This is a genomic window from Arthrobacter sp. Y3221159, assembly GCF_059089885.1.
In genome coordinates this window covers 221140-277008 of the sequence record NZ_JBNHFC010000002.1, presented here as the reverse complement: position 1 = coordinate 277008, position 55869 = coordinate 221140, and the positions used below count along the sequence as shown (strand labels likewise).

Here is a 55869-nt window from a genome sequence, read left to right as displayed (position 1 = left end):
AACGCGAAGCGCCGTACTTCCGCAAGCCCGGCCGCCCCATGGGCCTGGTCCTGGCGCCCACGCGTGAACTGGCAACCCAGATCAATGCCACCATCGAGCCGCTGGCCAAGGCCGCCGGCCTGAACACCACCGTGATCTACGGCGGCATCTCCCAGGCCCGCCAGGAGAAGGCGCTGCGCGCCGGCGTCGATATCGTCATCGCCTGCCCCGGCCGCCTGGAGGACCTCATCCGCCAGCGCATCCTCACGCTCGAAGCAGTGGAGATCACCGTCCTGGACGAGGCCGACCACATGGCCGACCTCGGCTTCCTGCCCGTGGTCAAGAAGCTGATGGACATGACCCCCAGCCAGGGCCAGCGCCTGCTCTTCTCCGCCACCCTGGACAACGGCGTGGACAAGATCGTCCAGCGCTACCTGTCCAACCCGCTGACCCACTCGGTGGATGATCCGCAGGCCGCGGTGACCACCATGGAGCACCACGTGCTGGTGGTCAACGACCAGACCGTCAAGAAGCAGCTGATCGTGGAGCTCGCGTCCGGCGCCGGCCGCCGCGTCCTCTTCATGCGGACCAAGCACCACGCCCGCAAGCTTGCCAAGACCCTGACCGACGCCGGCATCCCCGCCGTGGACCTGCACGGCAACCTGTCGCAGAACGCCCGGGACCGCAACCTGGCCGAGTTCTCCTCCGGCGAGGTGCGCGTGCTGGTGGCCACCGACGTCGCTGCCCGCGGCGTGCACGTTGACGACGTCGAACTGGTGATCCACGTTGATCCGCCCACCGAGCACAAGGCCTACCTGCACCGCTCCGGCCGTACCGCCCGCGCCGGCTCCGACGGCACCGTGGTCACGCTGACCCTCCCGGAACAGCAGACCGACGTCAAGAAGCTGATGAAGGCCGCAGGCGTGGACGTGAACTTCGAACGCGTCACGGCCAGCTCGCCCCTCGTCGCCGAGCTGGTGGGCGAAATGGCTGACAAGGTTGATCCCCGCACCCGCGCCGCACTGCTGGCAGCCAAGGCCCAGAAACAGGGCGGCGGCACCTCCACCGGAGCCAACGCCGAGCGCAAGCGCGCCCGCCGCCAGGCTGCCCCCACCGCGGGCGGCCGCGGCGGACGTGGCGGCCGCGGCAAAGTCTCGGCCGAGCCCGCCCGCACCGACGTTCCCCGCGCCGAGCGCCGCGCCGCGACCTTCGAAGGCCGCACCGAGGCACGCGCCGCTGCCGACTTCGTCCGTGAGCAGAACGAGGACCGCGCCATTGCCGCTGCGGCTGCACGCCGCAACGCCCGTGGCCGCGGCACCACCGGCAGCACCCACCGCAACGACGTTCCCGCCGCTGGCGGCCGCGCAGCAGCAGGCAGGGGTTCCGACGGACGCAGCTCGGAAGGCCGCACAGATTCACGCATCACCCGCAGCGACGCTCCCCGCGGCGGAACGGGACGTCCCGCTTCCGGCGGGCAGCGCTCCGGCCGCCCGGCCACCGGCCAGCGTGCCTCTGCAGGTACCGGCCGCTCGGGCGGACAGCGCTCCGGCGCGGGTGCGTCCAACACGGGCGGCAGCAAGGCCGTTTGGTCCTCCAACACCGGCGGAACGTCCGGCGGCTCCTACGCCGGCAACGGCGGCTCGGGCCGCCCCGCCCGCAGCGGTCCCCGCCGTGCTTCGGCTCCGGCGTCGAACGAACGCCGCGGACGGTAGTTACCAGCCCCGGGCGCGCCACTCCTCCAGGTGTGGCCGCTCGGCGCCGAGCGTCGTCGGCTTGCCATGGCCGGGATGCACGACGGCGGCATCCGGGTAGGCGCCGAACAGCCGCTCCGTCACGTCGGACAGCAGCTGGTTGAACCGCTCGGGATCCTTCTGGGTGTTGCCCACGCCGCCGGGAAAGAGCGAGTCGCCGGAGAAGATGTGGACCGGGCCCTCCGGGTCCTGGTACACAAAGGCGATCGAGCCCGGCGTGTGTCCGCGTAAATGGACAGCCGTGAGCTCGAACCCGTCCACGCCAACCGTGTCTCCGTGCCCTAGGCGCCGGCCCACCGGAACAGGCAGCGCCTCGGCGTCGTCCGCTCCTGCGGCGGTGGGCGCGCCGGTCTCCTCAACCAGTTCCCGGAGCGCCCCCACGTGGTCCCAGTGCTGGTGGGTGGTGGCGATCAGCGCGAGGCTTACTGCAGCGGAGGTGTCCGCTGCCCCGTCTGCCAGCAGCTGCCGGATGGCGGGCGCATCGTCGGCCGCGTCGATCAGCACCTGTTCACCGCTCGTCTTGGCGGTCAGCAGGTACACGTTGTTGTCCATTTCGCTGACGGCGATGCGGCGGATGGTCAGGGCCGGCAGGTCGTGAAGAAGTGAGTCCATGGGCTTCAGTCTATGGACCCGCGGGACGGGCTATTCCCGGCCCTGCGACACCCAGGTGGGATCCGCTGAGCGGGAGCCGACGACGGCGTCCGAGGCCTGGTCCAGCGCGTCCAGTTGGGCGGGGCTAAGATCCAGGGCGAGGGCGCCCAGGTTCTCATCGATCCGGTCACGCTTGCGGGTGCCCGGGATGGGGACAACGGGAAGGCCCAGCCGCCTGCCCTGCGCCAGCAGCCAGGCCAGGGCCACTTGGGCGGGCGTTGCACCCAACTCATCGGCCACCGCCCGGACGGCGGCCACCACTGCCTGGTTCGCGGCCGCGGCGTCCGGGGCAAACCTGGGGATGTTGCGGCGGAAGTCGTTGTCCGCCAGGCTGGCGGCGTCCACCGTGCCGGTGAGGAATCCCCGGCCCAGCGGTGAGTACGGCACGAACCCTACCCCCAGCGCGGCGGCGGCAGGAACAACGTTGCGTTCCACGTCGCGGCTCCAGATAGACCACTCACTCTGGACCGCCGCAATGGGGTGGACAGCGGAGGCCTCCTCCAGCTCCTGCGCCGTCACTTCAGACAGGCCCAGGTGCCGGATCTTGCCCTGCTCTACAAGCTCCGCCATGGCTTCCACGGTTTCCACAATCGGAACGTGGAGGTTACGGCGGTGCATGTAGTAAAGGTCGATCACGTCGGTGCCCAGCCGCTGCAGGCTCCGGTCCACGGCCTGGCGGATGTAGGCAGCATCGTTCCGGATATCCGTGTAACCGCCGGCAGGACTCCCCACCAGCCCGAACTTGGTGGCCAGTTGGACCTCGCCGCGCCGCTCCCGCAGCAGCCGGCCAATAAGTTCCTCATTGCTGCCCGCGCCGTAGACGTCGGCGGTGTCCATGAAGCTGACACCGGCGTCCACGGCATGGTGCAGGGTATGCAGCGCATCCGCCGGGTCCACGTCACCGTAGACGGGGGTCAGGGCCATGCCGCCGAAGCCAAGGGGACTGACGGACAATCCGTCGCCGAGCTGTACTGCTGGTGCCATCTGGGGCCTCCTTGGTGGTGTGCGCATGGTTCAGTTCCAGGGGATGATGCGGTCCGCGGCGGGCCTGGTGGCCTGGATCAGCCGGGCGTTGTTTTCGTCCGGTCCCGCGGCCCACGCCTCCGCGGCGGCCTGGTCCATCCCGAACGAGACATGCCGTGCCACCAGTCGGCGCAGCCGCAGTTCCTGCGGCGTGTCTACGAACCAGACCTCGTCCAGCTGTGCCCGGACCTCTTTCCACGGCTCCTGTTCGGCGAGCAGGTAGTTCCCCTCCGTGATGACCAGGGGCACTTCCGCGGGCACGGCGATGGAGGCGGCCACCGGTTCGTCCAGGGTGCGCCGGAACTCCGGGGCGTACACCACAGGCTCGTCCCGGCGCGCCAGGCGCCGGAGCAGCGCAAGGTACCCGCCGGCGTCGAACGTGTCGATGGCGCCCTTCCGCTGCTGCAGGGGCGTCCCGTCGATGATGGCGTTGCCCAGGTGGAAGCCGTCCATGGGGACCACCACCGCCGTCCCCTCTTCGAGCTGTTGCTGGATCCAGGCGGCGAAGGTGGATTTGCCCGATCCAGGCGCGCCGGTGATGCCCAAGATAGTGCGCGTTCCGGGGACCAGGCGGCGCCGCAGGGCATCCAGGGCCTGGCTGACTTCGGGGGAGTCCATGGCAAAAGCCTAGACCGCCCCTGCTTGCATCAGCGGCGGGCCGGCCCGGCAGGTTCCGCGGCCGGCTCGGCGGCTGGCTCCTGCTTCCGGGCGGGGAGCAGCTTCAACCCGGCTGCACACGCCACGATTCCCGCGATGAACAGCAGCTTCAGCAGGCTGAATGGCTCTACGCCAGTAGCCATCGCCCAGCCCACCGTCAGCGCGGCACCAATACCCACCCAGATGGCATAGGCGGTGCCCAACGGAATGCTGCGGATGGCGAGGCCCAGGCCGAGCATGCTCAGCACGGCGGTGACGATGAAGACCAGCGTCGGCAGGGGTTTGCTGAACCCGTCTGAGAGGCCCAAGGCCGTTGCCCAGACAGCTTCGAGGACGGCGGACGCCAGGAGCACCAGCCAGGGAATGGAACGCTTCAACATCACGCCACCACCTTCAGGCCAACCACGCACGCGGCGATGCCGGCGAGCAGGAGCAGCCGCGCCGCCGTCGGGCGTTCCACCTTGGTGATGATCGCGTAGGCGGAGGTGAGCACCACGCCCACTCCCACCCAGACGGCGTAGGCGGTGCCGGTGGGGATGGTCTGCATAGCTATGGCCAGGCCGCCGGTGCTGGCCGCGACGGAGACCACGAACAGGAGTGCAGGAGCAATCCGGCGGCGGCCGGTGGCCTGGAAGGTGCGGTGCAGGGCGGCCGCCCAGACGGCCTCCAGGGCGCCGGAGAGAAGAAGGATTAACCACGACATGACAGATCCTTTGGCCAGTCTTGTCGCGTGCCGGGTACTGAACCGTCGTCCGGAGGCTCGGGTGCGGAGCCTTGGTTTCCAGCCTAGCAACGCACGACGGCGGCTGGCCACGTCTGGTGGCCAACCTCACCAGCCGCGTGCTGGCCCTAGAGGGCGCCGCCGGCAGCCTCGGGAGCGGCGGAGTCGCGGCCGCCGTCGCCAATGGTCTCGCGGGCAATGAAGTTCTCGATGTCGAAGAGGTTGTCCGCCCGCTCCGCGATGTTCAGCAGCGTGGTCATGGACGCCACCTCCTCCACCTGCTCCTTGAGGAACCACAGCATGAACTGCTCGCCCAGGGCGTCGTTCTCGCTGCGGGCAGCCCGGAACAGGTCTTCGATGTTGCGGGTGACTTCCTTCTCCTGGTGCAGGGCCAGGGCCAGCGGCTCGGTGACTTTGGAGAAGTCGTTGCGGACGGCCGGGACGCCCGGGATGGTGAAGGGGATGTCGCGGTCCAGCATGTACTGCACCATCATCATGGCGTGGTTCCGTTCCTCCACGGACTGGCGGTAGAAGTATTTGGCCAGCTGGGGAAGGTCCTGGTTGGCGAACCAGGTGGCCACGGCAATGTACTGCTGCGATGCAGTGAACTCGTTGGCGATCTGGGTGGACAGGAGCGCGTTGAATGTTGTTCTGGTCATAGCCTGAGTCTAGGGACGGCGGCCAACGGTAACCAGTGTGGAAAGGCTGGTCTTCCCAAGGCGAGGCTGGCCTATCCGGCGGCTCTGCAGCGGCTCGGATCAGTCCTCGACGGGGTCGATGGACACCACGGCCAGGAAGCCCCGGCCCAGGACCTCCGGGGTGCTGCTGTCCGACCCCACCACGGCGTCGTACCGGTCCAGGGCTGCCGGTTCATGGGTTGCATCGGCCACGGTGGCCTGGCCCTGGAGCAGCACGCCCACCTGCCCGTCCCACAGGGGCTTGGACCGCTTCTTCGAGAGCTCGATGATGGACGTGTAGGCCTTGTACGCCCCGGACCGCGTGATGACATTGAGGTTCCGGATGTCACCGGTGGGCAGGGCACCCGACGTGGCGGCCCCGCCGTCAAACCGGAAGGGCCGGTACTTTTCCACCGGATGCTCGGCGCCTCCAACGGTCAGCAGCAGCAGGTCCCCCTCGATCACGGTCAGGAGCCGCTCCATCCCCGGGAAGGGGGAGAAGTCGCCGGCCCTGGTGACGTCGGCGATGCTCACCCGCCAGTCCCAGCCTCCGCCCTGGCCGTCATCACCGGCGGCCGAGGGCCGGCTGGCCAGCTGGCGGGTCACGCCGCCGCCGTTACGCCACGGTTCGGCTTTGAGGTCTGCGAAGCGGATGATCTGCATCAGCCCAGCCTAGTTCCCCGGCTGGGCTGCCCGCCGTCGCGCGTCCCGGCCTTCCCTGCTACTCTCCTGCGGGGGGTCATCACGAAAACAGCCTGAAGGAGCCCGGGAATGTTCGTCAAAGTGTGTGGTCTCAGTACCCCTGAATCGGTCCGCGAGGCGGTTGATTCCGGAGCGGACGCCGTAGGTTTCGTCCTTACCGCCAGTCCGCGGGTTGTCTCGCCGGGCCAGGTGTCCTCCCTTCTGGCCGATGTACCGGACCGGGTCACCCCCATCGGCGTGTTCCGCCACGAGCCGGTTGCCGACGCCGTCGCCATTGCCCGGGCCGCGGGGCTGCAATGGGTCCAGCTGCACGGCGCCCGCACGCGGGAGGACATCGCCACGGTGCACGACGCCGGCATGAAGGTCATCAGGGCCGTCACCATGGATGCCACGCGGCAGGAGATTGAAGACTGGGGCGAGGACCTGCTCCTGATCGACGCCGCCGTGCCCGGCTCCGGTGAAACCTGGGACTACGCCGCGATGACCGAGGTGCCTGAGCTGCAGGAACGCAGGTGGCTGCTCGCCGGCGGGCTGAACCCGGCCAACGTGGCGCAGGCTTCCGCCGCCGCCCACGCGTGGGGCGTGGACGTGTCCTCCGGTGTGGAGGCATCCCGCGGGGTGAAGGACCTGGCCAAGATCCGCGCCTTCGTACACGCCGCGAAGTCGGACACCACGGTCTGAAGCCCGGGGCCGGCCGGGAAGCGGCGCTTCCGGGACCGGTGATTTCAGGGTCCGGTCAGGGGCGTCCCCCACCATGGTGAGGTGCCGGCCGGGGGACAATGGGTAAATGAAGACGCTGCTCAACATCATCTGGCTGGTTTTCGGCGGCCTCTGGCTCGCCCTGGGATATTTTGTGGCCGGCGTGATCTGCTGCCTGCTGATCATCACCATCCCGTGGGGCATCGCCTCCTTCCGGATCGCCGCCTACACGCTGTGGCCGTTCGGCCGCACTGTGGTGGACAAGCCGGGCGGAACGGGCATCTTCCCGATGCTGGGCAATGTGATCTGGCTGCTGGTTGCGGGCATCTGGATCGCCATCGGCCATGTGGTCACGGCCTTTGCGATGGCGGTCACCATCATCGGCATCCCGCTGGCCATCGCCAACCTGAAGCTCATCCCTGTGTCCCTGATGCCGCTGGGCAAGCAGATCGTGCCCACCAACGCGCCGTTCGTGCCGGCCTACCGGTAAACGCTGCTCCGGAACACACCGTCCACCAGGATGGCGACGGCGTCGCTGTCGTCCAGTTCGGCGGCGATGTCCACGTCCCTGCCGTAGCCCGCGCCGGCCAGTTCACGACCGCTGGAACAGCCGTGCAGCATGTCACGGAGGTCCGGCTCCGCGGCCTCAAAGACGGCCATTGCCAGTTCTGCTTCGGGCGCGTAGCCGTGCCTGCCCTCCCGGCCCTCCGCCGCCTCGTAACCGCCCTTACCGGAGGCCGCCAGTCCCGCGATGAAGGCGCCCGCCCCGATCTGGTCCTCGACGGCGGGGCGGAGGGAGCCGTCCGGCCAGCGTTCGCCGGCGGCCACCACGGCAATCACCGCGTCCTCCGGAAGGTTCGCCGCCACCCAGTCGGCGGTCGCCGCCGCATTCCGCAGGCACACCGCGGCCACCAGCGGAACCTCGCCGGCCAGCGCATGGCACAGCGCGGATCCATTGGGGGAGGGCAGGACCACGCGCCCCAGGGGGTCCGCCGCCCGGAGGGTGGCGGGGGACAGGCTGAGCCCGCCGCCGTCGCGGGGTCCCGCCAACCGGGCCTGATGGCGGGCCGCGAAATCCTCGGCGCTGGTGTCCTTCCAGGGGTACGGAAACACCTCACCGCCCCGATCCAGGGCGACGCTGACGCAAGTGCCGAAGGACAGGACGTCCACCACCACGGCAAGGTCCGCCCCGGGCACCACGGTCCTGGCGCCGTCCAGGCCCCACTCCAGCCGTACCGTGTAGGGAAGCTGCCGGTGCGCTGCGTTTGCGGAATGCACGTGCAGGGTCTTCGAGGACGGGGCGTTCATGCCAGTTCACCTTTCAGGTTCCGCTGCGCGGCATCCAGCCACAGCTCCTTCGCCCGGCCGGTGTGGAAGAGCGGGTCCAGTTCCAGCAGGCGACGTACGACGGCGGCCCGCCCCGCCGCGAAGTCGGCGTCGCCCACGTGGGCGTAGTCCTTCCGGACGGCTGCCAAGTAGCGGGCGTATTCGTCCGGGTCCCGGCCGAGGACTGACAGGTCGGCGTCACAGAGGAGGGCGCCGTCGTCGTCCCCTGCTTCGGGGCGGTGATCGCCAGTGAGCCGGACCAGGCGCGCCACCTGTGCCACCTCGTCGGGCGGCAGGCCCGCGTCGCGAAGGCGGTCCTCCGCGAGCCGGGCGGATTCCTCCTCATCCTGCAGGGGAATCCCCTGGTACACGGCGTCGTGGAACCAGGCGGCCAGGAGGACGGTGCGGGGCGGGTCGGCCGGTTCGGTGAGCAGGTCCAGGGATTCGAGCACCGAGAGCAGGTGGGTGCAGCCGTGGTAGTGGCGGTGCGGTTCGCTCCAGCGGTCCAGCAGGTCAAGGAACAGCGCGTCATGGCCGGGCATGACGGCATCCCAGCGGAGCTGCAGCGGCATCTTGAGCGACTTGTTCCGCTGCCGGGCGGGGATCCGCAGGCCACTGGAGATCAGCTTGCGGACCAGCATCCGGCCCTCGACGGGCAGGGCGCCGGCCGCCACCAGTTCATCGAACCGGCGTTCGGGAACGTCGTAATGGTCGCCATCGAATGCCCGCTCAGGGATTCCTGCCGCCCCGGCGAAGGCGTGGAGTTCAGCCAGCGAGGTGTCCGAGACCAGGTGGGAGAAGTGCGTGCCGTGTGCAGGCCATAGCGGCGGGTCGATATAGATGGCCATGGAGGAAGTCTAGTAGTGCCGGGCGGGGCGGCCGTTGACTATCCGTGGGGAGCAGTCACATTCGGAAAAGCGGAAGAAAGGCAGGATCCGTTCCGCAAATGCGCTTTATAGTGGGCGAATGACCACTATCCGCGTTTCCGAGGCTGCGCGCTTCCTCGGCGTCAGTGACGATACTGTCCGCCGCTGGGCGGACAACGGTTCCCTCACCCCGCTGCGGGATGACGCGGGCCGGCTCGCCGTTGACGGGCTGGAACTCGCCCGGCATGCCCGGAAGCTGGCGCAGCTGCCGGACGATCCGCACCGGACAGGCAGCTCGGCCCGGAACAGGTTCATCGGCCTGGTGACGGACATCAAGGCGGACAAGGTCATGGCCCAGGTGGAGCTGCAGTGCGGCCCGTTCCGGGTGGTGTCCCTGATGAGCAGCGAGGCCGTTGCTGAGCTGGGGCTGGAGCCGGGATCCGTTGCCACTGCCGTGGTGAAGGCCACCACCGTGATCATCGAAACCCCGCAGGGAAAGGGCGCGCTGTGAGGCGGAAGGCGTGTGCCGTGCTGGTGGCACTTGTCCTGGCAGCCGGGCTCGCCGGCTGCGGTGGGGGCACCGCCGCTTCCAACAGTTCCGCCGGCGGAGCGGAAGGGACCCTGACGATCTTTGCTGCCGCTTCACTGAAATCCAGCTTCACCGAGCTGGCAGAGAAGTTTGAGGCGCGGCACCCCGGAACCGATGTCACCCTGAGTTTCGCCGGCTCCTCGGACCTGGCCACCCAGATCAGCCAGGGCGCCCCCGCGGACGTCTTCGCCTCGGCGGACACCAGGAACATGGAAAAACTGCGGGCCGCCGGACTGCTTGAGGCTGAACCCCGGATCTTCGCCACCAACACCCTTGGCATTGCCGTCCCGCCAGGCAACCCGGCCGGCGTCCGTTCCTTTGCCGACCTTTCCAGGCCAGGCACACGCCTCGTCACCTGCGCCGTGCAGGTGCCGTGCGGTGCAGCGGCCGCCGCGGTGGCGGAACAGCAGGGGACGGACCTGGACCCCGTCAGCGAGGAAAATTCGGTCACCGACGTGCTGGGCAAGGTGGTGTCCGGTGAGGCGGACGCCGGCCTGGTCTACGTCACGGACATCCGCTCCGCGGGGGACAAGGTGGAAAGCGTTCCGTTCCCCGAAGCGGCCGGGGCGGTCAACAGCTATCCGGTCGCCGCAGTGGCAGGCGGCGGGAACACCGCAGCCGCCCGCGCGTTCGTGGACCTGGTGGCCGGCCCTGAAGGCCGGCAGGTCCTGGAACGGGCCGGCTTCGGGGCCGGCACCCGGTGAAGGGGACGGCCTACACGGGGGTGCCCCGCTGGCTCTACGTCCTTGCAGCCCTGGCAGCCCTGGTCATTGTCCTTCCCCTGCTGGCCATCGTCAGCCGGGTCAACTGGGGGAATTTCCTTGCGCTGGTCACGTCGGAATCCGCCGTGACCGCGTTGGGGCTGAGCCTTCGCACCTCCGCCGCCAGCACGGTGCTGTGCATTGTGCTTGGTGTCCCGCTGGCCCTCGTGCTGGCCCGTGGACGCTTTCCGCTGCTGGGCCTGCTGCGCTCGCTGGTGCTGCTGCCGCTGGTGCTGCCGCCCGTCGTCGGCGGCATCGCACTGCTGTACACGTTCGGCCGGCAGGGCCTGCTGGGCGGGACCTTGGAAGTACTGGGACTGCAGATCGCCTTCTCCACCACGGCGGTGGTCCTGGCCCAGACCTTCGTGGCGCTGCCGTTCCTGGTGGTCAGCCTGGAAGGGGCGCTGCGGACCGGCGGCCAGAAGTACGAGGCGGTGGCGGCCACGCTCGGCGCGCCGCCCGGCGTCGTCTTCCGCCGGGTCACGCTGCCGCTGATGCTGCCAGGCCTGGCGTCCGGCGCGGTACTGTCCTTCGCCCGCAGCCTCGGCGAGTTCGGGGCGACCCTCACCTTCGCCGGCAGCCTGCAGGGGGTCACCCGGACCTTGCCGCTGGAAATCTACCTGCAGCGGGAGACGGATCCGGACGCCGCCGTCGCGCTGTCCCTGGTCCTCGTAGCCGTGGCTGTCGCCGTGGTGGCACTCGCCCACCGCAGTCCCCGCGGCGGTGCCCGGCAGGTCCCGGGTGAACGGACGACGGCGGCCGCCCCGGCAGGAGGGGCCCTTCGGTGACGTTCTCCTTCCATGCAGCCGTGGCTGAGCGGGGCTTCGACGTCGCCCTGGACGTGGCGCCGGGCGAAACGCTGGCGGTGATGGGCCCGAACGGGGCCGGCAAGTCCACCCTGCTGTCCAGCATCGCCGGCCTGCTCAAGCCGGACACCGGCCGTGCACACCTCGACGGCCGCGCACTCTTCCACTTGGACGGCACCACGCACCGGTGGACCCCGCCGCACGGCCGGGGCGCCGCGCTGCTCGCGCAGGAAGCCCTGCTGTTTCCGCACCTCAATGCCCTGGAAAACGTCGCATTCGGGCCGCGGAGTGCGGGAGTAGCCCGGCGGGCGGCCGAGGGCGAGGCCAGGCGCTGGCTGGCGGAAGTGGAAGCAGCGGATTTGGCGGGGCGGCGTCCGGCCCAGCTCTCCGGCGGGCAGGCGCAGCGGGTTGCCGTGGCACGCGCTCTCGCCGCCGAACCCGCCCTCCTCCTGCTGGACGAACCGCTGGCCGCGCTGGACATCCACTCCGCCCCGATGCTGCGCCGCATGCTGAAACGGGTCCTTGCCGGCCGGCAGGCCATCATCGTCACGCACGATGTCCTGGACGCGTTGATGCTCGCGGACCGGGTGGCCATCCTGGAAGGCGGCCGCATCGTGGAGGAAGGCCCCACGCGGCAGGTGCTCGAACGGCCCAGGAGCTCCTTCGCCGCCGGCCTGGCCGGGCTGAACTTCGTGCCGGGCACGCTGACGGACAATGGGGTCAGGACCAGCCAGGGCCGGGAGGTTTACGGGCACTTGGAGGATGGCAGCCAGGCGCGGGGATCCGGCCGGCCCGGCGTGGCTGTGTTTCCGCCGTCGGCCGTGTCGGTGTTCGTGGCGGACACGCACGGCAGCCCCCGCAACTCCTTTGCCGTCGCCATCACTGACCTGGAGCCCCATGGCGACCAGGTCAGGGTCCGGGCCGGCGGAATGGCGGCGGACATCACGCCCGCTGCCTCGGCGGACCTGGGGCTGGTTCCCGGCATGACGGTGCACTTCGTGGTTAAGGCAGCCGAGGTGTCCGTCTACGAGGCCTGAGTTTTTGTCCAGATATGCGGACCTCCGGGGCGGCGAAGCCTGCATATCTGGACGAAAAGTCCGGGGCGCTACATGCCCGGCAAGTCCAGGGACTCGTACACTTGGATGCTGGCCCCCGGCATCATGAGGTGCGGGTGGCCGTCCAGCAGTGCCTCAGCGCCGGCGAGGTCCTCGGCCTGCAGGATGCCGTAGCCCGCCACCCCAGTGGTGGCTTCAGCGGACCCTGTGGCGGTGATTTCCTTGCCGGTGCCGAGCGGATTGCCCATGTCCACGATGTCGTCGCCCGCGCGCCCGGCCCACTCCATCCAGGCCTTCATGCCTTCCTGTGCAGCTTCGGGCGTGCTCTCGGCCATCTGGGCCTGGGCCGACTGGGGGGCGATATAGAGAACAACAAACTTCTTCATGTCCTGTCCCGTCTCGAGTGCGCCGGCGGAACCGTCCTCCCCGGTCACACGCCCGATCCTAGGGGCACCATGCTTCCCAAGGGAACTGCGGAACCGAATTGCGCTGCGGGAAAACTGGTGGCCGCAACAGGAAATAAACTGTCCCAAAGCAAAGTTGAGCGTAGTACACTCAACTTGAAAACCGCCCCTGAAAGGAGCTCTCTTTGGACGTCAAATTCACTACCAAGAGCCAGGAGGCTCTTTCGGCTGCGGCCATGAACGCCTCCACGGCAGGCAACCCGCAGGTGGAGCCCGCGCACCTGCTCAAGGCGCTAATGGACCAGCGCGAAGGTGTTGCCGTTGCGTTGCTGCGCGCCACCGGTGCTGACCCGGACGCGGTCAGCGTCCAGGCCAGCAGCGCCATCAAGGCGCTGCCCGCCACCTCCGGCGGTTCCAGCCAGCAGGCGCAGCTCTCCCGCCCTGCCCTGCAGGCCATCCAGAACGCCAAGGAGGAAGCCGACCGGCTGGGCGACACGTTCGTCTCCACCGAGGTCCTCCTCCTGGGCCTTGCGGGCGGAAACGACGCAGCAGCCCGGGTGCTGCGCGACGCCGGTGCCTCCCGTGAGGCGCTGCTCGCCGCCCTGCCGGGTGTCCGCGGCGACCGCAAGGTGGACAGCCCGGACCCGGAAAACACCTTCCAGGCACTTGAGAAGTACGGCGCGGACCTCACGGCCATGGCCCGTGCCGGCAAGCTGGACCCGGTGATCGGCCGCGACTCCGAAATCCGGCGCGTGGTCCAGGTCCTGAGCCGCCGGACCAAGAACAACCCGGTGCTGATCGGTGAACCAGGGGTGGGCAAGACCGCCGTCGTGGAGGGGCTGGCGCAGCGGATGGTGGCGGGCGACGTCCCGGAAAGCCTGCGCGGCAAGACGCTGATCTCGCTGGACCTTGGCTCCATGGTTGCCGGTGCGAAATACCGCGGCGAATTCGAAGAGCGGCTGAAGGCGGTCCTCGAGGAGATCAAGGGCTCCGAGGGCCAGATCGTCACCTTCATCGACGAGATCCACACCGTGGTGGGGGCCGGTGCCACCGGTGATTCCTCCATGGACGCGGGCAACATGCTCAAGCCCATGCTGGCCCGCGGCGAGCTGCGGCTGATCGGTGCCACCACCCTGGATGAGTACCGCGAGAACATCGAGAAGGATGCCGCGCTCGAACGCCGGTTCCAGCAGGTCTATGTTGGCGAGCCAAGTGTGGAGGACACCATCGGCATCCTCCGGGGCCTGAAGGAGCGCTATGAGGCGCACCACAAGGTCTCCATCGCGGACTCCGCCCTGGTGGCCGCAGCCACGCTGTCCAACCGCTACATCTCGGGACGCCAGCTGCCGGACAAGGCCATTGACCTGGTGGACGAGGCCGCGTCCCGGCTGCGCATGGAAATTGACTCCGCCCCGGAGGAGATCGACCAGCTCCGGCGCCAGGTTGACCGGCTCACCATGGAGGAGCTGGCCCTGGAAGGGGAAACCGATGCTGCCTCCGTGGAACGCCTTGCGGCGCTCCGTGCGGACAAGGCGGACAGGGAAGAGGAGCTCGCCGCCCTGAACGCCCGCTGGGAAGCGGAAAAGGCAGGACTTAACCGGGTGGGTGACCTTAAGGCGAAGCTGGACGAACTGCGCAGTGCGGCTGACAAGGCCTACCGCGAAGGTGACCTGGAGACGACGTCGCGCATTCAGTACGGCGAAATCCCAGCCTTGGAGCGCGAGCTGAACGCCGCCGCGGAAGCCGAAGCTGCCGTCACGGACAAGTCCGCACAGATGGTGGCCGAGGAAGTGACGGCCGAGGACATCGCCGAGGTGATTTCCGCCTGGACCGGCATCCCGGCCGGCCGCATGCTGCAGGGTGAAAGCCAGAAGCTGCTGCACATGGAGGAAGAGCTTGGCAGGCGGCTGATCGGCCAATCCAAGGCCGTTGGGGCCGTATCCGACGCCGTCCGGCGTGCCCGGGCCGGCATCAGCGACCCCAACCGGCCCACCGGCTCGTTCCTCTTCCTCGGTCCCACCGGCGTGGGCAAGACCGAGCTGGCCAAGGCCCTGGCGGACTTCCTGTTCGACGACGAACGCGCCATGGTGCGCATCGACATGTCCGAGTACGGCGAGAAGCACTCCGTGGCACGGCTTGTGGGTGCACCCCCGGGCTACGTTGGCTACGAGGAGGGCGGCCAGCTGACCGAGGCAGTGCGCCGCCGGCCGTACTCGGTGGTGCTGCTGGACGAGGTGGAGAAGGCCCACCCCGAAGTCTTCGACATCCTCCTGCAGGTGCTCGACGACGGCCGGCTCACCGACGGGCAGGGCCGCACGGTGGACTTCCGCAACGTCATCCTGGTGCTGACCTCCAACCTGGGGAGCCAGTTCCTGGTGGACCAGTCCCTGGATGCCGAAGCCAAGCGGAACGCCGTCATGGCCACGGTCAATGCGTCCTTCAAGCCGGAGTTCCTGAACCGGTTGGACGAGGTGGTGCTGTTCGACGCGCTCAGCGTGGAGGAACTCTCGCGGATCGTGGACCTGCACGTTGCCGAACTGGGGCGCCGCCTGCACGAACGCAGGCTGATCCTGGACGTCACCGACGCCGCCAAGGAGTGGCTCGCTATCTCCGGTTTCGACCCCGCCTACGGTGCCCGTCCGCTCCGCCGGCTGGTGCAGCGCGAGATCGGCGACCGGCTGGCCAAGGCCATCCTGGCCGGCGACATCAGCGACGGCGACACGGTGCTGGTGGATACCGCGGCCGACGCCGTAGAACCCTCCACCGATGACGTCGACACGCTGACCGGTGCCCTGACTTCGGGCCTGTCCGTGCGGCGGAAGGGCTAACGGCTCCCCAGGCCTGGCTAAGCCGGGCCCGGCATAAGCAGGCGTGCTGCCCTGGCGGGGTTTCCGCTAGGGCAGCACGCTTGCGTTAATGACGTTGCCGCCGGGAGCGGTCACGTAGCAGTCCACCCTCCGGTCCCCGGAATCCCAGCTGGTATCGCTCGGGAAGCTGCGCTGGAAGTTGAGCTGGTATTCATTGGCCGCAGGACCCAGCTTCGCCGCCTGGCATGCTTCCAGCGCCTTGGCCTTAAGTGTTTCGGCGCCGGGATAGTCCTCGGAATCCGGGTAGCGGAAGACAGCCACCAGCTGGGCGGAATGGGCAGCATCGCAGGGCACCACCTTGGAAGCCAGGGCTTCGGGGTCGAAGTCGGCAAAGCAGTCGCCCAGCGCATACTCGCCAGGCTGCACGCCCTCACGCGGCAGTGGCAGCGGAGTTGCCCGCGGTGTGACGCTTGTCTCGAGGACGCCGGAATTGCCCCCGGCCTCTTCCGACCCTGCCCCCGAGTTCAGCCACATGGCGAGCCACACCAGGCCACCGACCACCGCCAGGAGTACGACGGCGAACAGCACCTTCCACAGCGTCCGCTGCCTTGCCGGCGACATCCTGGGAGACGGCTGCGGTTCAGGCTCGGGCTGGGACTGGGACCAAGCGACGGATGCCGGCGGCGGGGCGGACGGCGGGTTGGAGGGGGGTGCAGTGCTCTGGGCGGGAACCTTGGGGAGCCCGGCTGTGGGCGGCGAGGCGGGCTTCGGCGGGACGTCCTGGTTGTTCACGTGGGTGCATCCTCCTGCAGTCTGTCCGGGGTGGGCAGCCGGTCAGCCATCCAGTTTTCGGCAGTTGTTTAAGCGACTCTACCGAAGAAAAAAGCTGGAAACTCGCGGGCCGGGCGGGGGAATGGAAGCGCGGGCGACGGTAGGGGGCCCTGTCTGGCAAGCAGGGGCCGCCGAAAGCATGTAATCTAGGTGTACGACAAATTGACCAAACATTCCGGGGCCTCACCATCGCCAAAGGTGACCACCTCCGGTCCAAGTACAAAAGGGGGTCACGCCATGGGGCGCGGCCGTCAAAAGGCAAAAGCTACTAAGCAGGCTCGGGATATCAAGTACTACTCCCCGAACACTGACTACTCGGCACTTCAGCGTGAGCTGACGGGCCCGGCAAGTCGTGCCACGAGCCATTACGCGAATGAGCCGGTTGAACCGGACTATTCGGCGTATGTGGATAAGTACGCGGATGATTTGGAAGAAGACGACGACGAGGTAGACACCCGTCGCATCGGCTAGTTGTCGCAAGCTGCCAGGCCTTTAAGAGGGCAGCCCTGTGACGCCGCAGCACTAACGGAAACAGCACCTTATCCTGCCGTGCCCACCGGTGAAGCGCTTCTTTTTCGGTACTCTCATCCGTGCGGATGCAGGTCCCGACATCAGTTCGGAAGCCCGCTGCCAGCACTCTAAGAGTGCAGGCAGCGGGCTTTTGCTGGTTCCCCCCGTGTAGCGTTGACGCCATGCCCACAGTAGACCGGTACCCGGACGGCGAACCGTGCTGGGCCGACCTCCAGACACCTGATGTTGCAGCAGCCAAAGACTTCTACAGCCGGGTGTTCGGCTGGACGTACAGGGACTTTCCCACCCCGGATGGCCGCAGCTACTCGCAGGCGTTCGTGGACAGGGACCTCGTCTCCGTCATTGCTCCGCAGAATCCCCTGCAGCAGGCCACCGGCGATCCCGCCCGGTGGAACGTGTACTTCGCAGCCTCGGATGCCGCCTCCCTGCTGCAGGATGCGGTCCACGCCGGCGGGGCGGTGGAGTCCGGACCCGAGGACGTGGGCGATACCGGCGTCCTTGCCTTCCTGGCGCCGCCCGGCGGTGGAACCACGGGCATCTGGCAGGCCGGGACCCACCGCGGGAGCAGCCTGTCCAACGAGCCCGGTGCCCTGGCCTGGGCTGAACTGTCAACGCCCGAGCCGCAGGCCGCCGTCGGCTTCTTCCAGGAACTTTTCGGGCATGAGGTCACAGAGTACCCGCAGGACGACGGCGCGAGCTACAGCGCCCTGATGGCCGGGGGCAGGGAAGTGGCCGGCGTCCTCCCTGCCGGGCAAGGAGCGACGGCAGAATGGCACATCTACTTTGCAGTGGCGGACCTTGGGGCGGCCGTCGATGCTGCGCTGGATGCAGGCGGCCAGGTCCTGGTGGAGCCGGCGGACGATCCCGCGGAGGGGCCGGCCACCATCCGCGATCCCCAGGGCGGCGTCCTGAGCCTGGTCCAGGTTTCCGGTTAAACAAAGAGGGCTTCCCACCGCAGTGGGAAGCCCTGTTTGGATGTCAGGCGTAGGCGTTGACCAGGCGGACCGCGCCGCCGTCCACGCCCTTGGCGCCCTGGACGTAGTCCGGGCCGGACTTGAGGATGGAGTCCGAATCCTCGGTCACCGTGCCCATGATCCAGGATGGCAGGCCCCGTCCGTTCAGGCGGGCGAGGGCGGCGTCCGCTGCCTCCGGCGACACGATGGCAACCATGCCGACGCCCAGGTTGAGCGTGCGCTCCAGGTCTGCCAGCGGGACGTTCCCCAGCTCGGACACCAGCTTGAAGATGGCGGGCAGTTCCCAGGTGGCGCGGTCCACCGTGGCCACCAGGCCCTGCGGCAGGACGCGGGCGAGGTTGGCGGCCAGCCCGCCGCCGGTGACGTGGCTGAAGCCGTGCACTGCCGCCGCGCCCGTGACCGGGAAGGCGCGGGCAAGGTCCAGGCAGTCGGCGGCGTAGACCCGGGTGGGTTCCAGGAGTTCTTCACCCAGGGTGCGGCCCAGTTCGGAGACCTGGCGGTCCAGCGCCCAGCCGGCGTGGTTGATGACGCGGCGGACCAGGGAGTAACCGTTGGAGTGCAGGCCGGAGGAGGCCATGCCGATCACAACGTCGCCCGCGCGGACGCGGTCCGGGCCCAGCAGGGCATCGGCTTCCACCACGCCGGTGGCGGCGCCGGCGACGTCGTACTCGTGCTCGCCCAGCAGGCCGGGGTGCTCGGCGGTCTCGCCGCCCACCAGGGCGGTCCCGGCCACGGAGCACGCGGCCGCGATGCCGCGGACGATGCCGGCGATGCGCTCCGGCACCACCTTGCCGCAGGCAATGTAGTCAGTCATGTAAAGCGGCTCGGCGCCCACCACCACGATGTCGTCCACCACCATGCCCACCAGGTCGAAACCGATGGTGTCGTGGATGTCCATGGCCTGGGCGATGGCGACCTTGGTGCCAACGCCGTCGGTGGAGGTTGCCAGCAGCGGCTTCCTGTAGGTCAGCAGCCGGGACACGTCGTAGAGGCCGGCGAAACCGCCCACCCCGCCGATCACCGAGGAGTTGTGGGTCGCCTTGACGGCATCCTTCATGAGTTCGACGGCGAGGTCCCCGGCTTCGACGTCGACGCCAGCGGAGGCGTAGGTGATGCCTGCCTTCTCAGAGGCGGAGCCGGCGGCGGTGTTGGCGGAAGTCATCAGGACTCTTTCTTGTCGGCGCCTGCGGCGGCGTGTACATCTGGCACGAGGTCGGCGTCGGTCAGCAGGTTTTCAAACTCGGAGTCGGGTCCCGGATCGCAGCCGGTGGCACCGGCCTTCTCGGCGGGATCCTCTTCGGAGTCCATGGCAATTGCTGCGGTTTCACCGGGAAGGGCCGACGGCGACGGCGTCAGGCCGCCGAGGTCCGTACGCTCGAGCAGGTTCTTGCCGAGCTTGTCCGCGTCCGGAAGCTTGATGGGGTACTGGCCCGTGAAGCACGCTGTGCAGAGGCGTTCCCGGGGTTGGCGGGTGGCGCCGATCATGCCGTCCTCGGAAATGTAGGCCAACGAGTCGGCTCCGATGGCCTGGGAGATCTCCTCGATGGTGGCGCCGTTGGCGATAAGTTCCGCGCGGGAAGCGAAGTCGATGCCGTAGAAGCAGGGCCACTGTACGGGTGGGGACGAAATCTTGACGTGCACTTCCGCGGCACCGGCTTCGCGGAGCATCCGCACGATGGCCCGCTGGGTGTTGCCGCGGACGATCGAGTCGTCAACCACCACCACGCGCTTGCCGCGGATGACGGATTCGAGGGCGTTGAGCTTGAGCCGGATGCCGAGCTGGCGCAGGGTCTGCGAGGGCTGGATGAAGGTACGGCCCACATAGGAGTTCTTGACGAAGCCATGGGCGAACGGAATGCCGGATTCCTCGGCATAGCCCACGGCCGCGGGGGTGCCGGATTCCGGGACGGGGATGACGATGTCAGCCGCATGCGTGTTTTCGCGGGCCAGCTGGCGGCCCATCTCCACCCGGGACTCATACACGGACCGGCCGGCGATGGCGGCGTCCGGACGCGCAAGGTAGACGTACTCGAAAACGCAGCCGGCCGGCGTCGGCTCGGCAAATCGCTTGGACCGTACGCCCTGTTCGTCGATGGCGATGAATTCGCCGGGCTCGATCTCCCGGATGTAGCTGGCGCCCACGGTGGCGAGGGCGGACTGCTCGGAAGCCACAACCCAGCCGCGCTCAAGCCGGCCAAGGACCAGGGGGCGGATGCCGAAGGTGTCCCGCGCTGCATAGAGCGTGCCTTCATCCATGAAGACGAAGCAGAAGCCGCCCTTGATCTTGGGGAGGAGGTCCGTGGCGGTTTCCTCCAGCGTCCTGCCGGGCTCGCCCTCCAGCAGGGCGGTCACCAGGGCGGTATCCGAGGTGTTGCCCTGCTTCATCTCGCCGGTGAGCTGGCCGCCGTTGCGCTCCTGGATCATGGCGTTCAGCTCGGCGGTGTTGGTCAGGTTGCCGTTGTGCGCCAGCGCCACAGTGCCGGTGCTGGTGGCGCCGAGGGTGGGCTGGGCGTTGGCCCAGTGGCTTGCGCCAGTGGTGGAGTAGCGGCAGTGCCCCACCGCAAGGTGCCCGGTCAGGGTGTTCAGCGTGGTCTCGTCAAAGACCTGGGAGACGAGGCCCATGTCCTTGTAGACGTTGATCCGCTTGCCGTCGCTGGTTGCAATGCCAGCCGACTCCTGGCCACGGTGCTGCAGTGCGTACAGTCCGTAATAGGTAAGTTTTGCTACTTCTTCACCTGGTGCCCAGACCCCGAAGACGCCACAAGCGTCCTGCGGGCCTTTTTCGCCAGGGAGAAGATCATGGGAAAGTTTTCCATCGCCGCGTGCCACTGGTCGATTATCTCACGATATGAGGTATGACTTTTCCGGCGCTCCCTTTATGACTGGGGATCGGTGTCCGGCTCGGAGTCGGGGACCGATTCCACCACAGCCCGCTGCTGGCGCTTGACGCTCCGGCGGTCTAGGACCAGGGCCACCACCGCGCCCAGGATGGCTCCGCCCCCTGCGAACATCACCGTGAAGAATCCAAAGACCGCGCCGGAATCGAAGCTTGCGCTGCCCGGGAGCCCGTAGGCCACCACTGCCGCGGCCGCAATGCCCACCAGTGCGCCCAGGATGAGGAAGGGCACATACTTGGGCGCCCGCCGCACCGTAACCTGGCGCCGTTCCGCGGGAGGTTCTTTCGAAGACATGCCATCCAGCCTACTGCGGCGCCGGCTGATGCGCCCATCACTGATATATCTATTGACAGGGGCTGTGGCCACTGTCATATTTTCCTGTAGCGCTATGTGCGATTGGTTGCGTAATGCGCAATTGACCGTGCGGCTGGCGAACCGGGAGGACGGCTTCTGCAGGCACATTTGCGTCAGCTAGATTGGCACGTGGTGCCGACTCACCGGGTCCGGCCGGATCCATGAAAGGAAACCAAGCAATGGTCCATAAAGTTAAAGCGGTGGTAGCCCGGGAGAAGGATGCCCCGGTTTCGCTGGAGACCATCCTGGTGCCGGACCCGGGGCCGGGGGAGGCGCTGGTGGATATCTTGACCTGCGGTGTCTGCCACACGGACCTGCATTACAAGCAGGGCGGCATTGGCGATGAGTTCCCGTACCTGCTGGGCCATGAGGGCACGGGTGTGGTCAGCGCGGTGGGCCCCGATGTGACGTCTGTGGCCCCGGGTGACCGGGTGATACTGAACTGGCGCGCGGTCTGCGGCCAGTGCCGGGCGTGTGCCAAGGGCCAGCCGCAGTACTGTTTCAACACGCACAACGCCACCCAGAAGATGACGCTGGAGGATGGCACCGAGCTTTCCCCCGCGCTGGGCATCGGTGCGTTCGCGGAGAAGACCCTTGTGGCTGCCGGGCAGTGCACCAAGGTGGACCCGGAGGCCGACGCCGCGGCGGTGGGCCTTCTGGGCTGCGGTGTGATGGCCGGCATTGGTGCCGCCATCAATACCGGTGAGGTCAAGCGCGGCGAGTCCGTGGCCGTGATTGGCTGCGGCGGGGTGGGTATCGCCGCGATCGCCGGCGCCAGGCTGGCGGGTGCGACGACGATCATCGCGGTGGACATCGACGATAACAAGATCGAGATGGCCAGGTCCCTGGGCGCGACCCATGGCGTGAACTCCCGGCAGGAGGACGCGGTGGAGGCGATCCGCGCCCTCACCGGTGGCAACGGGGCGGACGTGGTGATTGACGCCGTCGGCCGTCCCGAAACGTACAAGCAGGCGTTCTATGCCCGCGACCTCGCCGGCCGGGTGGTGCTGGTGGGCGTCCCGACGCCGGAGATGCAGCTGGAACTGCCGCTGCTGGACGTGTTCGGTCGGGGCGGTTCGCTGAAGTCCTCCTGGTACGGGGACTGCCTGCCCTCCCGGGACTTCCCGATGCTCGTCTCGCATTACAAGCAGGGCAACCTGGACCTGGACGCCTTCGTGTCAGAGCGGATCACCATCGACCAGGTGGAGGAAGCCTTCCAGAAGATGCACGAAGGCAAGGTCCTGCGTTCGGTGGTGGAGCTGTAATGGCGGTCCGGATCGAGAACCTGGTCACCTCGGGCACGTTTTCGCTCGACGGCGGTACCTGGGACGTGGACAACAATGTCTGGATCGTGGGCAACGACGAGGAGTGCGTGATCATCGACTCCCCGCACGACGCCGCGGCGATCATCAACCAGGTCAAGGGCCGCAAGGTCCTGGCCATCCTGCAGACCCATGCGCACAACGACCACATCGGCGCCGCCCGGGACGTGGCCGACGCCGTGGGCGCGCCGATCTACCTGAACCCCGAGGACCTGGTGCTCTGGGAGCAGGTCTACCCGGACTCCAAGCCGGACCGGGAACTGGCGGACGGTGACGTGTTCGAAGTCGGCGGGGCCAGCCTGCGCGCGATCCACACGCCGGGCCACTCGCCGGGGTCCACCTGCTTCTACCTGGAAAGCGAAGGAACGGTCTTCACCGGGGACACGCTCTTCAACGGCGGCCCGGGCGCCACCGGCCGGTCCTACAGCGACTACCCCACCATCGTCACCTCGATCCGGGAGAAGCTGCTGACGCTGCCGGCCGAAACCGTGGTCCGCACCGGGCACGGAGACAACACCACCATCGCGGCGGAACGGGAAAACCTGGCCAAGGTGGCCCAGTAGCCAGCACAGCAAGCAGTGCCAGCAAAGGCGCGCCCGGGACCGTGGCGCGCCTTTGCTGGCGTTCGGATTAAAAAGCACGGTGCACTTTGCCGGTAAGGAAGTTGGAACGATGAAGTTCGGTAAGCAGCCCGCCCCTGTCGCGGACATCAATGAGGACGATCTTGTTGTCGGTAAGCCCAAGACTGAGGCGGCCGGCGTCAAGGCCGTGATGGTCGCCCTGGAGCGTGCGGTTGCCCAGGCGGGCGTGGCCAGGACGACGCAGTCGCTTCTGCGGTTGAACCAGCGCGGCGGGTTCGACTGCCCGGGCTGTGCGTGGCCGGAGTCGGACAAGAAGCGCAAGGCCGCCGAGTTCTGTGAAAACGGGGCCAAGGCCGTGGCCGAGGAGAACACCCTGCGGACTGTGGGGGCCGAGTTCTGGGCCAGGCACTCCATCGCCGAGCTGGCCACCAAGACGGAGTACTGGCTGGGTAACCAGGGCCGGCTGAGTGAGCCGGTGGTGATCCGCGAGGGCGACACGCATTACTCGCCGATTTCCTGGGCGGACGCGTTCGAGCTGATCGGTGAGCACATCCGGGCGTCCACGCCGGACCGGTGCGTGTTCTACACCTCCGGCCGCACGGCGAACGAGACCGCGTTCATGTACCAGCTCTTCGCCCGGTCACTGGGCACCAACAACCTGCCGGACTGTTCGAACATGTGCCACGAGTCCTCCGGCTCGGCGCTGAACCCGACCATCGGCATCGGCAAGGGCACCGTCTCCCTGGATGACATCCACGACGCCGAGCTGATCTTCGTGGTGGGCCAGAACCCGGGCACGAACCACCCCCGCATGCTCTCCGCGCTGAAGGAATGCAAGGACAAGGGCGGCAAGGTGGTGGCCGTGAACCCGCTGCCCGAGGCCGGGCTGTTCAACTTCAAGGACCCGCAGACCGTCTCCGGCGTGGTGGGCGGCGGCACGCCGCTGGCCGATGAGTACCTGCAGATCAAGGTGGGCGGGGACCTGGCCCTGTTCCAGGCGCTCGGCCACCTGCTCCTGGAAGCCGAAGAAGCCAACCCGGGCACCGTCGTCGACCATTCCTTCATCGCCGCGCAGACGGACGGATTCGACGCCTACCGCGAGGCCCGCGCAGAGCTGGACTGGGAGGAGACCGAGCACGCCACCGGCCTGTCCCGGGAACAGATCGAGACCGTGGCCGGGATGCTCATCAAGTCCAAGGCGTCCATCTTCTGCTGGGCCCTGGGCGTGACGCAGCAGCCCCACTCCGTGGACACCATCAAGGAAATGGTCAACGTCCTGCTGCTGCAGGGCAACTTCGGCAAGCCCGGCGCCGGGGCCTGCCCGGTCCGCGGGCACTCCAACGTCCAGGGCGACCGGACGATGGGCATCTGGGAAAAGCCGAAGGAATGGCTCCTCACGGCTTTGGACACCGAGTTCGGCATCACGTCCCCGCGGCACCACGGCTACGACGCCGTGGAGTCCATGGAAGCCTTTGAACGCGACGAGGTGGACGTGTTCGTGTCCATGGGCGGGAACTTCTCGCTGGCCTGCTCCGACACCGAGGCCCTCGAAGCCGGCATGCAGCGGATCGGGCTGACCGTGCACATCTCCACCAAACCCAACCGGTCCCACATCGTGCACGGCCGCACCTCGCTGATCCTGCCCACCCTGGGCCGCACGGACAAGGACGACAAGCACCCCAAGGGCGCGCAGTTCCTGTCCGTGGAGGACTCCATGTCCGTGGTCCACTCCACCCAGGGCCGCCTGACCCCGGTCTCCGAGCACCTGCTCGCCGAGCCCGTGATCGTGGCCCGGATGGCCGAAGCCACGTTCGGCCCGGACCACCCCGTGAACTGGAAAGCGATGGCCGAGGACTACGACGTGGTCCGGGACCACATCGAGCGGGTCCTGCCCGGCTTCGAGGACTTCAACACCCGGGTCCGCACCAAGAACGGGTTCGTGCTGCCCAACCCGCCACGGGACACCCGGTCCTTCGCCACGGACATCGGCCGCGGCCGCTTCACCGTCAGCCCGCTGGAATACCTCACCCCGCCCAAGGGCCACCTGGTCCTGCAGACCATCCGCAGCCACGACCAGTACAACACCACCTACTACGGCCTGGACGACCGCTACCGCGGCATCTCCGACGGTCGCCGGGTCATCCTGATCCACCCCGAAGACCTCACCGAACTCGGCTTCAACGACCGCGACCTCGTGGATGTCATCAGCACCTTCGGGGGCGTCGACCGCCGCGCCGACAAGTTCCGGCTCGTGGCCTACCCCACGGCCAAGGGCTGCGCCGCCGCGTACTTCCCCGAAGCCAACGCCCTGGTCCACAAGGAAAACGTCGCCCGCGAATCCAACACCCCCGGCTTCAAAGCCATGTTCGTCCGCTTCCAACCTCACACCGGCGACGCCGCAGCGGCCGAAGAACCGGCCTTCCAGACCGCCGGCGCCTAGCGGGAACAGCAAAAAGTGCCCCGCCTCCAAACAGGAGGCGGGGCACTTTTCAGTTGGGCTTGTCAGCCGCGGAGGCGCTCCATGGCGGGGTCGAACAGCGGCTCGGCTGTCACGGTGGCAGCCACGCGCCGGCCGAAGTATTCGATCTCGACGGCATCGCCCACCCCGACGGCGGTCGGCAGCCAGGCGTAGGCGAGCGGCTTGCCGATGGAGAAGCCGTAGGCGGCGCTCGTGACGTAGCCGGAGGCTTCGCCGTTCACGTAGACGGGTTCCTTGCCCAGCACGACTGACGTGCCGTCGTCCACCGTGAGGCAGCGCAGGGTCTGGGCGGCCGGCTGCTCCTTGCGGGCGGCCAGGGCCTCAGCACCCACAAAGCCGGTCTTGTCCTTGGCGACGGAGAAGCCGAGGCCGGACTGGTAGGGATGGTGCTCGGAGGTCATGTCCGTGCCCCAGAGCCGGTAGCCCTTCTCCAGCCGCAGGCTGTTGAACGCGCCGCGGCCGGCGGCGATGATGCCGTGCTCCCGGCCGGCTTCGAAGAGCAGGTCCCAGAGCTTCAGGCCATACTCGGCAGTGGTGTACAGCTCCCAGCCGAGTTCGCCCACATAGGACAGGCGCATGGCCGTGACGGGGATGCCGCCCACGCTGATCTCCTTGGTGCGGAAGTAGCGCAGGCCGTCATTGCTGAGGTCGTCGGTGCTGATTTTGCCCATCACTTCACGCGCCAGCGGGCCCCACAGGCCGATGCAGCAGGTGCTGCCGGTGATGTCCGTAACGTGTACCCAGCGGGCGGGATCGGCGGCCGACTGCTGCCGTGCCTCCACCCGCAGGTAGTCGAAGTCCACGTTGCTGTTGACGCCCAGCTGGAAGTCCTGCTCCCCAAGCCGGGCCACCGTGACGTCGCTGCGGATGCCGCCGTCGTCGGCCAGCAGCAGGCAGTAGGTGACGGCGCCGGGCTTCTTGGCGATGTTGCCCGTGCTGAGGCGCTGCAGGAGGTCCAGCGCGCCCGGCCCGGTGACGGACAGCCGCTTCAGCGGCGTCATGTCGTAAAGCGCGACGGCGGTCCGCGTCTTCCACGCCTCGGCGGCGGAAATGGGGGAGTAGAACATGCCGGCCCATTCATCCCGCTCCGGGACCTGCCACTCGGCGGGCAGGTGCTCCAGGAGTCCGCGGTTGGCCTCGAACCAGTGCGGACGTTCCCACGCGGCCGATTCGAGGAAGAACGCGCCAAGTTCCTTCTGCCGCACGTTGAACGGGCTCACCCGGACATCCCGCGGGGATTCCCGCGGCTGGAGCGGGTGCAGGACGTCGTAGATCTCCACGAAGTTCTGCTGCGAGGTGTCACTGACGTACGCGTCGGAGGTCTGCACCTTCTCGAAGCGGGTCAGTTCGCAGCCGTGCAGGTCGGTGCGGGACTGTCCCTCCACCAGCAGTTCGGCCATGGCCTTTGCCACGCCGGCGGAATGCGTGACCCACACGGCCTCGGCCACGAAGAACCCGTGCAGGTCCGGGGCCTCGCCCATCAGCGGGCCGCCGTCCGGGGTGAAGGAGAAGATGCCGTTGAACCCGTCGTGGATCTGGGCGGTGTGCAGGGCCGGCAGCAGGTCCTGGCAGTCCTCCCAGGCCGGGGCAAAGTCCTCCAGGGTGAAGTCCAGGCGGGAGGGCATGTTGTGGTCTGACATCTGGTCCGCGCTGACGCGTGGAAGGCGGGCCATGTCCACCGGCATGGGCTTGTGGGCGTAGCTGCCGACGCCGATCCGGTCGCCGTGCTCGCGGAAGTACAGGTCGCGGTCCTGGTAGCGCAGGATGGGCTTGCTTGCCCCGTTGGGCAATTCATTGGCGCCGCGCAGCGCCTCCACCGCAGTCGTCTTGACGTACTGGTGGGCCAGTGGCAGCAGCGGGACCTGAAGGCCCACCATTTTGCCGAGCTCGCGGCCCCAGAAGCCGGCGCAGGACACCACGATGTCTGCCGGGATCACGCCGTCGGGCGTCTGGACGCCGGTGACCTTGCCGCCGGCCTGCTCTATGCCGGTCACGGGCGTGGAGCCAAGGAAGGTGACGCCGGCCTCGCGGGCTTTGCCGATCAGGAGCTGGACGGCGCGGGCCGCGGAGGCGAGGCCGTCCGAGGGAACGAACAGGCCGCCCAGGATGCCGCGGCCGTCGGCGAGCCGTCCCTTGTTCAGCAGCGGCCAGAGCTTCTCGCACTCGTCCGCGTCGATCAGCCTGCCGTCCACGCCCCAGGAGGTGGCGTAGCCGAGCTTGCGCTTGAGGTCCTCCAACCGGGTTTCGGTGGTGGCCAGCTCCAGCCCGCCCACCTGGTTGAAGCAGGAGACGCTGTCCGCGGTCAGGGAGAGCAGCTTGTCCACGGTGTAGGTGGCGAACTCCGTCATGGTCTTGGACGGGTTGGTCTGGAAGACCAGGCCGGGCGCATGCGACGTGGACCCGCCGGCCAGTTCCAGCGGCCCCTGTTCGACGACGGTGATGTTGGTCCAGCCTCGGCTGGTGAGTTCGTCGGCAAGGTTGGTGCCGACGATGCCGGCTCCGATGATGACGACGCGCGGTGATGCGCTCATAGTCTGTGGTTCTCCTGGTCGGCGGCTGGCAGGGCGGCGGAACAAGCGATGCGAGGCCGTTCAGCTTCTTCGCCATGAGCAACACGGATCGCTATATGCAACAAGAGTGATGCAGCACACAGTCAATGTCAAGCATGCTGTGGGCAGCACCAAGCCCAGGCCTCCGGACTGCAACAGCCGGACGCATGGAAACGCCCCCGGACCCTGGTCCAGGGGCATTGGCGTTCAGCGGCGGGTGTATCCCATGTTGGTGCTGACCTTCAGGCCGGCCTCTTTGAGGGCCTCCAGCAGGCCCGGCGTCTTCTCGGGATCGAACCGGAAGGCTGGCCCGGAGATGCTGATTGCCCCCGCCACGACGCCTTGGTGGTTGTAGACGGGAACCGCCACAGCATTCAGGCCGATCTCAAATTCCTCCCGCACCACTGCATATCCCTGGGCGGCGGCCTGGTGGAGCTGTTTGTCCAGTTCCGTCCGGCTGGTGACGGTGCGGGAAGTGCGGGCGGGCAGGCCCGTTTCCTTCAGGATCCGGTCCCGCTCGTCCGCGCTTAGCGCGGCCAAAAGGATCTTTCCGCTGGACGTCGCGTGCAGGGGCGTCAGGCTGCCCACCCAGTCGTAGGTGGCCAGCGTGGAGGGACCCATCGCCTGGTCCACGTTCACTGCATAGTTGGAGCGGAGCACGGCCAGGTTAACTGTTTCCTTGTATTCCAGGGCCAGGCTTTCCAGGACCGGCCTCGCCTCGCGGACCAGGCTCAGCCGGCTGGGGATGGAGCTGGCCAGCCTCAGGATGCCGAACCCCAGCTGGTACTTGCCACGGTCGCTGTTCTGGTGCACCATTTCACGGCTCACCAGTGAGCCCATCAGCCGGGAGACCGTGGACTTGTGGATTCCCATTTCCTCGGCAATCTCGCTCACTCCGGCATGGCCCTCGCGGGCAAGGATCTCCAGGACGGTCAGCGCGCGTTCCACCGACTGGACCCCGCCGTGCTGGCCGCCCTCGGCCTCGGCGTCGGATTCAAGGTCCCTGTTTGAAGCCATGATCCACTCCCACGTAGTTTCTGCGACCCACTGCCCGCCGCAAGGTTGCACGGAAAGCCGGCAGCCCCTTCATTAGTCACCGTTCCGATCCTATGCCGGGTTTTGTGACTGGGCTGACATTCCATGAACCAGGCTGAACGCCGCGGGCGCTGCGGAGCCTAGCTGCCGCGGTAGGTGGAGTATGCGAACGGGCTTAGCAGCAGCGGCACGTGGTAGTGCTCGCTGCCCGTCACTTCAAACACGAGGTCCACTTCCGGGAAGAAGGTGGCCGTCTGCAGTCCGGCGTAGTAGCTGCCGGTAGCGAAGTTGAGCTTGTAGTGCCCCGGCTGCAGCTGCTCAGGCCCCAGGTCCTTGGCCCTGCCGTCCGCATCGGTTATGGACTTGGCCAGCTCCAGCCAGGTGCCGCCGTCGTTCTTCAAAAGTACGACGGCGACCCCTGCCGCCGGGCGTCCGGCGCCGGTGTCCAGGATGTGCGTGGTGACGTGGGAGACGCTCATTCGGTGATCAGTCCTTCCAGCCGCAGGACGGCTATCTCGCGCAGCTGCTGGGCCACGATGGTGTCTTCCTGGGCGGGCGAGTTGGCGAGTCGCTCGTTGAGGGACTGCAGGATTTCCGGGGCAGTGCGGCCGGCGGCGCGGATCAGGAAGACACGCCCGAATTTTTCCTCGTAGTCCCGGTTGCCCTTCGCCAGGGCTTCGGCGGCAGCGGCATCCGCCGGATCAACGCCTGACTGCTCGGAACGGGACATGGAGGCTTCGGCGGTGGCCGCCGTCGGCCGTTCCCCGATCCTGGGGTGGTGGGCCATGGCTGCCTCCACTTCGGCGGAAGTGAAGGGGTTGGCAGCCTCCGCTGCGAAGGCCAGGAGGTCTTCCTTGGTGGAGAACGGTCGGGCGGCGGCGACGGCGTCAACCCACCTGCTCACATCGATGCAGGGCCGGAGAGTGTCCGCGGCCGCGGCAGGGTCCGCGGTGTTGAATTCGGCAAGCTTCATGCTGGCTGGTCCTCGGTACGAATGCTGGCATCCATGGTGACGGCTATGCGGAGACCGGACTTCCCGGACCTGCCGGCAGCGTGGACGACAAGCTTCCGCATCATGGAACTGTTATTTCAGCATACGTAATATTCAACGGCAGGTGCTGCCCGGTGTCAAGAGATTACAACACCGCCCGGGCTTCACCGGTATCATCACGGAAGGGCCGCTGGGGCCCGGGCTGACATGCTGGGGAAGAAAAGAATATGGACGGTGCGGCTATGCAAATGCTGACCGATCGGGATGCCGGGCGCGAGCTTGGGCTGAGGGAATACGGGCTCCTGCCCGCGGTGCCGGGGGAAATACCGGCGCTTGCGGATGAACGGGCCCAGGACACGCTGGACAGCCTGGTCCGGCTGGCCGCCTCGCTCTGCGGGGTGCCGTACAGCGTGGTCAACATCATCACATCGGATCAGCAGCTGCAGATTGCGGCCTCGGGCATCGACCCGGGGATCTGCTCGCGCGAGGACTCCATGTGCGCCACCGTCTTCCTCAACCCTGGCACCACCGTAGTGCAGGACGCCTCCAACGATCCCCGGTTTTCTGCCAACCCCTTCGTCACGGGCCAGATCGCCGACGTCCGCTTCTACGCGTCCGTGCCGCTGGTGACTGCCGGCGGGCTGGTGCTTGGCTCGCTCTGCGTCTTCTCGGACCAGGCGGAGCTTCCCACACCGCAACAGATCGGCCTGCTCGAAGTCCTGGCCCAGCAGGTGGTGGAGCTGCTGGAGCTGCAGCACCGCACGCTCCAGCTCGATGCCGTGTTGCAGGAGCTGCAGCGCAGCAACGCGATGCTGGCCGAGTTTGCAGGAAGGGTCAGCCACGACCTGAGGTCCCCGCTGACCACCATCCTGGGCTACGTGGAGCTCGCCGAGGATGATCCGCAGATCCCGCCGGGGCACCCCTCGGGGGAGTACTTGACGCTCATCAGGAACAGCGGGGAGCGCATGCTCGCCACGCTCGAGGACGTCCTGGACTACTCCAAGGCCGACGGAACCCTGAACCCCGAGCGGGTTTCCTTGCTGGCTGTCACCTCAGAAGCCGCCCAGGATCTCGGCGTGGACCTGGGGCTGGGCAGCGGGATCCTGTGCGAGGATGTTGAACTATTCGCCGACCGGGGACAGCTGCGCACCCTGGTGCAGAACCTCCTGGCCAACTCGCTGAACTACCGGGATCCGCGGCGGCCGCTTGAGGTCACTGTCACCGCCGGAACCTGCCCCCGGGGTGTCACCATCCACGTGGCAGACAACGGCAAGGGCATCCAGGCGGCGGACCGGCAGCGGGCGGTGGAGCCGCTGGTCCGGCTGAACCGCCCGGGGGACGGCCCCGGAACGGAACTGGGCCTTGCCACCTGCCGCCGCATCGCACAGGCGCACGGCGGCGAACTGTCCATCAGCGGGACGCCCGGCGGCGGCACCACAGTCTCGGTGCTGTTTCCCGCAAGGCCCTAAACTCCCAGGGTGGGGCGGGTTGGCTAGCCCTGCGACGACGTCCGGGACAGCACCCAGGTGTTCGTCCCGTCTTGCCGCTCGAAGGTGACGGTGGTGACCAGTGCTTCGATCAGTGCCAGGCCCCGGCCGGATTCGGCGTCTTCACCGGGGTCGGAAGGTTCCATCGGCCCGAACGGCGGCTTGGCGTGGTAGGCGCTGACGCGGGCTTCGAGCAGCGCGGGCTGGACGGTGATGTCCACGCCCAGCCCCACCGGTTCGTCCCCGGCCGGTTCGGCGTGCTGGACGATGTTGGAGACGGACTCGATGACCGCCGTCGTGAACGTCATCTGGTCCATGTCCTGGACGAAGGGGACGTCCAGCCACAAGCTGTCCAGGTCGTTGTGGACGGATTCGACGGCGTCCTCCGCAGCGGGTCCCCGGAAGCTGCGGGAGGCGAGGACGTCAGTCATTGCTGAACGCCTCGTCGGCCGACGGGTACGCGGTGAGGACCTTGTCCATGCTGGTCAGCTGCAGGACCATCTTCACCTGCGGCTGGACGGCAGCGATCCGGAGGTCACCGCCTGCCTGGCGGGCCGCCTTGAGGCACCCGATCAGCGCACCGAGGCCTGAAGAATCCATGAAGGCGGTCTTTTCCAGGTTGACCACGATCCGGTTGGACCCGCCGGCGATCACGTCGGTGACGAACTCACGCAGCTTGGGGGCGGACACCATGTTGAGCCGCCCGTCCGCCTTCACCTCCGCGTACGAATCTCGCACTTCGTAACTGAATTCCATCAGGACTCCTTCTTTGTAACTGCGGGTTCTGCGGCCGGTTCATACCCCTTGTACAGCACGGCGCGGACCAGGATGCTCATGACCACCAGGTCGAAAATGACCCAGGCGACGTTCACCAGCGTGCCCAGCGGTTCCGCCAGGCCGGCGGCCAACCGGATGATCCCGACGACGGCGGCCACGGCCAGCAGCGCGGACACCACGATCTGGGGCTGGATCAGGCTCCAGCTGGGTCCGCCGCTCTGGCGGGCTTTGGGGGTGACGGCGAACCCGAGGGGACGGCCGAACCAGACGTTCCGCGCCGCCGTCGAGCAGGCCTTGATCCAGGTGGGGAACAGGGCCAGGCTGTACTGCTGCCCCCGCCAGGTGGGGATGCCGCGGCCGGCCACGGCGAACAGGATCTGGTTGACCACCATGAACGGGATGAACCGGATGAAGAAATCCCAGCTCAGGCTGGTGACCGGGAGGATGCCCAGCAGCAGGTAGATGATGGGGGCGGCGAAGTAGATGACGGCCGCGTAGCCGCTGAGGTAGGTCCACATGGTGGCGAAGTACATCAGCCGCTGGCCGAGCTTCAGGCCTTTCTGCACCAGCGGATTCTCGCGCAGCAGCACCTGGATGGTGCCCTGGGCCCAGCGCAGCCGCTGCGTGAGCATGGTCTTCAGGTCCTCCGGTGCCAGGCCGTACGCGAGAACCTCGTGATGGTAGACGCTCTCCCAGCCCATGGCGTGCATGCGCATGGCGGTGGCCATGTCCTCGGTGACGGAGATGGTGGCCAGGGGCATGACGGGCTGGGCCTCGTCATTGCGTTCCACGGAGAGTGCGTCCAGGACCGCCTGCACGGACTCCAGGGCGCCCAGCGGGGACCAGTCGCGGCGGGACATGCGCTGGACGGCGTCGTCGGCCACCACGGGGACCCCGGCGTCGCCCACGTGGGCGAGTTCCATTGCGGCGATCTCTTCGAGGTCGGACTGCAGGGCTTCGACGTCGGCCATCACCAGGGTCTGCACGGCGGCGTCGACCCGGCGGCGGACCCGGTAGGTGATCTCGCTGAGCGACTGCCCGGCGTCGAGTTCCTTCTGCGCCTCCCGGGTGGCCGCCTCCACCTCGTCCAGCACCTCGGCCACCAGCGGTGACTCCATGTCAGCGGACTTCCGGGCCTTCTTGATGGCGGTCTGGGACGCTGCCAGCGCGCGGCGGATGCTCTTTTCTGTTTCCTTGACGTAGCCCACCAGTCCCAGCTGCATCAGGGCCTCGCGGCGCAGGATGGCGTTGGAGCCGCAGAAGAAGGCGGCGTTCCAGCCGTCCTTGCCCTGCTGGATGGGGCCGTAGAACAAGGGTGCCTGGCTGCCGAGCGGGTCATCGGCGGGGACGTTGCTGAAATACTGCGGTGTCTGGACCAGGGCGACGCGGCGGTTGTTGAAGTAGCCGAGGGTCTTTTCCAGGATGTCCGGTTCAGGGATCTGGTCCGCGTCCAGGATCAGGAGGAACTCGCCATAGGTCTGCATGAGGGCGTTGTTCAGGTTGCCGGCCTTCGCATGGCGGGGGAGGTCCGAGGTCCAGTCCTCGCTGCGAGTGACGTAGCCCAGCCCGTGCTGTTCCGCGAGGGCTTTCAGTTCGGGGCGGGCGCCGTCGTCCAGGATCCAGGTGCTGTGCGGGTGCCGGATCTTCTGGGCCGCCAGGGCGGTGGTCATCACCATGTCCAGGTCTTCGTTGTAGGTGGTGATGAAGACGTCAACGGTGGCATCGTGCGGCGGCGCCGGCGCGCCCTTGCGGATCTTCAGCTTCCATACCGTCATGCCGAAGAGCATGACGTCGATCAGGCTGTAGGTTTCGGCGACCACTAGCGGCAGGGCGATCCACCAGGCATCCCAGTTCAGCGATGCCAGCCAGCGCCAGGTGATGTAGTTGACGCCGGTGATGACGGTGAGCACCACTACCAGGCGGGTCAGGAAGCGGGTCATCCCGTAACTTCCTCGGGCAGCCGGCGGACCACGACCACCGTGACATCGTCCTCTGCCGTCTCTGCGGGGGCCAGGGCCATGATGGCGCTGCTGGCGGCATGGGCGGAGCCATGGGCCAGCGTGGCAGTGCGGACGGCTTCCCTGAAGTCCTCCACTGACTCGAAAACGTCCAGGACTCCGTCGCTGACCACCACCAGGGAATCTCCGGGTGCCAGCTCAAAAGACGACTGCGGCCAGTCCGTTCCCGTCCACGCACCCACGGGCGGGCCGCCGGAGGGGAGCCGCCCGGCAGTCCCGCCTGACTGGACGTGAAGCGCCAGCCCGTGGCCGGCGTCGACATAGCTGACCTTCCCTGACGCCGCCTCCAGCCGGGCGTGGAACAGGGTGACGAAAGAGTTGGAGGAGTCCAGGTCCGTGGCGATGGCCTTGCTGGCGGAGGCGAAGGCGGCATCCAGGTCCGGCCGGTGGCCGGTGGAGCGCATGACGGCGCGCACCGTTGCGGCGATCAGGGCCGCGCCCATGCCCTTGCCCATGGCGTCGGCGAAGGTGAGGTGGAGCCCGTCGGGGGTCTGGTACCAGTCGTAGAAGTCGCCGCCCACGCTGCGTGAGGGGCGGAACACGCCGGCCACGTCGTAGCCCTCCACCCGGATGTCCTCCTTGGGAAGGAGGCTCTGCTGCACTTCCGTGGCGCGCTGCAGTTCGCTGCGGGCCGCGGAATCAGCGGCGGCCGAGGGCCGGCGGCGGAACAGTGCGTTGATCCGGGACTGGAGTTCGCGCGGGCTGAACGGTTTGCTGATGTATTCGTCGGCCCCGTTGTCCAGCCCGGTCAGCTTGTCCAGCTCGTCCGCCCGGGCGGTGAGCATGACGATGAACGCGTCCGAAAACTCCCGCAGCAGCTTGCAGACTTCCAGGCCGTCCAGGTCCGGAAGATTCAGGTCCAGCGTGACGAGGTCAGGCTGCAGGCGGCGGACTTCCGCCACGCCCGGCAGCCCCGCACCCACCTGCGATACCTCGAACCCCTGCTTTTCCAGCACGCGGACCAGCAGCCCCCGGATGTCGGGGTCGTCCTCGATGACAACGGCACGACGAATTTCGGAGGTTGAGACCATGACTCTACTTCTACCGTATTAACCGCGACGGGGCATGTCGTGGGACTTCACAGTGCTTTTCAGGCTTGTCCGGACCCGTTCCGTCAGGCCGTCTACGGCGCTGTTCTGAGCCCTTGCAGGATCTTGCGGCAATCTTGGGATCCGCTTGCCCGGACGTTGAGCATGGTTCGGGACACTCGAAGTGACAGATCTTCCGGGCAGGAGAACGGTCGACGACGGCCCCCCGGAAGCTGGACGGCTTGCGGGAAGGCGGGAGCAGCCATGGGAAAAATGAAGATCACGTACCGGACGCCGGCGCCTGCCGGGCCGGCCGTTGCCGACGGGCCGGCAGCTGACGCCGATCACGTGCCGCCGGGCTTGGCCCGGGCGGGCATCGACAAAGCCAGGGCGCTGTTGCGCGTTTACGTCCACTCCCGGAAGGTCCGTGCCGCGGCGAAGGCGCTCGCGGCGGCCCTCGGGGAGTCGCGGGAAGTTTCCAGCTGGCCCGGCGACAGGCTGCCGGTGGGGGCCGCGATGTCCGACCAGGTGGAGAGGTTGACGCGCCGGCTGAAGCTGGAGACCGAGGCGCACAACAGGCTGGAGGCACTTTTCAGGTCTGTGGATTTGGGGCGTTCCGCCGCAGCGGTTTAGGTGTCACACTTAGGAGCAATCGAGTGGCTGGGGGAGACAGTCAGGAGATTGCAGTGGGTTGGATGGCCGGGTGGGCGTACCTTATCGCCGGACTCATGACTGCGGATGCGCTGCTCTTGGCGCTCTGGGCAATGGAGCGGGACTGGTCCCGGAAATGGTGGAAAAAACCCTAGGCAGTCACTAGGCTGCCGACCGTGCGGCCGGCTGCAGCGTGGAGGGAACCGAGCCCACCCCGTCCAGCACCATTGATCCCGTAAAGCTGTAGGGGTGCACCAGCCGGATGGGGGTGCCGTTGATGTTGGCCAGATGGCCGCTCCACGCCAGCCGGTAGAGCTCCTTCAAATCACCCAGGTCCGCGTCCGTGAGCTTGCTGTTGGCCCCGTAATTCATGATGGTGAAAGGCTCGTGCGTTCCGAAAACCTCCGAGGGCCACGCAGTCTCCCGGATATTGGCGAAAAAGTGGCGCAGGCCGAAGATGTGGCCGAACTCGTGGAGCATCGTCTCCACCTGTTCTTCTCTTACCTGCTGGAACATGGTGGGGTAGATGGTCAGTTGGTGCCGCCCGCCGTCGGGAAAGAATGCGCTGGCCAGGACGCAGCCGGCGGGGGTGCAGTCCGGGGCGTTCCGCAGCACGATCTCGAAATCCCACAGATCGTCGTCCCGGGTGAACCTGACGGGTGCGGCGGTGCCCCAGCGGAGCAGGCATTCGCCCATCAGCTCGCTGACCACGCCCTTGCTTTGCCCGGGGTTGGGAGCGAGCGCGAATGACCGCTCCTGGAAGCGCCATTTCAGGATGGTGCCCGGGTGCCACAGGGGAACGAAGCCCTCCGTCGCATCGACCACTATCTCGCTCGGCGGGCGCCCGCCGGGGGTCGCGTGCCCGCGTCCCTCCGTGGCGCAGACGAAGGTGTCCCCGAGACGGTGGACCAGTTCTTCAGCGGCCGATTCCATGGCTCTCCCTGCCTTTGTGCGCGTTTGGTTGATGGTTACGTGCGCATGCTAGGGAAAGAGGCGTTACAGCAGCGTTATACCCAGCAGTGCAAGTACAGGGCGGCTCAGCGAAGCTCCAGCCGCATCAGCACCCGCGGGAATCCGTTGAGAACCGACTGCGTGTCCGCTGCCTTGGTGAAACCGGCATCCTCGAAGAGTTTCCGGGTGCCGACGTAGGCCATGGTGAGGTCCACCTTCGAGCCGCCGTTGTCCACTGGGTAGCCCTCGACGGCGGGTGCCCCGTAGGAACGGGCGAAGTCCACCGCACCTGCCAGGAGGGCATGGGAGATGCCCTTGCCGCGGTGGCCGGGCCGCACGCGGATGCACCACACCGACCACACCTCCAGGCTGTCCACGTGCGGGATCTTCCGGTTCCCGGCGAAACTGGTGTCCGCACGCGGGTGGACCGCTGCCCACCCCACCGGCTCGCCGCCGTCGTAGGCCAGCACCCCTGGCGGGGGATCCTGCCCCACAAGCTTCTTTACCAGCTCACCGCGCTCCGTTCCCTGCAGCGACTGGTTCAGTTTGGAGGGGATGCGGTAGCTCAGGCACCAGCAAACGTTGGCGTTAGGCCGCTTGGGCCCCACCAGCGCCCGGACGTCCTCGAAAGTGGTTGCGGGACGGACCTCGATCGCCATAGACGCCATCCTGTCACCGCGCCGGACAACACGGCAACGGATCCGGCGGCGCACCTATGCGGGGATCAGCCCCTGCTCCTGCAGGTCCTGCCACAGCCCGTCCGGCACCTGCGCGGCCATCCGCTCCGCGCTTTCACGGATCTGCTCAGGCCTGCTGGCTCCCACCGTGACGTTGACGACGGCGGGGTGCCGGTAGGGGAACTGGATGGCGGCGGTGGGAAGTTCCACACCGTGCTCCTTGCACGCACCGGCGAGCCGCCGGGCCTTGTCCAGGATCTCTTCGCTCGCCTGTGAGTAGTTGTAGTGCGCATCGGACGGCAGGTCGGGCTTGGCGAGGATGCCGGAGTTGTAGACGCCGACGCTGACCACCCCGGTCCCCAGTTCCAGGCAGCGGTCCAGGAGTCCGGCGCCCGGGCGGTCATCGGATCCCGGCTGCTCGAGCATGGTGAAGCGCCCGGCCAGCATGAGGAAGTCCAGGTCCGCCGCCTCCACGCACTCCAGTGCGGCGCCGGCAGTGTTGGTGCCCACGCCGATGGCCCGCACCAGGCCCTCGGCGCGAACCTTTTCCAGGGCAGGGAGCGCCGTCTTCACCGCATCTTCCATGCTGTAGACGTCCGGATCGTGCAGGTAGGCGATGTCGATGGCGTCCAGGCCCAGCCGGTCCAGCGACTGTTCAATGCTCCGCCGTACCCCCGCCTCCGAGGGATCCCATTCGCGGCGCAGGTCCGCGGGAACGTCGAACCCTTCCGGATCCCGGTCATCCCTGGTTGCCGGTGAGGGAACCAGGACCCGGCCCACCTTGGTGGACAGGATGAATCCATCCCGCGGTTTGTCCCGGAGAAACGCGCCGATCCGCCGCTCGGACAGGCCGAGCCCGTAGTGCGGTGCGGTGTCGAAATAGCGGATGCCGGCGTCCCAGGCCGCCTCCACGGTGGCAGCCGCCTGGTCATCCGAAATCGCGCGGTAAAGGTTGCCAACGCCGGTCCCGCCGAAGCCGAGGCGCCCCATCCGGCTTCGCAGCGTTGCCTGGTCCTGGCTCTCTGTGTTGTCCATGCGCTCCCCGTACCCAGGAAGGCCGGAGCCTAAAAGGGAATTAAAAGCCGAACGCCCCTGCAGCAAGTGCAGGAGCGTTGGCTGGAAAGGCGCAGGAAGTGGGAGAGCGTCCTAGATGCCCAGGGCTTCCTTCAGCGCTGCTACGTGGCCGTCGGCCTGGACCTGGTACTGCGCCAGGACCACGTTGCCGTCGGGGTCCACCACCACGGTGGAGCGGACGATGCCCTCAACGATTTCGCCGTCGACCAGCTTCTCGCCCCAGGCGCCGTAGGCCAGGGCAACCGCGTGGTCCTCGTCGGAGAGCAGCGGGAAGGTCAGGGAGAAGTCGCCGCTGAAGCCTGCCAGGGCCTCGGGGGCGTCGGGGGAGACACCGATGACCTCGTAGCCCTTCCCCTGCAGGGAGGCCAGGCTGTCGCGGAAGTCGCAGGCCTCGGTAGTGCAGCCGGGGGTGGCCGCCTTCGGGTAGAAGTACACAATGACGTTCTTGCCACGGTAGTCGGCCAAGGCAGTTTCGCGGCCCTGGGCGTCCCTGAGGGTGAAGTCAGGGGCCTCGGTTCCGGGCTGCAGCTTGGTGGTCAGGGTGGGGCTCATGGTGTTCCTTTGGAAGGGTCGGTCAATAATGGCCAAACAACAAGTGAAGCGGCTTCCCGCTCAGTGGTACAACTCCGGCGTCATATGCAGTATTCCGCCGGGCCGCGAACAGTGGCGCATTGGCCCGGCATGAACTGGTATCCGCCGCCACGGACGGTGGCCACAGCGTGGCGTGCATTTCCGAGTTTCCGGCGGATCCTGCCCACGTAGACATCGATGGACCGGGCAGAGGCGCCGGGCGTCTCGAACGAGTCCAGGAACTCCTGCAGTTCCTCCCGGCTGACGGTCCGGGACAGGTGCGTGACCAGGTACCGCAGCACCTTGAATTCGACGCCGGTGAGCGGCACCGGCTTGCCATCCAGCAGGACGGTATCGGCGGCCAGGTCCACGGCCATGCGGCTGACGGGACCGGCCGACGGCGGGAGGGAAGGGGCGCCGCCGTCGTCCCCCTGCGGGGAGTCCTCCGAGGGGGACGGCGACGGCACCGTTTTGCGAGCTCCGGCAGCAGGCCAATGGACTTCCGCCTCCGGAGCAGTCTGCAGGGCCCTGGCAAGGACCAGTTGGGCGGCGCGGGCCAGGAGTTCGGGGCTGGTTCCCTCCTCCGGAACCACCCAGACGGCCAGTCCGCGGGCGGCAGCTTTGGGCTGGACCACCCGCGGACGGTGGGCCGTCCGCGGGTGGTGGACTTCCACTGCCATGGCGCGTCCTTACACTCCGCCGCGGCGGATCAGCTTGCCCGTGGGGGTTTGGCCGTCCACCACGGCGCCGCGAAGGAAGGTCTTGCGGACCACGCCGGAAAGGGTCTTGCCGTCGTAGGGGGTGATGGGGTTCTTGTGCTTGAGCTTGGACACGTCCACCACGAAGGCTTCGTCCGGGGCGAAGACGGCGAAGTCGGCATCGTAGCCGAGCGCCAGCTGGCCCTTGTTGGTGAGCCGGGCCAGGCTGGCAGGCTTCTCCGCCATCCAGGAAACCACCTGCTCCAGCGGGATGCCGCGGTGCCGGGCCTCGCTCCAAATCAGGGACAGGCCCAGCTGCAGCGATGAAACTCCGCCCCACGCCACGGCGAAGTCGCCGTTCTCCAGGTCCTTCAGGTCAAGGGTGGAGGGCGAGTGGTCCGAGACGATGCAGTCGATGGTGCCGTCCAGCAGGCCTTGCCAGAGCAGCTCCCGGTTGGAGGCCTCGCGGATGGGCGGGCAGCACTTGTAGGCCGTGGCGCCGTCCGGGATTTCCTCCGCCATCAGTGTCAGGTAGTGCGGGCAGGTTTCCACGGTGAGCTTGACGCCGTCGCGCTTTGCCGACGCGATCATGGGCAGGGCGTCCGACGACGAGAGGTGCAGGATGTGTGCACGCGCACCGGTCCAGCGGGCCCGCTCGATGACTTCGGCGATGGCCTTGTTCTCGGCGCCGCGGGGGCGGGAAGCGAGGAAGGTCTCGTAGTGGTCGCCGCCGGGGTGCGGGGCCCGGTCGATTGCGTGTGAGTCCTCGGCGTGGACGATCATGAGCGAGTCGAAGGACTTCAGCTCGGCCATGTCCTCCTCCATCTCGTCCGCGTCCAGGTGCGGGAACTCGTCCACCCCGGAGTGCAGGAGGAAGCACTTGAAGCCGAACACGCCGTCATCGTGCAGGGGGCGCAGGTCAGCCTTGTTTCCGGGAATCGCACCGCCCCAGAACCCGACGTCGATGAACGCCTGGTCCTCTGCCACCTCGCGCTTGAGCTTGAGGTTTGCCACCGTGGTGGTGGGCGGCACGGAGTTCAGCGGCATATCGATGATGGTGGTCACGCCGCCGGCAGCCGCGGCACGGGTCGCGGAGGCGAAACCCTCCCATTCGGTGCGGCCGGGCTCGTTGACGTGGACGTGGGTGTCCACCAGCCCGGGGAGCAGCGTCTCGTCGTCGGCGAGTTCAACCACCTCGGCGCCGGCCAGGCCGTTGCCGAGCGGCTCGATGGCCACGATCTTTCCGCCGCGGACGCCCACTTCGCGCGGGGCGATCCCGGCGGTGGTCAGGATGCGCTGGCCACGGATGACGAGGTCAAAACGTTCTTCAGACACGGAGGTCCTCCTTGGTACGTGTGGCGCCGGCAAACCCTCCGGCTGCCAGCTTTCCGCTGATCTGGGTGCCCAGCTGCTCCAGAAGCGGCGCTGCCTCTGCTATGCACCTGTTTACATCGCTTTCGAGTCCGGTCAAAGCGTAAACTTCCCCGAATCCGGCGGCCGCCGCCTGGCCCTCCTGGAGCGTGCTCCGGCCGCAGACGGCAACCACGGGAATGCCGTGGGCGGCGGCAGCACGCGCCACACCCATGGGCGCCTTGCCCAGCAGGCTTTGCTCGTCCAGGCTGCCTTCGCCGGTGATCACCAGGTCCGCACTGGCCAGGCGGTCGGCGAGGCCGGTGAATTCCAGGACCACGTCGATGCCCGGCCGGCGTGTTGCGGCCAGGGTGGCGATGGCGGTGTAGCCCACCCCGCCGGCCGCCCCCGCGCCGGGGGCTTCGGCGGCCTTGACGGCACGGAATCCGATTTCCCTGGCCAGGACTTCGACAAACCTGGCCAGGGCGGCGTCGAGCACGTCGACGTCTTGCTGCGTGGCACCCTTCTGTGGGCCGAAAATCGCCGCGGCGCCGGACGCGCCCAGCAGGGGATTGTCGACGTCGGATGCCAGCACAAAGCGTGTGTCCACCAGCCGGGGCTCAAAGTCGGTGAAGTCGATGCTGTGCAGGTTTGCCAGCGCAGCCCCGCCCGGCGGCAGCTCGTTGTTCCTGCTGTCCAGGAACCTGGCCCCGAGCCCCTGCAGGAGCCCCGCACCGCCGTCGGTATTGGCGCTGCCGCCCACCCCCAAAACCATGCGGCGGCAGCCCGCATCCAGGGCGGCGCGGATCAGCTGGCCGGTGCCCAGGCTGGTGGCCGCAAGGGCGGAGGCGGAGTCCGGCCGGCCGCCGCGTGCCACTTGGGGGACCAGGGCCAGCCCGGAGGCAGTGGCCATCTCAATGACGGCCTCGTGGTTCCGGACCGCGAAGTCCGCTTCCACCGGCTGGCCGAGGGGGCCGGCCACCGTGGCGGTGCGGCGGGTGAAGCCGGAGCCGACGGCGGCATCGAGGGTTCCCTCGCCGCCGTCGGCCACCGGAATCCGGAGCACCTCAAGGTTGCCGCCCGCCCCGCGCTGCAGGCCCTTCTCCAGGTGCGCGCAGACTTCCGGGGCGGAAAGGGATCCCTTGAACTTGTCCGGGGCAATGACGATGCGCATGGTTTAGGCCTGCAGCGCCAGGATGGCAGTGGGGGCGTCCGCGGCGGACTCTGCCAGTTCCTCGAACTCGTTCACGGCGTTGATTTCCACGCCCATGGAGATGTTGGTGACCTTTTCCAGGATCACTTCCACCACCACGGGAACCTGGAACTCGCCCATCAGGGCCTTGGCCTTGTCGAAGGCGGCGGCGAGGTCGTTGGGGTCCTCCACGCGCACGGCCTTGCAGCCCAGGCCCTCGGCCACCTTCAGGTGGTCCACGCCGTAGCCGTTGGTCTCCGGGGAGTTGATGTTGTCGAACGCCAGGGACACGTTCTGCTCCATGTTAAAGCCGCGCTGCGACTGCCGGATCAGGCCCAGGTAGGAGTTGTTCACCACCACGTGGATGTACGGGAGGTTGAACTGCGCGCCCACGGCCAGTTCCTCGATCATGAACTGGAAGTCGTAGTCGCCGGAAAGCGCCACCACAGTCTCGTCCGGCTTGCCGCGGACGACGCCGAGCGCGGCCGGGGCGGTCCAGCCCAGCGGGCCTGCCTGGCCGGCGTTGATCCACTTGCGCGGACCGAACACGTGCAGCATCTGCGCCCCGGCGATCTGGGACAGGCCGATAGTGGACACGTAGATGGTGTCGCGGCCGAAGGACTTGTTCATCTCCTCGTACACGCGCTGCGGCTTGATGGGGATGTTCTCGAAGTGGGTCTTGCGGTGCAGGGAGGCCTTGCGGTCCTGGCACTCGGCCACCCAGGCGCTGTAGTCCGGCAGGGATCCTGCCGCCTTGCGCTCCTTGGCGAGCTCAACGAGCCCTGCCAGCGCCGCACCGGCGTCGGACGCGATGCCCAGGTCCGGGGAGAACACGCGGCCGATCTGCGTGGGCTCGATGTCGATGTGCACGAACTTCCGGCCCGCGGTGTAGGTCTCCAGGCCGCCGGTGTGGCGGTTGGCCCAGCGGTTGCCGATGCCGATCACGAAGTCGCTCTGCAGGTAGTTCTCGTTGCCGTAGCGGTGGCTGGTCTGCAGGCCCACCATGCCGGCCATCAGCTGGTGGTCGTCCGGGATGGCACCCCAGCCCATCAGGGTGGGGATTACCGGAACGTTGAGGATCTCGGCCAGTTCCACCAGCTGGGCGGAGGCGCCGGCGTTGATGATGCCGCCGCCAGCCACGATCAGCGGGTGCTGGGCTGCCGTGAGCATGTCCAGGGCCTTTTCCAGCTGCTTGCGGGAGGCCTTGGGCTTCTCAACGGGCAGGGGCTCGTAGGTGTCGATGTCGAATTCGATCTCGGCCAGTTGCACGTCGATGGGCAGGTCCAGGAGCACGGGGCCGGGGCGGCCGGAGCGCATCAGCTGGAAGGCCTTCTGGAAGGCGCCGGGAACCTGGCCGGGCTCCAGGATGGTCATCGCCATCTTGGTGACGGGCTTGGCGATGGACTCGATGTCCACGGCCTGGAAGTCTTCCTTGTGCAGCTTGGCCACCGGCGCCTGGCCGGTGATGCAGAGCATGGGGATCGAATCTGCCCAGGCGGCGTAGAGGCCGGTGATCATGTCCGTGCCGGCGGGGCCGGACGTGCCGATGCAGATGCCGATATTGCCGTCCTTGGCGCGGCTGAAGCCGTCAGCCATGTGGCTGGCGCCTTCAACGTGGCGGGCCAGGGTGTGCCGGATGCCGCCGTGGGCGCGCATGGCGGAGTAGAAGGGGTTGATTGCCGCGCCTGGCAGGCCGAACGCCTCGATGGCGCCTTCCTTTTCCAGGATGGCAACCGCTGCATCAACGGTACGCATCTTGCTCATGGGGGTGCTCCTTGAAAGCTTGGGAAGTCTGTGGGCCCACGCCCGCAGGGTTCCCTGACCGAGCTTGCGAGGTTAGGGAGCGGGTGGGGAGGGTGTGCTGAAGGGAGTTTTTGTCCAGATGCGGCGACTTGGGAGGCCCGTAAGTCGCTTTATCTGGACAAAAACTTCGTGGGGGAGGGCTTACTTGCGGCCTGTCCTATTTCCTGCCGCTGAGCTGGAGGACCTGCTTGAAGAGTCCGGAGTGGTCCAGCGCGCCGTCGCCCTGGTTGACGGTGGCGGCGACGAGCTGGGCGACGACGGCGCCGAGGGGGACGGCGACGTTGGCTTCACGGGCGGCGGAGGTGACGATGCCGAGGTCCTTGTGGTGCAGGGCGAGGCGGAAGCCGGGGTCGAAGTTGCGGTCCAGCATCTTCTGGCCCTTCTGGTCCAGGACCTTGGAGCCGGCCAGGCCGCCGCCTAGGACCTTGAGGGCGGCGTCGGTGTCCACGCCGTAGGCCTCGAGGAAGGCGATGGCCTCGCCGAGGACCTCGATGTTGACTGCGACGATGAGCTGGTTGGCTGCCTTGACGGTCTGGCCCGAGCCGGAGGGGCCGACGTGGACGATGGTCTTGCCGACCGCGTTCAGGACGTCCGAGGCGGCGTCGAAGTCTCCCTTGTCGCCGCCGACCATGATGGAGAGGGCGGCGTCGATGGCGCCCTGTTCGCCGCCGGAGACCGGGGCGTCGAGGGGGCGGATGCCGGCCTCGCGGGCTTCGTCGGAGAGGCGCTTGGCGACGTCGGGGCGGATGCTGGAGGCGTCGATCCACAAGGTGCCCTGTTTGGCATTGGCGAAGACGCCGTCCTTGCCGGTAACGACGCCTTCGACGTCAGGGGAGTCCGGGACCATGGTGATAACGACGTCGGCGTCCTTGACGGCGTCCGCGATGCTGGTGGCGCCCTTGCCGCCTTCGGAGACGAGCTTGTCGATCTTGTCCTGGCTGCGGTTGAAGCCGGTGACGGTGTGGCCGGCCTTGACCAGGTTGATGGCCATGGGCAGGCCCATGATTCCGAGTCCGATGACTGCAACATTGCTCATGATGGTTCTCTTTCTAAAGTCTTTACGATGTGTGGGGCCACGCCCGCAGGGGTCCCTGGCCGAGCTTGCGAGGTTGGGGAGGGGTGGGGATTAGGCCGTGGTGCGCTGGCGGATGGCCCAGCTGAAGGCGGTTTCCTGCGGTTCCTTGTACTCGAGGCCGATGTAGCCCTCGTAGCCGAGTTCACGGCTGCGGGCGATCCATTCGCCCAGCGGGAGGGTTCCGGTGCCTGGTGCGCCGCGGCCGGGGTTGTCGGCGATCTGGATGTGGCCGAAGTCCTTGGCGTGGTTTTCGATGACGGCTTCGACGTCGTCGCCGTTGACTGCGAGGTGGTAGAAGTCGGCGAGGAACTTGATGTTGGTGGCACCGGATTCTGCCTTGACGCGGGCGATGACCCGGAGTGCGTCCTCAGCGGTGAGCAGAGGGTACTTCGGTGCACCGCTGACGGGTTCGAGGAGGACAGTGCCGCCGATGCGGGCCACGCCTTCGGCTGCTGCGGCCAGGTTCCTGGCGGCCAGCTCGTCCTGCTCTTCGGCGGTGGCGTCCTCCTGCCGGTTGCCGTAGAGGGCGTTGAAGGCCTTGCAGCCCAGGCGCTCGCCGATGCCGGCCACGACGTTGATGTTGTCCTTGAACTCGGACTCGCGGCCCGTCCAGGAGACCAGGCCGCGGTCGCCGCCGGGCATGTTGCCCGCGTTGAAGTTCAGGCCGGTGAGCTGCACCCCGGCGTCCTTGATGGCGTTCTCGAACCTGGTGATCTCGGAATCCGCCGGAACGGAGGATTCGAACGGCCACCAGAACTCGACGGCGTCGAAGCCTGCTGCCTTGGCTGCGGCCGGCCGCTCGAGCAGGGGCAGCTCCGTCAGCAGGATGGAGCAGTTCACTGTGTACGTCATCGTAGGTCCTTCCGGGGAGGGCTTTGATCCATCTTCCCTTGCGTCTCGGTATTCCTACCGTTTCCGCTTCGTGGAATTTAGATTCTGCTTTATGAAAAGTGTAGGGAAGGAGGGTGATGCGCGTCAAGGGGCAGGGCAAGAGAAAGGGCCGGCTGCAAAGCAGCCGGCCCTTGAGGTGATCCTTTACCGCAGGTCGAAGCGGTCAGCGTCCATGACCTTTGTCCATGCGGCCACGAAGTCGTTGACGAACTTCTCCTTGCCGTCCTCGCTCGCGTACACCTCGGACAGTGCCCGCAGCTGCGAGTTGGAGCCGAACACCAGATCGACCGGCGTGGCGGTCCACTTCACTTCGCCGGTGGTGACGTCGCTGATCTCGTAGACGTTCTCCTCCGCCTCCGACGCCTTCCACTTGGTGCCGGGGGAGAGCAGGTTGACGAAGAAGTCGTTCGTCAGGACCTGCGGCCGGGTGGTGAGCACGCCGTGCAGGGAATCGCCGAGGTTGGCGCCGAGGGCGCGCATGCCGCCCACGAGCGCCGTCATCTCCGGTGCGGAGAGGCCCAGCAGGTACGCCTTGTCCAGCAGGAGGGTCTCCGGCTGGAGCTTCTCACCGGGCCGGACGTAGTTGCGGAATCCGTCAGCCCGCGGCTGCAGGTACTGGAAGGAGTCGACGTCGGTCTGGTCCTGGGAGGCGTCCGTGCGGCCGGGGTGGAACGGCACCGTGACGGGGAACCCGGCGTCGCTGGCGGCCTTCTCCACCGCAGCGCACCCGCCGAGGACGACCAGGTCAGCCAGCGAGACCTTCTTGCCGCCGGCCTGGCCGGAGTTGAACTGCTGCTGGACCCTCTCGATCGCCTGCAGGGCAGTGGCGAGCTGGTCGGGCTCGTTCACCTCCCAGCCGCGCTGGGGCTCCAGCCGGATCCGCGCGCCGTTGGCCCCGCCGCGCCTGTCCGTCTTGCGGTAGGTGGATGCCGACGCCCAGGCAGTGCGGACCAGCTGCGCGACGGACAGCCCCGAGTCCAGGAGCTGCGCCTTGAGCGAGTCGATGTCCTGCTGGCCGATCAGCTCGTGGTCCACGGCGGGAACCGGATCCTGCCACAGCTGGGCCTCGGGAACCCATGGCCCCAGCATGTGCGGGCCCACCGGACCCATGTCGCGGTGCAGCAGTTTGTACCAGGCCTTGGCGAAGGCGAGCTGGAACTCATCCGGGTTCTTCAGGAACCGCTGCCCGATTTCGGCATAGATCGGGTCGAAGCGCAGGGACAGGTCGGTGGTGAGCATCGTGGGCCGGTGCTTCTTTTCCGGGTCGTAAGCGTCCGGGATGATCTCCGGAGCATCCTTGGCAACCCACTGGTGGGCGCCGGCGGGGCTCTTGACCAGCTCCCACTCGTATTCGAACAGGATCTCGAGGAAGCGGTTGCTCCATTCGGTGGGCCGGTCGGTCCACGTGACTTCCAGGCCGGAGGTGATCGTGTCAGCCCCCTTGCCGCTGCCGTACGTGCTCAGCCAGCCCAGGCCTTGCGTCTCGATTTCTGCGCCCTCCGGCTCGGGACCGACATGGGCGTCGGCGTCACCGGCACCGTGCGTCTTGCCGAACGTGTGGCCGCCCGCAATCAGCGCGAAGGTCTCTTCGTCGTTCATCGCCATCCGCTTGAAGGTTTCACGGATGAACGCGGCGGCAAGTTTGGGGTCCGGGTTACCCATGGGCCCCTCGGGGTTCACGTAGATGAGGCCCATCTCGGTGGAGCCCACTTCTTCCGCCATCTGGCCTTCGCCGATGTAGCGTTCGTCGCCGAGCCACGTGTCTTCGGGACCCCAGAAGATCTCCTCGGGCTCCCACACGTCCTCGCGGCCGAAGGCGAAGCCGAACGTCTTGAAGCCCATCGATTCGAGGGCCACGTTGCCCGCCAGCACCAGCAGGTCGGCCCACGAGAGCTTCTGGCCGTACTTCTGCTTGACCGGCCACAGCAGGCGCCGGGCCTTGTCCAGGTTGGCGTTGTCCGGCCAGCTGTTCAGCGGGGCGAACCGCTGGCTGCCGTCGCCCGCGCCGCCGCGGCCGTCGTGGACGCGGTAGGTGCCGGCGGCGTGCCAGCTGAGCCGGATCATGAGGCCGCCGTAGTGGCCGAAGTCTGCAGGCCACCAGTCCTGGGACGTGGTCAGGACCTGGGTGATGTCCTGCTTGAGCGCCTCGACGTCCAGCTTCTGGAATTCTTCGCGGTAGCTGAACGAGGGGCCGAGCGGGTTGCCCGCCGGGTTGTGGGCGTGGAGCACGGAGAGATCGAGCTGGTTCGGCCACCAGTCCGCGACGGTGCGGGGACGGTGTCCTTTGGGCTGCGGCGAGTCGATCGCCGGATTCTCGCTCTCACTGCCGTGCGAGGTCACGCTGTCATGTGCGACCGGGCACCCGCCCTCAACCTTGCGGTCCAGGCCCTGGGCACTTCCCGGGGTGGGGATCGGGGGGTGGTCCTGGTGATCGGTCATGTGTTTCCTTCCATGTGGCCGAGGCCGTGGTCGGACTCGGGTGGCCGTACAACCCTCCCATTTGACCATGATGAGCCAGCGCGCTGAACCCCCAAGCAGGAAGTATGACGACGGCGGCCTGCCGCCATCCGGAGCACCACGCCCCCAGGCATCAGTCAGCGTGACCGGCTTATGCGGAGGCTGTGACTTGGACCGATGTCCGTTCCACCGTGGGGCAGTGGATTCTCGCCGCCTCCGCTCCGGCTGTCTCCTCCAGCCCGAGCAATATGCGCACCCCTGCGGCGCCCAGCTCGTAGTGGGGCAATGCCACGGTGGAGAGCGGCGGCCGCAGGTGGGCGGCGATGACTTCCTGGTTGTCGAAGCCGACCACGGCGATGTCCTCCGGGATGGACAAACCGTGCTCACGCAGCCCGTCGTAGAGGCCCATGGCCATCCGGTCGTTGTAGCAGTAGACGGCGGTGGCGCCGCGCTTGAGCAGTGCACCGGTTGCGCCGTAGCCGCCTTCCTGGTCCGGATAGGCTTCCATGACCAGGCCGGGGTCGAAGGCAATGCCGGCTTCCTCGAGCGCCTGCCTGTACCCCAGGAGCCGTCCGTCCTTGGCAGGGGCGGGAATGGTGGCGTTGATGAAGGCAATGCGGCGGTGCCCGTGCCGCAGCAGGATCTCGGTGGCCGACTTTCCGCCCTGCACCTCGTCCGGCACCACCGCCCGTGCCCCCGGCTCGGTGGCGAAGCAGTTCACCAGGACAAAGTCCGCTTCCCGCAGCGAGGCCGGAATGTCAGTTTCGCGGTGGAACCAGGTGGAATAGAGGATGCCGCGCACCTTGTACTCGAGCATCATGCTGATCGCGTCCTGTTCAAGCTCCCGGTTGCCCTCGGTGTTCGCAATCAGGAGGGCGTAGCCGTGTTTCCATGCCTCGTCCTGGGCGCCGTGGATGATCTGGCCGGCGAAGGGAGTGGTGGCAACGCCGTCGGCCACCAGTCCGATGAAGCGGGAGGTGCCGCTGACCAGGGTCTTGGCCATCGCGTTGGGCCGGTAGCCCAGCGCGCGGATGGCATCCTTGACGCGCTGGCGGGTTTCTTCGGCGATGCGGGCGTCTTTTTTCTTGTTGACCACCAGCGACACCGTGGCAGTGGAGACCCCCGCCGCCTCGGCGACGTCGCGGAGCGTGACAGGGTGGGCGCGTTCGGGCCGGTGCCGGGAACTGGCCGCAGGCGCGGCTTCTCCCGGCTTGTTCTCCCTTGAATTCATCTGCCCTCCGTCAGGAGTATATCCGGCTGCTGCGGCGGTCATCCCTTGGTCGCCCCGCTCTCGAGTCCTTGGATCATGGCCTTGTTGAGCACCAGGAACACCAGCAGGAGCGGGGTGATGGTCACGCACACGGCGGCAAACGTGGCCGTCCAGTCCACCTTGCCCATGGCGCCGATGTAGTTCTGCAGTCCCAGCGGGATGGTCTTCAGTTCCTCGGACAGCACGAAGGTGTTGGCGAAGATGAAGTCGTTCCAGATGAAGATGCTGTTGACCAGCACCACGGTCACCACCGTGTTGAGCGACAGCGGCAGGGTGATCAGGCCGAAGATCCGGTAGGGTCCCGCGCCGTCCAGGGATGCGGCCTCGTACGTTTCCTTCGGGATGTATTCGTAGAACGAGGAGAACAAGTAGACGGACATCGGCAGGGAGAACCCGGCCAGGGGAATGATCATCGACTGGTAGGTGTCCAGCAGGTTCACCGCCGAGTAGTCGATGAACAGCGGCACCAGGGCGATCTGGACAGGGACGATGATGCCGATCAGGAACAGCCCCCGGACCAGCTTGCTGAGCCGGAACCCGAGCACCTGGATGGCATACGCGGCCATCATGCCCAGCAGGACAATGAGGATGTTGGCGCCCATGGTGACGATGAAGCTGTTCATGATGTTCCGGCCCAGGTCCCCCGTTTCGAAGGCCCGGGCGTAGTTCTCCCAGGTGAGCGAGCTGGGCAGGGCGAACGGATCCCCGCTGGCAAAGTCCTGCTCCGTGCGCAGGCTGGTGAGGAACAGCCAGGCCAGCGGATACACCTGGACGATCACAATGAGCATGATCAGGACGCGTGAGAGCGTCCGGTACAGGTCAGGCCTGCGACGGCGGCGGCGGGCTGCCGGACGCGGCGGCACCACGGCGGGCGGGCTGGCTGGGGCTGCCTGGGTGATCATGAGTCTGCCTTCCGCTTGAGCAGGAACAGGATGAGGCCGACGGCAACGAGGCACTCGATGACGATGAACACCGAGATGGTGCTGGCATAGCCGAAGTCGGTGCTGGTGAACGCCGTCTTGTACATGTAGGTGGTGAGCAGTTCGGACGACTGCCCCGGCCCGCCGTTGGTCATCAGGTAGGGGATGTCGAAGCCACGCAGGCCGTAGGTGGTGGCCATGATGGTGGTGGTGATCCAGACCGGGCGGATGTAGGGGAAGCGGATCTTGGTGAACAGCGTCCACCGCGATGCCCCGTCCAGCACGGCGGCTTCTTCAAGCTCCTTCGGCACGGCGAGCAGGGCCGCGTAGATGATGAGCATGTACAGGCCGGTGAAGCGCCAGCCTTCCGGCGCGGACACCGCCGCCAGGACCGTGGTGACGTCCGAGAGCCAGGGCCGCTCCAGACTGCCGAGCCCGATCCAGTGCAGCAGCTGGTTGAGCAGGCCCACGGGGTCGATGGAGTAGATCCGGACGAAGAGGAAGGCGATGGCGACGGTGGAGATCACGGCGGGCAGCAGGTAGAGGGTTTTGATCAGTTCGCGTCCGCGGCGGAGCGAGGTGAGCAGGCTGGCGACCACCAGGGCGCCGCCGAGCTGCAGGACCAGGCAGATGGCCAGGTAGATCAGTGCGTTCAGGAAAGCCCGCCAGAAAATGTCATCGGCTGCGAACATGCGGACGTAGTTGTCCAGTCCCACGAACTCCATGTCGCTGATGCCGTTCCAGGAGAAGAAGCTCAGGAACAGCGACTGGAGGATGGGGAAGAGCACTGCTGCGCCGTAGAGCAGCAGCGGCGGGAGCAGGAAGACCAGGACCGACGTCCTGGACCGGTTGGGAAGCATCCGGTTGGATTGCATGACGGGCCTTTCGGGCGGGGGACCGGAGTCCCCCGCCGCAGTGGTTGCTTACTTGAAGAACTTCGGGGCGTTCTGCGCGATGGTGTTATCCATCGTGCTGGTGAACTGCTCAGGCGTGATGTTGCCCTGGACCAGCAGGACAAGCTCCTGCTGCAGCCGCCCGTTGGTGGTGGGGTCCAGCTGCGTGTCCCAGGGCATGGCCTGCTTGGAGCCAAGGTCCTTCGCCTGGTCAAGTGCCTTCCGGTACAGCGGCGTGGCGTTGGCCGGGACGGCGGTTTCGACGTCGGTGGTGGGCGAGAGTGCGCCAGTGGCTGCGTATTCCGCGGGGTACTTTTCCAGGGCGAACTTCAGGAAGTCGCTCACCAGGGGATCGTAGGTTTTCGCGTTCACGGCCATGCCGATGCCGGAGGGCGAAACGAACTCATTGGCCGCCGTCACGGAGCCGGCTGTGGTGGGCAGGGTGAAGAAGTCGATGTCATCCCGGACCGCGGGGTCCAGCTTGTCGGTGGCCAGGCTGGGCAGTTCCCAGGTGCCGATGTTGTACATGGCGGCCTGGCCGGACGTGAACTGGTTCTGCGCGTCTGAATAACCCTGCGCGGAGAAGCCCTCCTGGAAGCATTCCGCCTTACCCAGGTCGGCCATCCAGTTGACTGTCTTCTGTCCTGCGGGGTCCGAGAACTTGGCTTCGCCCTTCTTCAGCTTTTGCACAAAGTCCGGTCCGGCTTCCCGGAACGGCTGGTAGGCGATGTAGCGTTCCAGCGGCCACTGGTCCTGGCCGTCGACGGCGATCGGGGTGATGCCGGCGTTGCGCAGGGCGGTGCACATGGCGGGAATATCGTCCAGCGACTTCGGCACCGACACGCCTGCCTTCTCCAGCAGTGCCTTGTTGTACCAGATGAACTCCAGTTCGAACTGGAACGGGATCATGTACAGGGAGCCGTCGTCGAAGCGCTGGTAGTCCAGGGCGCCGGGGCGGTAGTCGTCGTAGACATCCAGGGACTTCAGCAGCTTTTCGGCGTCCACCATCTTGCCCTGCTTGGCCAGCTGCTGGGCAAAGGGTGTGGCATCAGTGTCAAAGAGCTCGGGAAGCTTGTTTGCCGCGGCCAGGGTTTCGAGCTTCTGGATGTAGGAGGGCCGGTCCGGGGTGGTGATCAGGTTCAGCTCGAAGCCGGGGTGGTCCTTGGCATAGTCGTCGGCGAGCTTCTTCATGATGTTGATGACGGCGCCGTCCGCGGGCCGCGAGAGCAGCCAGGAGATTTCCCGGGGCTTGATTTCCCCGGTGGGGCTGACATTGGAGGGATCGGTGGAGCTTCCGCCTCCACAGGCTGTCAGTGCCAGGGCGGTGGCGGCTGCGACGGCGGCGGCGCGAATAAGATTCTTCATTGCGGTCTTTCCCTTGGTGTGAACGGAGGAGGGGTATTCAGTTGTCGGTGCGCTTGCGTACTTCGAGGTGCGTGACGGTGGCGGATCCTTCGCCGGCGAAGGCGCCGATCCGGCCCGCCGGCAGGTCGTAGATCCTGGTGCTAAGAGCCACCTGCCTGTCCACGACGGCGACGCACAGGTCGCCGTCGACGATGACTTCCAGCGTGTGCTCCCCGGGGGGAAGGCTGCACGGGCGTTCGAGTTCGATCTCGAACGGCACGTCCCCGGAGACATGCCATTGGGCCTCACCCGTGACGGCCCGCGGCCACCGGTCGAAGACCAGGCGCCCGCGCTTGGGTTCGAGCCGGAGGATGTAGGAGCTGTCGCCGTCGGTGCTGGACCGCAGCAGCAATCCGCACTCTGTGGTGCCCGGGCCGATATCCAGGACTGCCTTCGCGTAGAACTGGGAGGGCAGGTCCTCCCCGGAGACAATGGCGGCGTAGCCGTCCGGAACGTCCAGCCTGGTGGGCAGGCCGCCGTCGAAGGTCACGGCAACTTCGTCCCAGAAGCTGTCCACCAGTTCGTCGGCAAAGCCGAACGCCAGGGTTCCGTCAGGGTTCTGCCGAGCCTCCAGGACGGACATGGTGCCCGCCCACTGCCAGGGGCCGCCGTCGGAATTTCCTTCCTTGCTGGCGATCCAGCCAAAGAAGAACCGCCGACCGTCCCGCTCGGCGGTCTTGGATGCGTAGAACGCCCGGCCGTCGATGCTGTCCTGGTCCGGAACCAGCCACGGGCCGTCAGGGCTCCTGGCCATGCGGTACCGGGTGGTGAAATTTTCGGAGAACTCGGAGTAGACCATGTACCACCAGTCGCCCCAGGCAAAGACGTCCGGGCACTCGTGGGTGATGTACCGGCGGGGGTCCCAGAAGGGTTCCGCATACTGCCAGCTCACCAGGTCGCTGGACACGCACTGGGCGATGACCCCGCGGCGGCGTTCGGGTCCTTCGGCGTGCCGGGCTGCCAGGAGCATGCGCCACTGGCCCGAGGACGGGTCGTGGAACACGAAAGGGTCCCGCCAGTCCCCGGACTCGTAGCCGGCAGGTGCGCCGAATGTCAGCTCGGGGTGCTTCACCCAGGTGCGCATTCCATCGGTGCTGGTGGCGTGCATGACCAGCTGCAGCGGGAGCCCGTCCCCGCCAAGGTTCTTCGGGTTCTGTCCGGTGTAGAAGAGGTGGTGGACGCCGGACTCATCAACCACCACGCTGCCCGTGTACGCGTTGAAGTCAGGATCGTTTTCTGTTCCGTGGGGCAGTGACACCCCCTGGTCCTGGAACTGGATGAGGTCCTTGGTGGTAACCAGGTTCCACGATGTACCCGGCTTGGGCTCGGAGCGGACCTCGTGAAGATAGAAGAGCCAGAACTCCCCGTCCTTCTGGAAGGGGATGAGGTCTCCCACCCATCCGTCGGCGGGCTGGAAGAAGACTGGATAACTCATCGGCGTTGATGTTCCGTTCTGCTAAAGCGTTTGATCACCTCAAGGTAGATGATCACGCCGGGTTTGATCAAGCGTTTTAGCGAAATTTTTTCGGAGTTGAAAGACGGGCGATAAAACGCTTGACCAAACACTGTTTGCATCCCTAGTTTTGGGGCCAAGCGATTTTCCGACGACGAGGTCAGCCGCCGAACCAATGAAGGTTCCACCCCTATAGCAGTAACCGTTCCAAGGCCCGTCCGGCGCCACGTAACGCCGGCGGGCCGTCCCTTCATCCGGGCCGCGACGCAACCCGCTCCCACGCAGGCTCCTGTGCCTGCGAACTGCTGCGCCGCCGTCGTTATCGCCGCGTGCGCCAGTGGCTGTCGCACGCCCTGATGCAGCCCACCTTCGAGAGGAACTACCATGACGCCCCATCTGTCCCGGCGTAACGTCCTGCAGGGCACAGGCGCAGGAGCGCTGGCTCTGTTCATGAGCAACGCCATCCCGGCAGCAGCCAAGGCCAAGGAGTCTTTACGCGCCGTGTACCACATGACGCCGCCGGCGGGCTGGCTGTGCGACCCGCAACGTCCGGTGCACGTCAACGGCGCATACCACCTCTACTACCTGCATTCAGCCCAGAACAATGGCCCGGGAGGATGGGACCACGCCACCACCACGGACTGCGTGGTTTTCGACCATCACGGGGCTGCCATCCCGCTGCAGCCGGACTTTCCTGTCTGGTCGGGATCAGCGGTGGTGGACACGGCAAACGCTGCCGGTTTCGGGGCAGGCGCCATCGTGGTCCTCGCCACGCAGCCCACGGGCGGGATCCGTAAGTACCAGGAGCAATACCTCTACTGGTCCACCGACGGCGGCTACACCTTTAGGGCGCTACCCGACCCCGTGATCGTGAATACGGACGGCCGGGCCGCCAGCACGCAGGCCGAGATCGAGAACGCGGAGTGGTTCCGGGATCCGAAGATCCATTGGGATGGCGCGCGCAGCGAATGGGTGTGCGTGATCGGGCGGGCCCGGTACGCCGCGTTCTATACCTCGCAAAACCTGCGCGACTGGCAGCTGAAACGCAACTTCGACTACCCCAACCATGCCCTCGGCGGGATCGAATGCCCTGACCTTTTCGAGATGACGGCCGACGACGGCACGCGGCATTGGGTGCTGGGCGCCAGCATGGATGCGTACACCATCGGCCTGCCCATGACCTACGCCTACTGGACGGGAACCTGGGATGGC

The 55869-nt window shown here is 67.2% G+C and carries 54 protein-coding genes and 1 riboswitch (2 of these 55 cut by a window edge); of the genes, 16 read left to right on the top strand and 38 right to left on the bottom strand.

The window, feature by feature from the left end; all coding sequences use genetic code 11:
• Positions 1-1691, top strand: partial view of a DEAD/DEAH box helicase gene (locus AC5RT3_RS03680; RefSeq protein ID WP_494123515.1) — the 3' portion only. It extends 196 nt beyond the left edge of the window; the window shows 1691 of its 1887 coding nt (coding positions 197-1887); the start codon falls outside the window, past its left edge; it ends in the stop codon at positions 1689-1691.
• On the opposite strand, the gene AC5RT3_RS03675 is transcribed toward AC5RT3_RS03680, so the two are convergent.
• From AC5RT3_RS03675 to AC5RT3_RS03645, 7 genes are all read right to left on the bottom strand, one after another.
• A complete protein-coding gene (locus AC5RT3_RS03675; RefSeq protein ID WP_494123514.1) occupies positions 1692-2342 on the bottom strand; it encodes an MBL fold metallo-hydrolase in 651 nt (216 codons plus the stop codon). It lies immediately after the preceding gene.
• Positions 2343-2372: 30 nt separating this feature from the next.
• Positions 2373-3365 carry an aldo/keto reductase gene (locus AC5RT3_RS03670; RefSeq protein ID WP_494123513.1) on the bottom strand — a complete coding sequence of 331 codons (993 nt, stop codon included), beginning with the start codon at positions 3363-3365 and terminating at the stop codon, positions 2373-2375.
• Between the two features lie 30 nt (positions 3366-3395).
• Positions 3396-4022: a nucleoside/nucleotide kinase family protein gene (locus AC5RT3_RS03665; protein ID WP_494123512.1), complete on the bottom strand. Its 627-nt coding sequence runs from the start codon at positions 4020-4022 to the stop codon at positions 3396-3398.
• A 29-nt stretch (positions 4023-4051) separates the two neighbouring features.
• Positions 4052-4441 (bottom strand): DMT family transporter, encoded by a 390-nt coding sequence (locus AC5RT3_RS03660; protein ID WP_494053587.1) that lies wholly within the window; start codon positions 4439-4441, stop codon positions 4052-4054.
• Positions 4441-4764, bottom strand: coding sequence for a DMT family transporter (locus tag AC5RT3_RS03655; protein WP_494053557.1), 324 nt, complete (start codon positions 4762-4764; stop codon positions 4441-4443). The genes AC5RT3_RS03660 and AC5RT3_RS03655 overlap by 1 nt, the downstream gene beginning before the upstream one ends.
• A gap of 9 nt (positions 4765-4773) precedes the next feature.
• Positions 4774-4839: riboswitch (guanidine-III (ykkC-III) riboswitch) on the bottom strand.
• A 71-nt stretch (positions 4840-4910) separates the two neighbouring features.
• A complete protein-coding gene (locus AC5RT3_RS03650; protein WP_494053556.1) occupies positions 4911-5441 on the bottom strand; it encodes a ferritin in 531 nt (176 codons plus the stop codon).
• A gap of 99 nt (positions 5442-5540) precedes the next feature.
• Complete coding sequence (locus AC5RT3_RS03645) at positions 5541-6122, bottom strand: HutD/Ves family protein (RefSeq protein WP_494053555.1); 582 nt, start codon at positions 6120-6122, stop codon at positions 5541-5543.
• 108 nt (positions 6123-6230) lie between these two features.
• On the opposite strand from AC5RT3_RS03645, the gene AC5RT3_RS03640 reads away from it, so the two are divergent.
• Positions 6231-6842, top strand: a complete 612-nt coding sequence (locus tag AC5RT3_RS03640; RefSeq protein WP_494123511.1) for a phosphoribosylanthranilate isomerase — start codon at positions 6231-6233, stop codon at positions 6840-6842.
• A 106-nt stretch (positions 6843-6948) separates the two neighbouring features.
• Entirely contained in the window at positions 6949-7350 is a 402-nt protein-coding gene (locus AC5RT3_RS03635; protein WP_494053553.1) for a YccF domain-containing protein, read from the top strand.
• Here the strand turns inward: AC5RT3_RS03635 and AC5RT3_RS03630 are convergent.
• Entirely contained in the window at positions 7341-8168 is an 828-nt protein-coding gene (locus tag AC5RT3_RS03630; protein WP_494123510.1) for a 2-phosphosulfolactate phosphatase, read from the bottom strand. The two genes, AC5RT3_RS03635 and AC5RT3_RS03630, sit on opposite strands and share 10 nt — an antisense overlap.
• Positions 8165-9034 (bottom strand): DUF4031 domain-containing protein, encoded by an 870-nt coding sequence (locus tag AC5RT3_RS03625; protein ID WP_494053551.1) that lies wholly within the window; start codon positions 9032-9034, stop codon positions 8165-8167. The genes AC5RT3_RS03630 and AC5RT3_RS03625 overlap by 4 nt, the downstream gene beginning before the upstream one ends.
• 118 nt (positions 9035-9152) lie before the next feature.
• Between AC5RT3_RS03625 and AC5RT3_RS03620 the strand changes: the two genes are divergently transcribed.
• The 4 genes from AC5RT3_RS03620 to AC5RT3_RS03605 are packed head-to-tail and all read left to right on the top strand — an operon-like array spanning position 9153 to position 12245.
• On the top strand, positions 9153-9563 hold the full coding sequence (locus AC5RT3_RS03620) for a TOBE domain-containing protein (protein ID WP_494053550.1): 411 nt from the start codon (positions 9153-9155) through the stop codon (positions 9561-9563).
• 17 nt (positions 9564-9580) lie between these two features.
• Positions 9581-10345, top strand: coding sequence for a molybdate ABC transporter substrate-binding protein (gene modA / locus AC5RT3_RS03615; RefSeq protein ID WP_494053549.1), 765 nt, complete (start codon positions 9581-9583; stop codon positions 10343-10345).
• The gene (locus tag AC5RT3_RS03610; protein WP_494123509.1) at positions 10342-11190 is read left to right on the top strand and encodes an ABC transporter permease; all 849 of its coding nucleotides are present in this window, start codon (positions 10342-10344) and stop codon (positions 11188-11190) included. Before modA ends, AC5RT3_RS03610 begins: the two co-directional genes overlap by 4 nt.
• The gene (locus tag AC5RT3_RS03605) at positions 11187-12245 is read left to right on the top strand and encodes a sulfate/molybdate ABC transporter ATP-binding protein (RefSeq protein WP_494053547.1); all 1059 of its coding nucleotides are present in this window, start codon (positions 11187-11189) and stop codon (positions 12243-12245) included. Before AC5RT3_RS03610 ends, AC5RT3_RS03605 begins: the two co-directional genes overlap by 4 nt.
• 68 nt (positions 12246-12313) lie before the next feature.
• Here AC5RT3_RS03605 and AC5RT3_RS03600 read toward each other — a convergent pair whose 3' ends face one another.
• Entirely contained in the window at positions 12314-12697 is a 384-nt protein-coding gene (locus tag AC5RT3_RS03600; protein ID WP_494123508.1) for a YciI family protein, read from the bottom strand.
• Between the two features lie 155 nt (positions 12698-12852).
• On the opposite strand from AC5RT3_RS03600, the gene clpB reads away from it, so the two are divergent.
• A complete protein-coding gene (gene clpB, locus AC5RT3_RS03595; protein WP_494123507.1) occupies positions 12853-15495 on the top strand; it encodes an ATP-dependent chaperone ClpB in 2643 nt (880 codons plus the stop codon).
• Positions 15496-15561: 66 nt separating this feature from the next.
• Here clpB and AC5RT3_RS03590 read toward each other — a convergent pair whose 3' ends face one another.
• The gene (locus AC5RT3_RS03590; RefSeq protein WP_494123506.1) at positions 15562-16266 is read right to left on the bottom strand and encodes a septum formation family protein; all 705 of its coding nucleotides are present in this window, start codon (positions 16264-16266) and stop codon (positions 15562-15564) included.
• A gap of 276 nt (positions 16267-16542) precedes the next feature.
• Between AC5RT3_RS03590 and AC5RT3_RS03585 the strand changes: the two genes are divergently transcribed.
• Both AC5RT3_RS03585 and AC5RT3_RS03580 read left to right on the top strand, forming a co-directional pair.
• Positions 16543-16776, top strand: coding sequence for a DUF3073 domain-containing protein (locus AC5RT3_RS03585; protein ID WP_494009688.1), 234 nt, complete (start codon positions 16543-16545; stop codon positions 16774-16776).
• A gap of 221 nt (positions 16777-16997) precedes the next feature.
• The gene (locus AC5RT3_RS03580) at positions 16998-17771 is read left to right on the top strand and encodes a VOC family protein (RefSeq protein ID WP_494123505.1); all 774 of its coding nucleotides are present in this window, start codon (positions 16998-17000) and stop codon (positions 17769-17771) included.
• Between the two features lie 43 nt (positions 17772-17814).
• On the opposite strand, the gene purM is transcribed toward AC5RT3_RS03580, so the two are convergent.
• From purM to AC5RT3_RS03565, 3 genes are read right to left on the bottom strand one after another with little or no spacing between them, the layout of a single operon-like run.
• Positions 17815-18972: a phosphoribosylformylglycinamidine cyclo-ligase gene (purM, locus tag AC5RT3_RS03575; protein WP_494123504.1), complete on the bottom strand. Its 1158-nt coding sequence runs from the start codon at positions 18970-18972 to the stop codon at positions 17815-17817.
• On the bottom strand, positions 18972-20639 hold the full coding sequence (gene purF, locus AC5RT3_RS03570) for an amidophosphoribosyltransferase (protein WP_494123503.1): 1668 nt from the start codon (positions 20637-20639) through the stop codon (positions 18972-18974). The genes purM and purF overlap by 1 nt, the downstream gene beginning before the upstream one ends.
• 47 nt (positions 20640-20686) lie before the next feature.
• Positions 20687-21001, bottom strand: a complete 315-nt coding sequence (locus tag AC5RT3_RS03565; RefSeq protein ID WP_494009683.1) for a hypothetical protein — start codon at positions 20999-21001, stop codon at positions 20687-20689.
• 239 nt (positions 21002-21240) lie between these two features.
• Here AC5RT3_RS03565 and AC5RT3_RS03560 point away from each other — a divergent pair, with 239 nt between their 5' ends.
• From AC5RT3_RS03560 to AC5RT3_RS03550, 3 genes are all read left to right on the top strand, one after another.
• Positions 21241-22326, top strand: a complete 1086-nt coding sequence (locus AC5RT3_RS03560) for an S-(hydroxymethyl)mycothiol dehydrogenase (protein ID WP_494123502.1) — start codon at positions 21241-21243, stop codon at positions 22324-22326.
• Complete coding sequence (locus AC5RT3_RS03555; protein ID WP_494009681.1) at positions 22326-22946, top strand: MBL fold metallo-hydrolase; 621 nt, start codon at positions 22326-22328, stop codon at positions 22944-22946. The genes AC5RT3_RS03560 and AC5RT3_RS03555 overlap by 1 nt, the downstream gene beginning before the upstream one ends.
• 109 nt (positions 22947-23055) lie before the next feature.
• A complete protein-coding gene (locus tag AC5RT3_RS03550; protein WP_494009680.1) occupies positions 23056-25404 on the top strand; it encodes an FdhF/YdeP family oxidoreductase in 2349 nt (782 codons plus the stop codon).
• Positions 25405-25466: 62 nt separating this feature from the next.
• On the opposite strand, the gene AC5RT3_RS03545 is transcribed toward AC5RT3_RS03550, so the two are convergent.
• The 4 genes from AC5RT3_RS03545 to uraD form a co-directional block, all read right to left on the bottom strand.
• Positions 25467-27974 carry a GcvT family protein gene (locus AC5RT3_RS03545; protein ID WP_494123501.1) on the bottom strand — a complete coding sequence of 836 codons (2508 nt, stop codon included), beginning with the start codon at positions 27972-27974 and terminating at the stop codon, positions 25467-25469.
• Positions 27975-28199: 225 nt separating this feature from the next.
• Entirely contained in the window at positions 28200-29009 is an 810-nt protein-coding gene (locus AC5RT3_RS03540) for an IclR family transcriptional regulator (RefSeq protein WP_494102521.1), read from the bottom strand.
• A gap of 158 nt (positions 29010-29167) precedes the next feature.
• Entirely contained in the window at positions 29168-29506 is a 339-nt protein-coding gene (gene uraH, locus AC5RT3_RS03535) for a hydroxyisourate hydrolase (RefSeq protein WP_494009677.1), read from the bottom strand.
• Positions 29503-30000, bottom strand: coding sequence for a 2-oxo-4-hydroxy-4-carboxy-5-ureidoimidazoline decarboxylase (uraD, locus tag AC5RT3_RS03530; RefSeq protein WP_494009676.1), 498 nt, complete (start codon positions 29998-30000; stop codon positions 29503-29505). The genes uraH and uraD overlap by 4 nt, the downstream gene beginning before the upstream one ends.
• A gap of 260 nt (positions 30001-30260) precedes the next feature.
• On the opposite strand from uraD, the gene AC5RT3_RS03525 reads away from it, so the two are divergent.
• Complete coding sequence (locus tag AC5RT3_RS03525; RefSeq protein ID WP_494123563.1) at positions 30261-31487, top strand: GAF domain-containing sensor histidine kinase; 1227 nt, start codon at positions 30261-30263, stop codon at positions 31485-31487.
• Between the two features lie 23 nt (positions 31488-31510).
• On the opposite strand, the gene AC5RT3_RS03520 is transcribed toward AC5RT3_RS03525, so the two are convergent.
• From AC5RT3_RS03520 to AC5RT3_RS03505, 4 genes are read right to left on the bottom strand one after another with little or no spacing between them, the layout of a single operon-like run.
• Entirely contained in the window at positions 31511-31936 is a 426-nt protein-coding gene (locus AC5RT3_RS03520) for an ATP-binding protein (protein ID WP_494053228.1), read from the bottom strand.
• Positions 31929-32261, bottom strand: coding sequence for an STAS domain-containing protein (locus tag AC5RT3_RS03515; protein WP_009358427.1), 333 nt, complete (start codon positions 32259-32261; stop codon positions 31929-31931). The genes AC5RT3_RS03520 and AC5RT3_RS03515 overlap by 8 nt, the downstream gene beginning before the upstream one ends.
• On the bottom strand, positions 32261-34222 hold the full coding sequence (locus AC5RT3_RS03510) for a glycosyltransferase family 2 protein (protein WP_494123500.1): 1962 nt from the start codon (positions 34220-34222) through the stop codon (positions 32261-32263). The genes AC5RT3_RS03515 and AC5RT3_RS03510 overlap by 1 nt, the downstream gene beginning before the upstream one ends.
• Positions 34219-35331, bottom strand: coding sequence for a PP2C family protein-serine/threonine phosphatase (locus tag AC5RT3_RS03505; protein WP_494009671.1), 1113 nt, complete (start codon positions 35329-35331; stop codon positions 34219-34221). The genes AC5RT3_RS03510 and AC5RT3_RS03505 overlap by 4 nt, the downstream gene beginning before the upstream one ends.
• 261 nt (positions 35332-35592) lie before the next feature.
• On the opposite strand from AC5RT3_RS03505, the gene AC5RT3_RS03500 reads away from it, so the two are divergent.
• On the top strand, positions 35593-35961 hold the full coding sequence (locus AC5RT3_RS03500; protein ID WP_494009670.1) for a hypothetical protein: 369 nt from the start codon (positions 35593-35595) through the stop codon (positions 35959-35961).
• Between the two features lie 180 nt (positions 35962-36141).
• On the opposite strand, the gene AC5RT3_RS03495 is transcribed toward AC5RT3_RS03500, so the two are convergent.
• The 16 genes from AC5RT3_RS03495 to AC5RT3_RS03420 form a co-directional block, all read right to left on the bottom strand.
• Positions 36142-36912, bottom strand: coding sequence for a zinc metalloprotease (locus AC5RT3_RS03495; protein WP_494009669.1), 771 nt, complete (start codon positions 36910-36912; stop codon positions 36142-36144).
• 104 nt (positions 36913-37016) lie between these two features.
• Positions 37017-37589, bottom strand: coding sequence for a GNAT family N-acetyltransferase (locus tag AC5RT3_RS03490; RefSeq protein WP_494123499.1), 573 nt, complete (start codon positions 37587-37589; stop codon positions 37017-37019).
• Positions 37590-37643: 54 nt separating this feature from the next.
• A complete protein-coding gene (locus tag AC5RT3_RS03485; protein ID WP_494053232.1) occupies positions 37644-38642 on the bottom strand; it encodes an aldo/keto reductase in 999 nt (332 codons plus the stop codon).
• Between the two features lie 111 nt (positions 38643-38753).
• Positions 38754-39233 carry a thioredoxin-dependent thiol peroxidase gene (gene bcp, locus AC5RT3_RS03480; protein WP_494053233.1) on the bottom strand — a complete coding sequence of 160 codons (480 nt, stop codon included), beginning with the start codon at positions 39231-39233 and terminating at the stop codon, positions 38754-38756.
• 80 nt (positions 39234-39313) lie between these two features.
• The gene (locus tag AC5RT3_RS03475; protein ID WP_494053234.1) at positions 39314-39931 is read right to left on the bottom strand and encodes a winged helix-turn-helix domain-containing protein; all 618 of its coding nucleotides are present in this window, start codon (positions 39929-39931) and stop codon (positions 39314-39316) included.
• Between the two features lie 9 nt (positions 39932-39940).
• Entirely contained in the window at positions 39941-41284 is a 1344-nt protein-coding gene (gene allB / locus AC5RT3_RS03470; protein ID WP_009358443.1) for an allantoinase AllB, read from the bottom strand.
• On the bottom strand, positions 41277-42473 hold the full coding sequence (locus AC5RT3_RS03465) for a glycerate kinase (RefSeq protein ID WP_494123498.1): 1197 nt from the start codon (positions 42471-42473) through the stop codon (positions 41277-41279). The genes allB and AC5RT3_RS03465 overlap by 8 nt, the downstream gene beginning before the upstream one ends.
• 3 nt (positions 42474-42476) lie before the next feature.
• Positions 42477-44255, bottom strand: a complete 1779-nt coding sequence (gcl, locus tag AC5RT3_RS03460) for a glyoxylate carboligase (protein ID WP_494123497.1) — start codon at positions 44253-44255, stop codon at positions 42477-42479.
• Positions 44256-44451: 196 nt separating this feature from the next.
• Positions 44452-45330 (bottom strand): 2-hydroxy-3-oxopropionate reductase, encoded by an 879-nt coding sequence (locus AC5RT3_RS03455; protein WP_494123496.1) that lies wholly within the window; start codon positions 45328-45330, stop codon positions 44452-44454.
• A gap of 90 nt (positions 45331-45420) precedes the next feature.
• Complete coding sequence (locus AC5RT3_RS03450) at positions 45421-46221, bottom strand: hydroxypyruvate isomerase family protein (protein ID WP_494123495.1); 801 nt, start codon at positions 46219-46221, stop codon at positions 45421-45423.
• 183 nt (positions 46222-46404) lie between these two features.
• Positions 46405-48699 (bottom strand): catalase/peroxidase HPI, encoded by a 2295-nt coding sequence (katG, locus tag AC5RT3_RS03445; RefSeq protein ID WP_494009661.1) that lies wholly within the window; start codon positions 48697-48699, stop codon positions 46405-46407.
• 169 nt (positions 48700-48868) lie between these two features.
• On the bottom strand, positions 48869-49948 hold the full coding sequence (locus AC5RT3_RS03440) for a LacI family DNA-binding transcriptional regulator (protein WP_494009660.1): 1080 nt from the start codon (positions 49946-49948) through the stop codon (positions 48869-48871).
• A gap of 38 nt (positions 49949-49986) precedes the next feature.
• Positions 49987-50889: a carbohydrate ABC transporter permease gene (locus tag AC5RT3_RS03435; protein ID WP_494123494.1), complete on the bottom strand. Its 903-nt coding sequence runs from the start codon at positions 50887-50889 to the stop codon at positions 49987-49989.
• Positions 50886-51767 (bottom strand): carbohydrate ABC transporter permease, encoded by an 882-nt coding sequence (locus AC5RT3_RS03430; RefSeq protein WP_494123562.1) that lies wholly within the window; start codon positions 51765-51767, stop codon positions 50886-50888. Before AC5RT3_RS03430 ends, AC5RT3_RS03435 begins: the two co-directional genes overlap by 4 nt.
• Positions 51768-51830: 63 nt before the next feature.
• Positions 51831-53165: an ABC transporter substrate-binding protein gene (locus AC5RT3_RS03425; protein ID WP_494123493.1), complete on the bottom strand. Its 1335-nt coding sequence runs from the start codon at positions 53163-53165 to the stop codon at positions 51831-51833.
• 37 nt (positions 53166-53202) lie between these two features.
• Positions 53203-54639: a glycoside hydrolase gene (locus AC5RT3_RS03420; protein ID WP_494123492.1), complete on the bottom strand. Its 1437-nt coding sequence runs from the start codon at positions 54637-54639 to the stop codon at positions 53203-53205.
• 402 nt (positions 54640-55041) lie between these two features.
• Between AC5RT3_RS03420 and AC5RT3_RS03415 the strand changes: the two genes are divergently transcribed.
• Positions 55042-55869 carry the 5' portion of a glycoside hydrolase family 32 protein gene (locus tag AC5RT3_RS03415; protein ID WP_494123491.1) on the top strand. 723 nt of this gene lie beyond the right edge of the window, so only the first 828 of its 1551 coding nucleotides appear in the window; it begins with the start codon at positions 55042-55044; the stop codon falls past the right edge of the window.

Coding starts and splice junctions, on each gene's coding strand:
- AC5RT3_RS03675 (WP_494123514.1), bottom strand. CDS start 2,342: ATGGACTCACTTCTTCACGACCTGCCGGCCCTGACCATCCGCCGCATC.
- AC5RT3_RS03670 (WP_494123513.1), bottom strand. CDS start 3,365: ATGGCACCAGCAGTACAGCTCGGCGACGGATTGTCCGTCAGTCCCCTT.
- AC5RT3_RS03665 (WP_494123512.1), bottom strand. CDS start 4,022: ATGGACTCCCCCGAAGTCAGCCAGGCCCTGGATGCCCTGCGGCGCCGC.
- AC5RT3_RS03660 (WP_494053587.1), bottom strand. CDS start 4,441: ATGTTGAAGCGTTCCATTCCCTGGCTGGTGCTCCTGGCGTCCGCCGTC.
- AC5RT3_RS03655 (WP_494053557.1), bottom strand. CDS start 4,764: ATGTCGTGGTTAATCCTTCTTCTCTCCGGCGCCCTGGAGGCCGTCTGG.
- AC5RT3_RS03650 (WP_494053556.1), bottom strand. CDS start 5,441: ATGACCAGAACAACATTCAACGCGCTCCTGTCCACCCAGATCGCCAAC.
- AC5RT3_RS03645 (WP_494053555.1), bottom strand. CDS start 6,122: ATGCAGATCATCCGCTTCGCAGACCTCAAAGCCGAACCGTGGCGTAAC.
- AC5RT3_RS03640 (WP_494123511.1), top strand. CDS start 6,231: ATGTTCGTCAAAGTGTGTGGTCTCAGTACCCCTGAATCGGTCCGCGAG.
- AC5RT3_RS03635 (WP_494053553.1), top strand. CDS start 6,949: ATGAAGACGCTGCTCAACATCATCTGGCTGGTTTTCGGCGGCCTCTGG.
- AC5RT3_RS03630 (WP_494123510.1), bottom strand. CDS start 8,168: ATGAACGCCCCGTCCTCGAAGACCCTGCACGTGCATTCCGCAAACGCA.
- AC5RT3_RS03625 (WP_494053551.1), bottom strand. CDS start 9,034: ATGGCCATCTATATCGACCCGCCGCTATGGCCTGCACACGGCACGCAC.
- AC5RT3_RS03620 (WP_494053550.1), top strand. CDS start 9,153: ATGACCACTATCCGCGTTTCCGAGGCTGCGCGCTTCCTCGGCGTCAGT.
- AC5RT3_RS03585 (WP_494009688.1), top strand. CDS start 16,543: ATGGGGCGCGGCCGTCAAAAGGCAAAAGCTACTAAGCAGGCTCGGGAT.
- AC5RT3_RS03580 (WP_494123505.1), top strand. CDS start 16,998: ATGCCCACAGTAGACCGGTACCCGGACGGCGAACCGTGCTGGGCCGAC.
- purM (WP_494123504.1), bottom strand. CDS start 18,972: ATGACTTCCGCCAACACCGCCGCCGGCTCCGCCTCTGAGAAGGCAGGC.
- AC5RT3_RS03565 (WP_494009683.1), bottom strand. CDS start 21,001: ATGTCTTCGAAAGAACCTCCCGCGGAACGGCGCCAGGTTACGGTGCGG.
- AC5RT3_RS03560 (WP_494123502.1), top strand. CDS start 21,241: ATGGTCCATAAAGTTAAAGCGGTGGTAGCCCGGGAGAAGGATGCCCCG.
- AC5RT3_RS03555 (WP_494009681.1), top strand. CDS start 22,326: ATGGCGGTCCGGATCGAGAACCTGGTCACCTCGGGCACGTTTTCGCTC.
- AC5RT3_RS03550 (WP_494009680.1), top strand. CDS start 23,056: ATGAAGTTCGGTAAGCAGCCCGCCCCTGTCGCGGACATCAATGAGGAC.
- AC5RT3_RS03545 (WP_494123501.1), bottom strand. CDS start 27,974: ATGAGCGCATCACCGCGCGTCGTCATCATCGGAGCCGGCATCGTCGGC.
- AC5RT3_RS03540 (WP_494102521.1), bottom strand. CDS start 29,009: ATGGCTTCAAACAGGGACCTTGAATCCGACGCCGAGGCCGAGGGCGGC.
- uraH (WP_494009677.1), bottom strand. CDS start 29,506: ATGAGCGTCTCCCACGTCACCACGCACATCCTGGACACCGGCGCCGGA.
- uraD (WP_494009676.1), bottom strand. CDS start 30,000: ATGAAGCTTGCCGAATTCAACACCGCGGACCCTGCCGCGGCCGCGGAC.
- AC5RT3_RS03525 (WP_494123563.1), top strand. CDS start 30,261: ATGCAAATGCTGACCGATCGGGATGCCGGGCGCGAGCTTGGGCTGAGG.
- AC5RT3_RS03520 (WP_494053228.1), bottom strand. CDS start 31,936: ATGACTGACGTCCTCGCCTCCCGCAGCTTCCGGGGACCCGCTGCGGAG.
- AC5RT3_RS03515 (WP_009358427.1), bottom strand. CDS start 32,261: ATGGAATTCAGTTACGAAGTGCGAGATTCGTACGCGGAGGTGAAGGCG.
- AC5RT3_RS03510 (WP_494123500.1), bottom strand. CDS start 34,222: ATGACCCGCTTCCTGACCCGCCTGGTAGTGGTGCTCACCGTCATCACC.
- AC5RT3_RS03505 (WP_494009671.1), bottom strand. CDS start 35,331: ATGGTCTCAACCTCCGAAATTCGTCGTGCCGTTGTCATCGAGGACGAC.
- AC5RT3_RS03500 (WP_494009670.1), top strand. CDS start 35,593: ATGGGAAAAATGAAGATCACGTACCGGACGCCGGCGCCTGCCGGGCCG.
- AC5RT3_RS03495 (WP_494009669.1), bottom strand. CDS start 36,912: ATGGAATCGGCCGCTGAAGAACTGGTCCACCGTCTCGGGGACACCTTC.
- AC5RT3_RS03490 (WP_494123499.1), bottom strand. CDS start 37,589: ATGGCGATCGAGGTCCGTCCCGCAACCACTTTCGAGGACGTCCGGGCG.
- AC5RT3_RS03485 (WP_494053232.1), bottom strand. CDS start 38,642: ATGGACAACACAGAGAGCCAGGACCAGGCAACGCTGCGAAGCCGGATG.
- bcp (WP_494053233.1), bottom strand. CDS start 39,233: ATGAGCCCCACCCTGACCACCAAGCTGCAGCCCGGAACCGAGGCCCCT.
- AC5RT3_RS03475 (WP_494053234.1), bottom strand. CDS start 39,931: ATGGCAGTGGAAGTCCACCACCCGCGGACGGCCCACCGTCCGCGGGTG.
- AC5RT3_RS03465 (WP_494123498.1), bottom strand. CDS start 42,473: ATGCGCATCGTCATTGCCCCGGACAAGTTCAAGGGATCCCTTTCCGCC.
- gcl (WP_494123497.1), bottom strand. CDS start 44,255: ATGAGCAAGATGCGTACCGTTGATGCAGCGGTTGCCATCCTGGAAAAG.
- AC5RT3_RS03455 (WP_494123496.1), bottom strand. CDS start 45,330: ATGAGCAATGTTGCAGTCATCGGACTCGGAATCATGGGCCTGCCCATG.
- AC5RT3_RS03450 (WP_494123495.1), bottom strand. CDS start 46,221: ATGACGTACACAGTGAACTGCTCCATCCTGCTGACGGAGCTGCCCCTG.
- katG (WP_494009661.1), bottom strand. CDS start 48,699: ATGACCGATCACCAGGACCACCCCCCGATCCCCACCCCGGGAAGTGCC.
- AC5RT3_RS03440 (WP_494009660.1), bottom strand. CDS start 49,948: ATGAATTCAAGGGAGAACAAGCCGGGAGAAGCCGCGCCTGCGGCCAGT.
- AC5RT3_RS03435 (WP_494123494.1), bottom strand. CDS start 50,889: ATGATCACCCAGGCAGCCCCAGCCAGCCCGCCCGCCGTGGTGCCGCCG.
- AC5RT3_RS03430 (WP_494123562.1), bottom strand. CDS start 51,767: ATGCTTCCCAACCGGTCCAGGACGTCGGTCCTGGTCTTCCTGCTCCCG.
- AC5RT3_RS03425 (WP_494123493.1), bottom strand. CDS start 53,165: ATGAAGAATCTTATTCGCGCCGCCGCCGTCGCAGCCGCCACCGCCCTG.
- AC5RT3_RS03420 (WP_494123492.1), bottom strand. CDS start 54,639: ATGAGTTATCCAGTCTTCTTCCAGCCCGCCGACGGATGGGTGGGAGAC.